A 57,671-nucleotide genomic window follows, 5' to 3' on the forward strand; every position below is an offset into this window, starting at 1 on the left:
CCCATCATGCCATGCTGCATGTCGATCGTGACAGCGTCGAACCCCTGATGTCCCATCACTTCAGCGGAATACGGGGATGGAATGGCCAGCCATCCGTTCACTGCGGTTTCACCAGCAGCCCAGATTTCCCTAATTCTATTTTGTCGCATCTTTTTCTACCTTTATGGTTGGACGGTGGGCAAGTCACCAATTTGGGCTCGGTCAGACCCGCGCGTTAAACAAGATAAAACTTGCGCTACGCAAGTTCTTTCCTTGTTTACATTCGAACGCATGATGGGGTGGCCCGCCTAAGAAGACCTGTTTGCATCCGCAAATGCAAATCGAACAGGCCAGCCCAACACCTAAACCAAAGCTGGTCCGACAAGATCCGGATTGCGCGCGGGCGAGCCGAATTTTCGGTCATGTCCATCCCGCCCTCAAAGTCCATACATGTTATGGTGAAACCCATGGCATGGAACATGTCAGCAGCAATTCCCTTCAAGAGATGATCGCGCTTTCGAACCGCAGCGGTAGACACGATGTTGTTGTCTGGGACCGGTGCAGCGACGTTGGGTTCGTTTCCTCACATCGTGCTTTCAACAATGCCACAGCTCTTGGGCCATGGACCTATGGTTCGCCACCGGAAAAGAACGGATAAACTGTGATGTGGCCCGCAGTCTGTTCGAAGGCGGACCGGTCACCGAGGAATGGGTGATACCCGATGTGGTTGAAGTATTCGATGTGGGGCGGGATTGAGCCACGCTCCAAACCGGTGGGTAGAGGAGTCTGCGCAGACCCGTCGCGTCACCGCACCCGACCTGCACGCAGCCTCATTGCCCGAGCGCATCAATGGAAATTCACTCCGGTATCGGCGCAAGGCAACCCTGGCGCGCATGAGTTGACCACGCGCATTATTCCGAAGGAAGGTCGGGCGGACGCACCTTCGATAGCGTTTCATCCGCCTGCGAGATTACCTCTATACGACGGTGAGGGGCGATCGAACCGGCCCGCCGCAATGCGTCGTCCACCCGAGTAAACACCTCGTCGCGACAGTCTATGTCGCGGTCGAACCGGGATAGCCAATAGCGCAGGGCATAGGTAATCCCTGCTTCCTCATAGGCCAGAACACGCACATCCGGCGCAGGATCCTTCTGGATCAGGTCCGCCGCTTGAAGCGCCTCCAGCATCACCTCGCGCGCCCGAGAAATCGGCATGCTATGATCCAGCGTAATACTGACCTGCGCGCGATATTCCGGTTTTGGCGCGGAATAGTTGGTGATGCGCTGGCGCGCGATTTGGCTGTTGGGCAGGATCATATAGGTCCGGTCACGGGTCAGCAGACGCGTGGTGCGCCAGCCGATCTCGATCACCTTGCCACGGGCCAACCCGTCTATATCGACCCAATCCCCTATGCGGAACGGACCCTCCACGCCAAGCGCGACGCCCGACAGGGTGTCAGCAACCACATTTCGAACCGCAAAACCCAACAGCGCCAGTATCAGGCCCGACCCCGCCAGCGCCCCGAACGCGCCCTTGCCCATGTAAAGCGATGTCGTTGCAACGAACGCCATCAGGAACAGGAGTGCCGCCACCATATCTTTAAGCAGACGTGGATAGGGTTTGCGCCGTGCCGCCGCCTGATCCAGCGCCATCGCCGCGATCCGGCTGACAAGCCAGGCCGCCGCAAAATAGGCCAGCGCCGTGACAGCGAGCGGCAGCATTTCGCCATCCCCGAAAAGCCCGGCCAGTTGCGATGGAAACAGGACCAGCCCAAGGCTGATAAATGTCAAGATCGTCGGCCATAGAAGCCGACGAAGATGTTGCTTTGCGCTCATTGCCGATCTCCTTTCGTTTGACGCGACTGTGGGCGGTGCAGTTGCCCGCCCTGTACGGACGGACAACTGGCCGAGGCAGCCCTCAATCCATGACTGTTGATGCTTCGCACCGGATCCGATGCAGCGGTATTTCGGTGACATTTCCGCAGGTCGCGCGGGTTCGGATGCAAGTCAGATCGCGGATTTCGAATAATGAGTTGCATCCGTCATCCCGAATCTCGCACGACGACACGCTTACGTCGCCGCAGTTTGGTCAGGGGTGATATCATCCTCTTGGCCACGGGGATCGTGGGGTTGCCCAAGATCGCCGTCGGACGGCTCTTCGACCCGGATCACCGTCAGCATCCGACGCTGGTTTGCCCGCGTGTCCCAATGAAAAACAGCTCCCTCGGCCAATCCCAGCAGCGCAACACCGATCGGCGTCACAATCGACACGCGCTGACGCGCGATGTCGGCGTCTTCGGGGAATACCAGCGTCACGGTTTTGTCCAGCCCGGTGCTTTCATCCCTGTAGGTCACAGAGCGACCGATCGACACGACATTTGCAGGCATCTTGGACGGCGCAACGATCCGCGCGCGCGCGATCTCATCCAACAGGCGATCGGCGAGCGTTGGATTGCGCTGCATCGCGCCTTCTGCCAGCGCTTCGATATGTGCAAGATCATCGGAATTGATGACAATTTTCGGTGTCCGGGTACGGCGTTTCTTAACGGTTTCGTTCATATCGGCTAACATCGGTCGGCCTCCTTCCAGGTATGGGGTAAAAGGGCGAATGGCATGGCCCACCCGCTTCTCAGTCGTAATTAATTTTTTAGTTCAGCGTCAGTTCGGCGGCATAACGTCGAGGACCGATACCGACATGATTGACCCGTCCTCGCACAGAAGCGGCGCGCGTTGTCCGGCCCGCATGCCAATCAACGTGGCCCCCAACAGAGACGCCACCGGTATCACACCACTGCCCGCTCCCGCTCTCGCACGATGGACCAGCAGCCCCGTCTGGGACTCTGCATTGCTGACGCAATAGGTTACCCGACACCCACCGGTCACAAGATCGCGCACATGCAGCTTGCTGACAGGATCGGTCATCATGATCTTGTCGCGCAACACATATGCAAGCAATCTCCATGCCGGGTGCTGCGTGCCTTCGCACTGTTCCAGATGTCGCTGAAGCTGTGCGTGATCGGCCTCGGGCAATACCAGATGCCTGCGTTGCCGTTCTCTCGGGCCATGTTGGTTCCGGATGTCGTATGAAAGACTGTTACAGATATTGGTCATGGTTTCCCCTCGGGCGACCTTGTCGCCACTTGTTCATTTTTTGACTATGAGGAGGCCCCGGAAGGTTCAGGAAACGCGAACGCGTCTACACCGCCCGGGGAAACGGGCGGTTCAGCAGGAGAAATCGAAAATGATCTGCATGTACCAACATGACAATAAGATAGGTACGCAAGGTCCCTGCGTCAATCTCATGCGCGATTGAGAACGCGAAAATAGCAGTGATTGAGCGGTTTCCGGCCAAGATGTCGCGGCCCCGGTCGGCGATCTTGAAAACTTTGGTCGGACGGGCCAGATATAGATCATGTTGATGGTCATGTTTCATATGAGGTTCCCGCCTAGCGCGGGAAATCTGCTGAACCGCGGGTAGCCCCGAGCGGGGCCGGTTATTGTGCCGGCTCGCGCCTCGGGGCGGACAGTGATCTTACATCGATCAAATCGAAAGACGAAGACGCTTCTTCCATCGCCGATTGGCCCAATTACGGGAAACCGTGGGCTATTCGGCAGGTAAGGCGTTGATCGTCGTGGTTTCAACACTCTCGACATGGAAAATGACATGCAAACTTTCTTGACGCCGGGAAACTTCCTTTCTCCAGCTTTGTCTCGGTCAACTGCACCGCGCGACCCTGCCAAGACCGCAGGTCGCACGTTGGGCCGATGGGCGCGAACCGCAATTCGTCAATGGCAACGCAACAAGTTGATCGCAACGCTTGAAGCCATGGATGACTGGGTTCTGCACGATATCGGGATCTATCGCGGTGATATCCGTGACATCGTCAACAGCTTTGACGACCGTGAACTCGGCATGGTGCCTTTTGCCGCGCCAATCGAATCCCACAGGGGGAAATAAAAGCGTGCTCCGCAAAATGAGGTGATCCCGCCACTTCATACGCTCGCGTCACCGGTCCCGGTGACGCGAGCACGCCAGCCGCACGATACCCGTTTCGATCAGAGAGGACCGAAGAAATGATGATTTGCAAAGCCGACTTTGAAGAACTGTTCCCTGACCTGTTCAAACCCGAACCCGTCGCTGAGACGCGCCAAACTGCCAATCCAGCGACTCTGGTAACGTCACCCAGCGCTGGTTGTTTTGCCCGCTGGGAAGATGACGGTGGCCAAGAAGTACCTGCCAAACTGCGACGCCGGGCTGTATCGAGTGCCAGACCGCAATATGCGGGGGTTTCTCGCCCTGGTCCTTTAGACCTCGCGATGCCAGTCACAGCAGCCTATGCGGCAGCATGGGCCACGCTATATGATTATGGGCAGCCCAAAACAGACCGGCGCGTTTTGGTCACCAGCTCATAGCCACGACCGCCTTGATATGAAAAGGTGTCACTCGTACATGGATCATGTGCGAGTGACGCGGCCACACCGCAATCGTATCGTCCCTGAAAAACGCTGCCGCCGGGACCTGATGACCCCAAGACGCAGGACGGGCGTTGAATATTTGCGGCCCCGAACGCGCATCAATCTCCTGCTTCTTTTCCCGGCAAAGCTATGCCGTTTCTACAGACGGAATGCGCGGCGTCCGCAATGCCCGGCGCGCTTTCTTTTCGCCCAGCATCAGCATGGCGGGGGTGACGATAAGGGTCAGCACTGTTGCTATCACAAGACCCCCGGCGATTGCCGACGAAAGTTCGGTCCACCACTGGGTAGAGGGCGCGCCGTAGACAATCTCGCGGGTAAAAAAATTCAGGTTCACGCCAATCACCATCGGCATCAGGCCAAGCGCCGTCGTGACCGAGGTCAGCACCACCGGTCGCAGTCGTTGTGCCCCGGTGCGCAATGCCGATTCCAGCGGTGACATCCCGGTTTTCTTCAGCGCATTATAGGTGTCGATCAGAACGATATTGTTGTTCACCACGATCCCGGCAAGCGCGATCACCCCGATCCCGCCCATGACCACGCCGAAGGGGCGGCCCGTGACAATCAGACCGAACAGGACACCCGCGATCGAGAACACGATGGCGCTCATCACGACGAAGGCCTGATAGAAGTTGTTGAACTGAAGCACGAGGATCACGAACATCAGGAAGATTGCCGTTATGAATGCCCCTACAAGGAAGGTCATCGCGTCGGTCTGGTCCTGCGCCTCGCCAGCAAAGGCCGCTTCGACGCCGGCGGGCATATCCATACCGTCGATGGCCGCTTGCAAGGCGATCACCTGGTCGTTGACCAATACGGCGGGGGCTACGTTTGCCTCGATCGTTATGACTCGGCGTTGATCGACACGCGTGATGGTGCCGCTGCGCGGGCTTGGCTCAAAGGTTACGAAGTTCGAAATCGGGACAAGGCCCGCCGAGGTCGGCACCCGCAGCGATTGCAATTCTTCCAGCGTCCGCTCGTCGGCCGGAAAGCGCACATTGATATCGACGGACCCCTCGGCATCTTCAGGGCGATAATCCGCCACGGTGATGCCTCGGGTCAGCAGTTGCACCGCCTGCCCGAGGGTCGAGATGTCGGCACCAAAGCGGGCCGCCTCGGACCGGTTCACCGAAATGAGCCATTCGACGCCCGGCAACGGCCGCGTGTCCGTGACATCGGTAAAGCCGCCAATTCTGGTCATGGCCGCGCGGATGGCCTCGACCGCGTCAGCCTGAGCCTGCGGATCACTTGCACGGACCCGAAGCGAGATCGGCTTGCCCGCCGACGGGCCCGATGACGCGGTTTGCACCTGAACGTCGATACCGGGGATCGTGGCCATGTCGGCGCGAATATCTTCGCCAATTGCGGCCGCCTTGCGACGCGTGTCCCATTCGGTCAGCTCGATCTGGATCGTGCCGATCAGGTCGGCCGCATCCTGATTGCTGCCGCCGGACCGTGCATAGACCGACGCGATTTCATCATAGGCGAACAGGCGCTCCTCGACCCGGCGCACCAGCGCATCCTTCTCGAAGATCGAGAAATTGTCGCGCGCCCGGACTTGAACCTGCGCGAATTCGGGCTCGATGGACGGAAAAAAGCTGATGCCATTGCCAAACTGGCCATAGGCACCGAACCCCGCCAACAGGAACGAGATCGCCATGATCACCGTGGCCCAGGGCCGCAGGATGGCGAATTGCAATAACTGGACATAGCCACCGGTGAAACCCTTCAGATCGCGCGGGTCCCCCTTTTCAGCGGCGTATAGCGTCGCCTTGTCCTTCGCCGATTGCGGAGGCCTCTTGCCGATGATGCCGCCGACGACGGGGATGAAGACAAGCGCCATGAACAACGAAGCGGTAAGTGTCAGAATAACCGTGATCGGCAGGAATTTCATGAACTCCCCCACGGTGCCGGACCAGAACAGCAACGGAAAGAACACCGAAAGCGTGGTGGCGGTGGACGCGACGATCGGCCAGGCCATACGCTTGGCGGCGAAGGCATAGGCAACCTTGGGTTGGTCCCCTTCCTGCAAGCGCCGGTCCGCCAGTTCTGTCGTCACGATGGCACCGTCCACAAGCATCCCGACCACGAGGATCAGCGAGAACAGAACCACCAGATTCATCGTGTAGCCCATCAGAAACAAGGCCGTGACGCCCGCAAGAAACGCCCCCGGAATGGCAAGGCCCACCAGCAACGCAGAGCGGATACCAAGCGCCCAGACGATGACGATCATCACAAGGATCACGGCGGCAATCACGTTTGCCTCCAGATCGCTCAGCATGGTTTCTACCTGCTCGCTCTCGTCCTGCATATAATCAATGTGCACACTCTCGGGCCACTCTGCCTGCGCGGTTTCGATCAGGCCACGCACGGCAGCGACAGTCTCGATGATGTTCGACCCGGACCGCTTCTTGATTTCCAGCGCAAGCGCGGGCTGCCCGTCGATGCGGGCGAATCCGGTCGGGTCCTCGAAGGTCCGGCGGATGGTGGCCACATCCCCGAAGGTCACGACCGTATCGCCGCGCACCTTGACGGGCAAAGCCATCACATCTTCGATCCCCTCGATCAGTCCGGGCACTTTCAGCACGATCCGGCCGGCCCCATTCTCGATGGCCCCCGCCGCGATCAGCCGGTTGTTTCGGTTGATCTGGCCAATCAGTTCCTCGAAGCTGATATTGTAGGTCTCGAACACGGTGGGGTTGATCAGCACCTCCAGCAATTCGGTCCGCGAACCACCCACATCGACCTCAAGCACACCTTGAAGCGCCTCAATCCGGTCGGAAAGATCGTCGGACAGGCTGTTGAGCGTCCGCTCAGGCACCGGCCCCGATAGGATCACGGTCAGGATCGGGAAAAGGGCCGTGTTGATCTCGGTCACGACCGGGTCCCAGGCGTCCTCCGGCAGATCGGGCTGGGCACGGTCCACGCCCTCCTTCACCTTGTCGAGCGCCTCGACGGCATCGAAACCCGGCTCGAATTCAAGTTGCACGCTGGCATAACCTTCGCCGGCATTGCTGGTCATCTGTTTGAGGCCAGTGATAGAGCTCAGCTCGGTTTCCAGCGGCTCGATCAGCAAGCGTTCGGAATCCTGCGGTGAAATACCATCAAGACCCGTGGACACATAAAAGATAGGGATCGGAATCTCGGGCGAGCTTTCCTTTGGGATCGCCGTATAGGCGTAGGCACCAACCGAAAGAACCATGACCAGTGCCATGACGACCACCCGGCCGCGACTGAAGGCGGCGTCGATAAGCGTATTCATGGGCTCGACTCCCTCGTGGCGGCTGCGGGCAAGTCTGGTTCCGGCCTGGACTTGATGATCTGACCATCCGCATCGGTTTGCGGTTTGGTTTCCGGGGCACCGGGTACAGGGTTTTGCGCGGTGGTTTCTGCCTCGTTTTCGTCAAGTTGCGGATCGACCGTTTCGCCATCATTGACGAAGCCCTGCCCGATGGAAATGATTTGCGTCTCAGCCGGCAACCCCGAAATCCAGATGCCGTCTGTCTCGGCCCGGACAATCTCGATCTTGTGAAATTCGACCACATTTTCGGCGTTTACCGTCTTGATTCCCAATGTCCCGTCGGTGTCCAACGACAGGATCGCCGGCGACACAAAATGTGCAGTCACCTCGCCTGTGGGAATGCGCAGTTGCGCGCTGATCCCGGCGGGGATCGCGCCGTCGACATTCGGCACCTCGATCTGCGCCATGAACGTCCGGGTTTCCGCATCGGCGCTTGTCGATACAAAGCGGACCTCACCGGTCGCGGTTTCGCCGGTGATGAACGCGACTTCGGCGGTCTGTCCGACCTTGATGTCACGCAAGGATTGTTGTGGGATCTGAATGCGAATGGTCAGGGGCGTGTTGTCGACGATGCGGCCCACATCTGCACCCATCGACACATATTCGCCAGGGTTGATGGTCAGCGATTCCAGCCGACCGGCAAAAGGCGCGCGGATTTCAGTGTCTCCGATCGCCTCTTGAGCAGTCCTTACGCCTGCCTCCGCCGCTGCCAGCGCCACCTGTGCCTGGGCGACACGGTCGACAGTTGCAACGCCGCGTTCCACCAGCGCCGAGGCATTGTCAAACTCGCGCTGTGCGCGGTCGCGTTCCTGTTCGGCCCGTTCCAGATCGGCCTGGCGGGCAGCAACGTTGATCCGGGAGATGACCTGACCGGCCTCCAGATCAGCGCCCATCTCCACCAGAACTTCGCCGATCTGTCCGGATGTTTCGGCGCGCACGGCGGTATCGCGGTCCGGCAGGGCCTGCCCTTCGGCAACGAAAACCTGTTCGACCGGTTCGGCAACTGCGCGACGCACCGCAACCGTAACAACGCGCGGAGTAACCGAGGTTTTCGTGGTCTGGACAGGTTCGTCCGATGGCAGTAGATACCCGCTGCCCATCCAGCCGATGATGGCTATGGCAAGCCCACCCGCGACCCATCTGGACCGGGTCGATCCCTTATCGTTTTCAAAGCTGAGCGATTTCGGCCCGTCGGTCTGTGTCTCGGTCACGGTCTTCTGTCCTCGATAATACGCATCAAATCCGGACATTGTCCCGGCAGGGGTTCCGATACCGAAACCTGTTTTGCGTTTCTTCTGAAAAGACCGCCCAGATAAACCGGGCGGTGTGATACCTTAGACAGCCCGGACCCAGGCCCATGCCGCCGCATCCTCTGACCCGTCGAACATCCGCATCTCGAAAGGCAGCATACCGGCGACCGTGCCCGCCATGGCGGCCATCCATGTCGGCGCGCCCACAACGGCATAGCGTCTTAGATGCGTGATGGCTTTCATCTTGGTGCCCATAAGTGATCCGTTTGTCAGGATCGCCGGATCAAAACCGTCGAAATCCTTGAACCGGACAAGCAGATTGATCTTTTCGTCGCCTTTCATATGCGCTTCGAGAGGGGTCAGCACGCTGTCGACATCCTCTGCGGTGATCCGCCCGTCGATCTCGTAGGCGATGACACCGTCCGCACCGTCAGACAGAAGCTTTACGCCCGCCCCCGCAGCCGCCGGTTCCTTCAGGGGTAAGTCAAAGGCGAACGCCTCGGCCGCCGCCACATCCGCAGAACCGAACGCTTTCATATCGATCATCGGCAGGATCGGGTCCATCCACTTCAGCAGCGCGGCGGCGGCCTGAAGGTCGGTGACCACCGCCATCTTCGCGATTTTCGACCACTGGGCCAGCATCCCGAATTCGAACTTCGCATCCTCGGCCATCGCATCGGCGGTGATGTCTTTCCATTCCTCTGCACGTACGATCAACCCAAGCGGTCCATCGCCTTGCAGCGCGGGTGTCAATTCACGCTCCATCGTCGCGATATCGCCTTTCTCAAGGACACCAGTCAGCGTCAGTTCCCAGACGTTGGGCTTCAGTTCCCTTAGTTTCAGCATGAGCTTTCCTTTTCTGTTCAAAAAGAGCGGGCGCGCACCCGATCAATGTCTCAATCGTTCACAATCGCGCGAAGCATGAGGCGATACTCAGTCGGATTGGAGAGCAGGACGCTACCGCGAGGCAGTCCAAGTATTCGGTCGATCAGGGCGGCCTCGGCCACCATCCGGCGATCAAGACATTCAGTTGCCCGGTCCAGATCACCTTGTTCGGCGGCGTAGAAAGCCTCCTTCAGCACCATGCGGCGCCCCCGCGACAGCCCCATGATCGTCTCACCGACGAGGGCAATATCGGGGATGTCAAAGATGCCTTCATCGACGCCCTGCCCGATCATTTCCAGCAAGACAGGCATTGCGGCGGCGTTTGCCGCTGTCGTGATTCTGTCGAACAAAACGTCGTTGCCGGGGCGCAGCATGACGTCGATGAAAAACTTCATCTGCCGCCCCTGCTCTGCCTTCCAGCGGTTGGATTCAGCAAGAAACGCATTGAAGCGTTGCAGCGCGTTGCCGGATGTCGCGTCCCTTGCGGCTTGCGCTGCCATCAATGCCTGCGTCGTGAACCGTTCGACCACCCCATCAAGCAGATCCTCCTTGGCCGAAAAATGATGATAAAAACCACCCTTCGAAATCTCCGCTGCGGACAGAACTTCGGCGATTGTGACGTCATCCCAACCTCGGGCAAAAAACAGTTTTTGCGCCGCGTCAAGGATGTGTACCCGACGTTCATCCGGTGCCATGCGGACGCGCTTTGGCGTTTTGTAATTCTCTGTTTTGCTACTGGCGTCCACGTCTTCAATCCTACAAACCGACGGTCGGTATGTAGGATTGGCACTCATGTCGTCAAGAGGAGGCCACCTTTTTATTGCGTTGGCTCACGCTTACGGGCGACAATCATATCGGTGAAAATCGATCGCTTCACACCGGCGCAGAAACGACAGCTTTTTGAACCTGACCTCCACATTACTTCGGTGGTCAGCGCATAAGTGGCACTGGCATGCCCGGGCCACAGCTTCTTTGGAAATCCCAAGGCTCACCACATGCGCAAATGTCGTATTTGTTTTTAAGTAATTGATTTATAAATAATATAATTCAACGATCTCGGGGTTTCGCCGATTTGAAAGTCCATCTTTGCGACAGCTATTGCACTCATGAGCATCTTGCTACCATACTAGAGTGTATAACCAGCTTCAGAGTATCGTTTTTCAATCTTGGGAGGATAATATGAAAAACTTTGCAAGCGCAGCCATTGGTTGCGGTATGTTTGCCTTGTCTGCGGTTCCGGGTTTTGCCACGGAATTGGTGGGCGCAGTTCAGTTCAACGAAGACCACGCCTTCACCAAGGCCTTGCGCGAATTTGAGCGTTGGGCAGGTGAATGTTCGGGCGGATCGCTGACCTTTGAACTACATTTGAATTCGGAACTCGGACTGGAGAAAGACTATTTCGAGAATATGAGCCAGGGCATCGCTGTCGATTACGCGATCGTCAGCCCATCGCATATGTCGACCTTCTCTCAGAAGGCACCGCTTATGGATATGCCGTTCCTGTTCCGCGATCTTGATCACTGGAACGCGGTGATGGAACAGGACGCGCTTGCCCCGCTGGCGCAGGATGTGCTTGAAAAGGCCAATGTCCGCCTGATCGGCTATGCTGGCGGCGGGACGCGGCAACTGATCGTCAATCGACCGATCACGAACATGGAAGAGCTTGAGGGCCTGCCAATGCGCGTCATGGGCGCGCCGATCCAGACCCGCATCTTCGAGGCCATCCACGCCGCACCCTCGGTTATCGCCTATGCCGAGGTGTATAACGCGATCCAGACCGGCGTGATCGAAGCCGCCGAAAACGAGGCCGCAGGCATCGAACAGATGAAGTTCTACGAGGTCGGGCCGCATATCGCATTGACGGCTCATGCCATCACCGTGCGCCCGATTGCCTTTTCAAATGCAACATTCGAGCGCCTGACACCTGAAGAACAGGAATGCGTTATGTCTGCGGGTGCTGCCGGTGGCAAACTTGGCCGCGACATCGAAAGCAGCCAGGACAGTGAAAAGCTTGCCGCAATGGAAGAAGCCGGCCTGCTGACCACCCATGCCTTCGAGGAGCGCGACAAGCTGCTGGAACTGGCTGCCCCGGTCAAGAAAGCCTACGCCGAAGAGCTTGGCGCAACGGATGTGTTGATGGCAATCGAAGCGGTCAAGTAACCAAACCACCAGCGGCCTGCGGAAACTCTGCGGGCCGCATCTTCACTTTATGTGATTGAGAGGCGCCATGCGCGTAGTGCTGGAAAGCTATTATCGCTTCCTGAAACTTTTGCTGACCATTTTGATGACTTTGCTGATCATCCCGGTCTCCATGCAAATCCTTAGCCGATATACCGGGATCATCCCACGCTTTATCTGGACAGAAGAGATTGCGCGGTTCTGTTTCGTCTGGATCATTATGATCGGCGCGATGATCGCGGTGCGTGACGGCACGCATTTCGATGTGGATGTCCTGCCACGAAGCGCCTCGAAATATGTAGAGTTCGCATCGCGGATGTTTGTCCATCTGGCGATCCTCTGCATGGCGCTGTCCTTCGTGTATTGGGGCTATGATTTCGGCATTCTGGGATCACGCCAGAGATCGGAAATTTCCGGGTTGCCAATGCTGTCGATCTATATCGGCTGGCCGATTGCCGGGGCGACATGGACAGTCTTCACCCTAGAAAAGATATGGGACGAAGTGAAAAACCTCAAAGGAGAACATCATGGGGCCAGGTGAAGTTGCGGCGATCCTGTTCGGGACCTTCGCCGTCCTGGTATTCCTGCGCGTGCCCGTCGCCTTTGCGCTTGGGCTGGCCGTCGTGCCGGTGTTCTTTATCGACGAGCGTCTGACGCCCGTGCTGCTGATGCGCGAAATGTTCAAAAGCTACAATGCGTTCATCCTGCTTGCGGTGCCGTTCTTTCTGTTGGCGGCAAACCTGATGAATTCCTCGGGCATCACCGACCGGCTGATCCGTCTGGCGCGTGCGATGGTCGGGCATCTTCCCGGCGGGCTGGGCCATGTGAACGTCGTCGTGTCGATGCTGTTTGCCGGCATTTCCGGCAGCTCTACGGCGGATGCGGCAGGCATCGGGTCGCTGCTTATCCCGCAAATGGAAAAAGAGGGCTACGACAAGTCATTCGCTGTCGCCATAACCGCCAGTTCCAGCGTCATGGGCGTGATCATCCCGCCGTCGATCCTGATGGTCGTCTGGGGCGGGTTGATGTCGGTGTCTATCGGGGGGTTGTTCCTTGCTGGCGTCTTGCCGGGCATAATGATTGCCGGGTCGCAAATGCTTACTGTCTATATCTACGCCAAAAGACGTGGTTATCCCGTGCATGACCGATCAAGCCTGATAGAGCTTGCCAAGGCAGCCGCAGGCGCTTCACTGGCGCTGATGACACCGCTGATCATCGTTGGCGGCATTGTCGGCGGGTTCTTCACCCCGACCGAAGCATCGGTCGTTGCGGTTGTCTATTCCCTGATCCTCGGCCTTTTCGTCTATCGCTCGATCGCGCTTACCAAACTGCCGGGCATCCTTTATGACAGCGCCCGGTTCGCCTCGATCACCCTGTTCTGCATTGGCACGGCTTCGGCATTCGGCTGGTGCCTTGCCTATTTCAAGATCCCGGCGGCCCTGGTGGACCAGATCGCCGCCATGGGTCTTGGCGTGATCGGAACCGGGATCATGGTGGCGCTGGCCTTTCTGTTGATCGGCATGTTCATCGACGCCATTCCGGCGATCATCATCCTTGGAACGGTGCTGCTTCCGGTGACAGAGCATGTGGGCATGCATCCGATTCATTTCGCCATCATCGGCGTCATAAGCCTGTCTTTCGGCCTGGTCACGCCGCCTTACGGGCTGTGCTTGCTGATCGCAGCCTCAATCGGGCGCATCCGCGTCGTCGATGCATTGCGGGACGTTGGTGTCATCCTGTTGCCGATGGTCGGGATCCTGCTGTTGATCATCCTCCTGCCAGAGTTGATCTTGGCACTGCCACGCTGGATCATGCCGACTTTCGTGCCATAGGGGCCTATGACCGGATCGGGCGGCACCCATTGTCCAGATAGAAGTGGTTCCATTTCTGCGGACGGGTGTGCGGCGCTTGCCAAGGTCAATCCGGTTAGGGTTTCAATCCGCGTGCCATTGCTTCAGGCCCGTGTGTTCCCGGCATCCAGCAGTATTGGAAACCAGTCTTCGCGCAGACGTTGACCGGCTTTCATATCGTGGCCGGGAAAGGGAGGCGATGTTGGGCCGGGCCTCTCCACATACCGCGCATCATCGCCCAGCAACCGCAGCGAAAACGCGCGCCGGCGTGTGCCGCTGTCATTGCCACGCGCCCCGTGCAGGGTTTTGTAGTTGAACGCCACGGCATCGCCCGGTTCCATCTCATATTCGCGGATGTCCATGCCTTCGGCGTCCGGATCGGGGACTTGCATATAATCATCGTCATTGGGGTAGAAATTCGTCTCGGCCAGCCAGCGCGTCGGCAGCACCGGTTTTTCCCAGCGATGCGACCCAGCCACACAGCGCAAGGACGCTTCACGCACCGGATCAAGCGGGGACCAGAAGCTGACCGTTTGCTGCCCTTCGACGAAATAATACGGGCTGTCCTGATGCCACGGCGTCGGCTTGGAGGTGCCGGGTTCTTTGACCAGCACATGATCGTGGAACATCTGGACGGTCTGTGAACCCATCAGCTCTGCTGCGACAGCGGCCGCCGGCGATGTGTGAATCACGTCCTGAAATTCGGGGATACGAGTCCAATTGCAATAGTCGTCGAAAAAACGCCCCCCTTCCCCGGCTTTCAGATTCTCGGCGGCATATGGGCCTGGTTCGGCCATGTTTCGTTCCACACCGGCGCGCAGTTGATCCAACTGCTCCTTGAACAGTCCTTTCACAAGAACAACACCGTCGCGTTCGTAAGCGTCAATATGATCCTGGGTCAGAAGAGGATGCGCCATGTTCGGTTACCTTGTCAGTTTGGAAGACATGTTGTTTTTTCGGACTCGAAGAAGAAGCTGTCGGTCGGTTTGCCATTTGTCCGAGCGTCCGCCTGTCCGAATCCCCGGCACGTTTACAACGGACTATATGTTCTGCACTCTTCGAAAATACCATGTCAACGTCGGCACCGGGAGTGCCATGGCTCTTGACTTCAGCAGGCCCGTGAATTTCGGCGAACATCTACTCTTCCGGTTGAAAACCTACGCCAAGGCTGTAGAACGGCTTGCACATCCAGACCGCCTCCGCAGCCCGTGTTCCGGGTGTATATACTCATCCCCCAAAACGACCGGAATTTTCCTCATGATCCGTCACTTCGTTTTCTTCACCGCCCAGCATGACGGCAATATCGAGCCTATCAGGAAGGGATTGCAGATCCTGAAACGGATTCCCCACGCTCAGCGACTGGAAATCGCGCTGAATCGCAAATCAGAGCCGACAAGCCGTGAAGTGGACGTGGTTGTTTACGGTGAATTTGCGGATGATGATGCACTGACCGCCTATAAGGCGCATGAGTTTTACGCTGAATCTGTCCGGCGCGTGAAACCGCTGCGCGAAATGCGGTGGGCCGCGGATTACGACATGGCACAGGCCGTCAATACCCCCGATGACGACGCCTGATACGCCCTCCGGCGACAGTCTGGCCGCGCTGGACGAACCATCTGTGCTGCTGCGCGACGACATCGCGGGACAGGAGCTGTGCTTCACTGCGCCCGTTGAGATGATCCGTGCCGACAGTGCCGGGGACGTCCCCGCAGCACTGGAAAAGATGGAAAGCGCCCGCGCCAATGGCAAATGGTGCGCGGGCTATCTGTCCTATGAGGCCGGATTTGCGCTGGACCCAAAGCTGCACGGCCAGATGCCCGAAACCCGCGGCGTGCCTTTGGTGCTGATGGGGGTATTCGACGCGCCGGATGCGCGACCCGTCAGCCAAGGCCACGATGGCACGGCTGGATTGTCAAACTTTCGGCCCATGTGGTCCTTCGAGGACTATGCCCCCCGGTTCAACCGCGTGCATGAACACCTGCGCCAAGGCGATTGTTATCAGGCGAACCTGACTTTCCCGATCACCGCCGACTGGCAAGGCTCCGCCGCCGCGCTTTTCAACGAGATGACAGAACGTCAGCCGGTTCGATACGCGGCATTGGTTGATCTGGGTGGCCCGGTCATCCTGTCGCGCTCGCCTGAGCTTTTCTTCGAGGTGGATGACAACCGCTGGATCGAAACGCACCCGATGAAGGGCACCATGCGGCGCGGTGCTACCCCCGAGGAAGACGCGGCCCTTGCCGAGGCGCTGCGACAGGACGTCAAGAACCGCGCCGAAAACCTGATGATCGTTGACCTGCTGCGCAACGACATCTCCCGCATCTGCGAGCTTGGCTCGCTGCATGTGCCGGAACTGTTTCGCATCGAAAGCTATCCGACGGTGCATCAACTGGTCAGCCGCGTCCGGGCGCGTCTTAACCAAGACGTGACGATTGCCGACATCATTACAGCCCTCTTTCCCTGCGGTTCGATCACCGGGGCGCCGAAATTGCGCGCGATGCAGATCCTGCGCGGGCTGGAAGACCAACCGCGCGATATTTATTGCGGCGCGATCGGCTATACCTCGCCAGCCGGCCGCATGCGGTTCAACGTGGCGATCCGTACGCTCACGCTGCACGACACCGGCCAAGCAGTGTTCAATGTCGGCGGCGGCATCGTCTACGATTCCGAAGTGCAGGCCGAATATGAGGAATGCTTGCTCAAGGCACGCTTTGCGACCGGCAAGGCGTTGCCCGCACCCGATCTTGACCGGGGTGCCGCAGACTAGGTGCGAATTGGCGCTGCGGCACCATGTGATCGGCGCTGTCCGCGCCTTACGCCACGGGAATTTCCTGCCCTTCCGGACTGGTTCAGCTTGAAATATTTCGGTCGGGATATACGGTGAACGCCAATGTAAACCGGGAGGAACCAATGAAACTAACCAAGTATTTTGCTGTCGCGGCGCTTGTGGCCGCCACGCCGGCCATGGCGCAGATGCAGCTTTCCATCGCCACCGGCGGCACTGGCGGGGTCTACTATCCCATGGGCGGCGGGCTGGCCGAGGTCATCAACAATAACGTCGAAGGCTACAGCGCCACAGCCGAAGTCACCGGCGCGTCGGTTGAAAACATGGGGCTTATCGCGACGGGCGATGCCGATCTTGCCATCGGGCTGGCCGACACGGTGCAGCAGGCCTATTCCGGCACTGGCCGTTTCGAGGGTCAGGAACTGCCGATGATCCGTGCCGTCGGCTCGCTTTACGCCAACATGGTCCAGATTGTGACCCTTGCTGACAGCGACATTGAGACGATCGACGACCTGAAGGGCAAGCGGGTGTCGGTTGGTGCGCCGGGATCGGGCACAGAGGTGAACGCCAAGACCTTGCTGGAGGCCAACGGCATCTCCTTTGACGACTTCAACGCACAGCGGCTGAACTTCAACGAAACCGCAGACGCGCTCAACAACGGCGATATTGATGCCGGGTTCTGGAGCGTCGGCGCGCCCACCTCGTCAATCCTCAACCTTGCGACCACCAACAGCATCCGCATGATCGGCCTGAGCGATGAACAGGTGGAGGCGGCAAAAGCAGCGGACCCGGTCTTTGCCTCGCTCAGCCTTGCCGGAGGCGTCTATGATGGTGTCGCTGACGCGGTGTCGACGCTCGGCGTTCCCAACGTGCTGGTGGTCTCGTCCGAGATGGATGAAGACACCGTCTACATGATCACCAAGGCGATGTATGAAAACATCGCCGACATGCAGGCCGTTCACCCGGCCGCGAACGAGACCACGGTAGAGTTCTCGATGAACGCCACCCCAGTGCCGCTGCACCCCGGTGCGCTGCGCTACTACGAAGAGGCAGGGGCCACGATCCCGGACAAACTCCGCCCGTGATCCGCACTGTAGGAAGAGGGCTGCTGGCCCTCTTCCTGACCGCCCTGCCCGCCTTGGCCGAAGACCTGACCGCGACCCTGCCGGACGGTACAGAACTCGCCCGGCTCACCATGCCTGACGGTGCCGGGTGGTGCGTGTTGTGGCACCACTCGGTGCAGGGTTTCGAAGTTCAGGACTGCTATCGCAACCAAGAGGGGCGCATGGTGCTGGAGCGTTCGCACCAGCCCGACTTCGCCGCCGGTCTGGGCCATCTTCCGGGCCGGGGACAACAGATCTCGGATGGCGCGGGTGGCTACTGGATTGAGGATATCGGCGAGCCGGTGCCCGGCGATGCCTATCTGCTGCGGCCCGGCACAATGGCTGTGAACCACAGGATCGTAACCAGCGACCGTGACGTGTCGCTCTCGGCTTTGGCGCCCCGCGCACGGGTTCTCATCGCATTGCAACCGGGGAAAACCGAATGACCGACACACATGACGTGCAGGCACCGGGGGTGTTGGGGCAACCGCGCTTCGTCTTGCGGGCAATTGCCGCAATCGGCATCGCGCTGTCGCTGTTTCAGCTTTACGCCGCCGGCATTCAGCCGCTCGGCCTGTTCTTTCAGCGCCCCATTCACCTTGGCTTCATCCTGATCCTCTGCTTCCTGATGTATCCCGTGACCGGCGACCGGGCGCGCGGCGTGATCGGCTGGGCCATCGACGGCACATTGATCGGATGCGGTGTGCTGGTAGGCTATTGGGTGCCCGCCAATATCGACGCCATCGCCAATGCCATCATCCCGCGCGACATCGACGTGACCGTGGGGATCATCACAACGCTGGTCGTGCTGGAAGCGGCGCGCCGGGCCATCGGCCTTGGCATGACGATCATCGGCGCGGTGTTCATCCTCTACGCCTTTGCCGGCAACCGTGGAGAGTTGCCCTTTCTGTCCGATTTCCTGCCCGGCATCCTGAACCATCGCGGCTACACGCTGGAACGCCTGTCAAGCCAGATGACACTGGGGGCCGAAGGCCTCTTCGGCCTGCCGCTGGGGGTTGCGGCCACGTTCATCTTCGTCTTCGTGCTGTTCGGCGCGTTTCTGGAAGTGACCGGCGCGGGCAAGTTCTTCATCGACCTCGCCTATGCCGCCACCGGACGCCAACGCGGCGGCCCGGCCAAGGCGGCGGTGATCGCCAGCGCGGGCATGGGCTCGATCTCGGGGTCGGCCATCGCCAATGTCGTCACGACCGGGGCGTTCACCATCCCGCTGATGAAACGGCTGGGCTACCGTCCCGCGCAGGCCGGCGGGATCGAGGCTGCCGCCTCGACCGGTGGCCAGATCATGCCGCCTCTGATGGGCGCCGGCGCCTTCCTGATGAGCGAATTCACCCGCGTGCCCTATATCGAGATCGTGCTGGTTTCCATCTTCCCGGCGTTTCTCTATTTCGGCGCGGTCTATCTGCTGGTTCATATCGCTGCCGTCAAACAGGGGATGACCGGTATCCCGTCCGACGAACTGCCCAAGGTCCGCGACGTGCTGGCCGAGGGCTGGCACTTCCTGCTGCCGCTGGTCGCGCTGGTCTGGCTGCTGGTCGTGGGCTATTCCCCGATGCGCGTCGGGTTCTATGCCATCGTTGCCGTGATCGGCGCGGCCATGCTGCGCGGCTTGATGCAATATGTCGCCGCCGGTCCAACGATCCCTGCGCTGATCGCACTGGTCAAAGCCGGGGTCGCCCGGACATTGGAGGCGCTGGAACTGGGTGCCCGCAACGCCGTCGCCGTGTCGATGGCCTGTGCGGTGGCCGGGATCGTCGTGGGCGTCGTGGGTCTGACCGGGCTGGGGCTGAAATTCTCGGCGATGATGCTGGCTTTCTCCAACGGCAACTTGCTGTTGGCCTTGCTCCTTGTCGTGCTTGCCAGCCTGATCCTCGGAATGGGATTGCCGGTCACGGCCGCCTATATCGTGCTGATCATCCTTGTCGGTCCGGCGCTGACCGAACAGTTCGGAATGCCCATTCTGGTCGCGCATCTGGTGGTTTTCTGGTGGAGCCAGGATTCCAACGTCACGCCACCCGTCGCCCTGGCCGGGTTTGCGGGTGCGGCCATCGCCAACGCCTCGCCGATGGAAACCTCTGTGCAGGCGTGGAAATACGCCAAGGGCCTGTACCTCATTCCCCTTTTCATGGTGTTCAATCCGTCGATCATTGAGGGCGGCCCCGTCCCGCTTGTGCTGTGGAACGGCGTAATTGCCATCCTCGCCCTGACAGCCTTTGCCGGCGCGTTGGAAGGATTCCTGTTCGGCCCGATGCCAATCTGGGCGCGGATCTTGGTGCTGCCCGGCATCGTCGCGATTTTCTGGCCCAGCTTGCAGATCGAAATCGCAGGCGCGGTTTTGATCGCCGCACTGCTGGCCCTCAATTGGGCGACGGCCAAAAAGCACCGCGAGACGATGACGCCCGCCTGACACTGGCGGGCGTCGGCACCTGACAAAAAGTCATCGGAGGTGGTCAAACAGCAATTGGTCCAGCACCCTGCCCGCGGATCGTGGCACTGATGGCCACCCTCACCGCTTTGCGGCGGCCCATACCGAATGGCGGATACGAGCGGTCTTGTAGGCGTCGTAAATCGCCATCGCATAGACAAAGATCCCGCCCGAATACTTGCCGATAAGCGACACGTCCGGGGCCGCTGTCTTCAGCGTGTAGCCGCCCAGAAGCACCACGAAGAACAAGAACAGCAATCCGCGAACCGGCTGACGGTTCAACACCTGTCCCGACGCGGGCAGGATGATGGCGCTGGCCAGCACCAGATAGGGATTGAAGGGCGCGCGCGTGACGATGCTCATGCTGGTATTTTCTCTATCTTGTCGGCGGCGGCGTCCAGAATATCCGCGCGCAGCGCCAGAAGCGCGTCCAGTTTCGGGATCACCTGCTGCGCAGGAAGCGGCGTCCGGCCCATTTCCGCATCGCGGTAAATCAGATAGCGGCTGCGCTGCGCCTCTTCGGCCAGAAACACGATCCGCAGACCATCCGGCGAAATCACCAGCTCCTTGACCTGTGGATCATCGAAAATGTGCAGATGCCCGCGCACCAGATCCTCTGACGGCATCTGCGCGGGATTGTCGGTGCGGATGGCGCAGGTTTCGGGAAAGCCCTCGGGCAGATTCACCTGGTTGTGCAATGTCTGAAAGCGCGAGAACGGCTCGATGCCGGTGGACCTGACCATCAGATCCAGCGTGGCACCCACGGGCAATGGGCCGGGCACTGTCACCAGCACCCACAAGGCGGGCAGTTTGCGGAAGGTCAGCGTATCGGGCATGGCCTGTATATCGACCTCATGCCCCTGATAACTGCCCGCCAGCCGCGCAAATCCGGTTGGCGAACGCCCCGTGCGCGGCTGGTCCAGTACAGCCCGACACGCATCCATATAGGCGGCGCGCGACCGGTGCCGCGCGGCAGTGGCACGGCGAGTGTTGAGCGCGAGGGTCGCCACCAGCGCCCCCAGCACGACGATGATCGCCATGAGCAGAAATCGGTCCATCCCGGCAGCCTTCACGAACAAGGAACCGGCCCGCGAGATTGCGGGCCGGTCCGGGGTGTCAGTATCCGCGCGGACGTGGCCACGGCATGGTGAACTGCGCCGCCCGGCGCACGAAGCGATACCGCCAGAAATGGAACCACAAGGATACGATGATGTAGAAAGAGATCATCGCGACCAGCTGCGATCCATAGCCAAGGAACACCGCAAAGAACGTCACACCGCACAGGCAAAGCAACAGGATCGCCGGGATCGGGTGGAACGGATGCTCATACCCCCGCTTGATCGTGTCGAGCGGCCATTTGCGACGGAACAGGATCACGTTCAGCGGCATGAAGGTATATCCCAGCAGGCCTGACAGGATCGAGAAGGTGATGACCTGATCCAACGGTGCACCCAAGGCAAAGATCAGCGCGATCGGGATAAGGAAGATGATCGACCGGTAAGGCGTGCGGAACTTGGGATGCACCGCGCCGAACCATTCCGGCAGATAGTGGTCACGTCCCATCGCAAACCAGGCGCGGCTGGCATCATTGATACAGCCATTGGCCGAGGCCAGCGTGGCGAACATGGTGCCGATCCCCAGCAGGATCATCAGTGTCATCGACCCCGACAGCCGTGCCGCGTCAAACAGCGGAACGCCGGCCTGCCCCAGATATTCCCAAGGCATGAGACCCACGCAGACATACCATGTCAGTGTGGCGGCGATCAGCAGCGTCATGATCCCCGCAAGCGTGCCGAAGGGCAGCGACCGCGCGGGCGAGCGGACCTCTTCTGCCGCCTGACACGTCCCCTCGATCCCCAGATAGTACCAAAGGCCGAAATGCATCGCGGCCAATATGCCCAGCCATCCATAGGGAAGATCGGTCATCAACTGCGCATGACGCAGCGGGCTGTCGCCCATGAAGACGGCGGTTGACAGGAACAGAATGATGATCGCCGAGAACGCCACAGCCGTGATGATCAGGCTGAATGTCAGCGTCGCCAGAACGCCGCGATAGTTCAGCCATGCCAGAAACATGATTGCCAGAACAATGAACGGCCGTTGGTCCAGCCCTTCATGCCCCGTCATGCCGGCCACCGTGTCGATCAGGAAGCCGAAGGTAATCGCATTCGCAGCCTCCAGCATCGTATAGGCAAAGACCAGATAAAGACCGACATTGAAGGCCATCAACGGCCCGACGATATGCTTGGCCTGGGTATACTGACCCCCGGCCGCCGCAACGGTCGATGTAACCTCGCTGTCAATCATCGCGACGCAGGAATACAGGATACCGGCAAACCAGCAGGCCAGCAGCGCGGCATAGGCCCCGCCCTTGCCCACGGCAAAGTTCCATCCCATATATTCGCCCACAAGGACGATCCCGACGCCAAGGCCCCAGATATGTGCCGGTCCCAGCACCCGTGCCAGGCCCACTTTGGTCCCACCGGGGCCCATTCCATCCATGTCTTTGGACGTGATATCTGTATCAGACATCCACTTACCCCTCTTAAAGTGTGTGTTCTTCCGTCATCGCCTCAAGCGCGCCCTCGCGTGAGGACATCAGTTCCTCTTCGCTATAGGTGCTGTCGATCCTGAACCAGTCGATGACGATATAAAGCCCGAAGACGATTGAAAGTCCCCACGCGGCGTATTCAAAGATATTCCAGATATCCATGTGTATAATCCGTTCTCTCGTCTATTTCTTGCCAAATTTCTCTGCGATTACATCGCCGTATTCCTTTTCGGAAAAGCGAAGAATAAGCGCGTAGTAACCGACGACGACCACGATCATGACCAGCAGGCTGAGGATCGAAAACGAGTAATCAAACCGCGCCGTGATCAGTTCGGCGGCATCGGCCGCTTCGGCGTAGCCAAGCTGGTTCCACTTCTCGATCATCGTCGCATTCTGCCCCAGGCCTTCCCATGTCGGGTTCTCGGACACATTGGATGTCTGCGAACTGCCTGCGAGGTTCAGCCACAGCGGCAGGTAAAGCGCGCCGATTGCCAGAACCAGAAGAACGATCACGTCGATGATCTGCCCAAACTTGCTTTGGGTAGGGGGTGTATAATCTGCCATATTTGTACTTCCGTTCACTGACGTTTCTGCGCGCGGGCAATATCGAGAAACTTGATATCCAGCCCGTACATGAAGTCGCGATCTTCGCGGTAATGGCGCAGCATCGCCAGAATGGCGGCTGTGTTCAGCAGCAAGATCATCGCACCGCCGATCAGCAGCATTGTCCGCGCGGCACCATTGGGTGCAAGCGACCATGTCGCGCTGGCGACGAAGATGATCGCAAGCCACAAACCCACAACAAAAGCCCAGGCAACGCCGATGTCCTGTCGGTGCATCGATTCGATTCGTTTCGCCATGTCAGGCATATGTTTTCTCCCATGTTGATGTTTGTTGTAACTTTCCAGCGCGTTTTGATAATTTTGTTGCCAAAATCCAGCCTGCCTTGAAGTTAACTCTATTTCGCCCATATTAGGTAAAAATTCCCATAGGTAAACAATTTTTCTCTTAGGGTTAAAAACCGCGCCGGCTACACCGGGTGAAAAGCCTGTGGGAACATCTCGATTTTGACAGTAGGTTCGGCAAAGCCGCCGCGCGCGATGCCCCGTCAGTGCGGCCCGGAAACCCCTCTGGAACCATCACGTTCATCCATGTCAGCTTTGATGACGACATTTCGGATTTCCGAAGCCCCGCAGCCTAGCACCACGCGAAGCAACCTCCACGAAATCGCTATGGCTTAACGCCATGCTCGAAGAACCGGCACACGGTCCTTCTGGTCACTTTCAGACAAGGTAAATTCAGCGCTGTCAAAGCCACGCGCTTTCGCGACATCAGGGTCGTCGGGCAAGGTTTGAAAATGGGAACGGTCATGCCGCGTGGCATTCAGCCCGGATCGCAGTTTTGTCCGGGCGCTTGCTGATCGACACGGAAGATGTATCGTCAGGGTCTGGTTTTCAGCTCGGGTCGGCCGATTGAAAATGGCCGGCACCAACCGTGCAATCCAGATCGCGCAGCCGCCCGTCTTTCAGCCCGTAGATCAGGCCGTGAATGCGTATATCCGCCCCGTGTTGCCACGCCCGGCGAAGGATCGGCGTTTCGGCCACGCGCCGGACGCCATCGACCACGTTCAACTCTGCCAGTCTTTCGCGGCGCTTTTCGATGTCCGGCAGCTGGGTCAGTTCCGCGGCATAGCTGCGTGCCAGCCTTCGGATCGGCTCCAGCCAGTGATCGGCCAGACCATGGGGGAAATCCTCGGTCGCGGCCTTCACACCGCCGCAACCGTAATGGCCGCAAACGATGATCTCGCGCACATGCAGCGCGTCAACCGCAAATTCCAGCGCCGACAGCAAGTTCATGTCGGAGGAATGAATGACATTGGCAACATTGCGGTGAACAAAGACTTCGCCGGGATCAAGCCCGGCAACCACATTCGCCGGAACCCGGCTGTTCGAGCAGCCGATCCAGAAATACTCGGGTGCCTGTAACGCGGCGAGCCGGGTGAAATAGTCCGGCTCTTGTTCCTGCCGCTCTGCCGACCAGTTCCGATTGCGCGCGAGAAGATCATTCAACATGCGATGGCTCCGCTGAAAGGCGAAGGCGCTCCGCCGGGTCCGGCTGATTCATGTCACGCCCTTTCGCGTGTGTCAGATCGGCGCAAGGCTTGCGCCTGCAATGCTTGCCTTGGACGCAAGCGTTTCAATGAAATCCCGCGATGCGCGTGCCCAGGCGGCCTTTTCCAACGCCTGCGCGATCTTGGGACGAACCGTTTCATAAGGCAGCACCTGCCCCGGTGCCGTGGCGTTGAGGCGGATGATATGCCAGCCGTGACGTGATAGCACCGGCGCGGACGTGATGCAATTATCGGAAAGGCTGCGCAGCGCCGTCTCGAATTCGGGCACGGTATCACCCGGCCCCAACTGACCCAGATGACCGCCCGCCTCTTTCGAGCCGCAATCGCTTTCGCGGGCGGCGCGGGCAAACCCCTTTGCGTCGCCGTCCAGCTTTGACAACAGCGCGTTTGCGCGGGCCTCGGCCTGCATGCGCGCCTCTTCATCGCGCGGATCGCAGACGCACAGAATATGCGACACATCCCAAAGCGGCGCAGAGCGGTAGCGGTCGGGATCTTTCGCCCATTCGCGGCGCACCGCCTCCTCTGTCACCGGAGCGATGTCCAGCGCGTCGTCCAGAAGCGCGCGGATCATCGCCTCATCCTCGGTTTCGACCCGCCCCGGCGCAAGTTCCGCAGGCTCGGGCTGCTGACCGCGCCGCCGCGCCTCTTGCAACAGAAGCGCCCGGATGGTCAGCGCCTGTGCTGCCTTGCGCCATGCGATGCCGGGCTTTTCCTTGGGTCCTGTATGGTTCTGGGCCTCGGCGGCAATCGCCGCCGGGGGTATTGTTTCGCCGTTCACCACAACGTCGGGAAAGAGAGAAATATTCATTGCCATCACTCCCCTGCTGTCGGGACGGTGGTGCCCGGTTTTGCCTGGCGCGCATCAAACGCATCCCGGCGCTCTTCCAGCGGTCGTTGGCGGCGTGACCGGACGATCTGGTATCCCGACCGTCCCAGCAGATACCGAAAAGGTGCCGCAAAGCCCGAGATCATGTGAACCAGCCGGGTAAAGGGAAACAGCGCCGTGATGATCAGACCAAGGAAGATGTGAAAGCGGTAGAGCCAGTGAACGTCAACCATATCGCTCCAGGCGTTGACGTTCCATGTCAGGATGCTTTGTGACCAGTTCATGAAGCGCACCATCTCTGCGCCATCCATATGCTGAAGCGTCTGGGTGATGGTGAACAGACCCACGATAAGCTGAAGCCAGATCAGCGCCAGAATTGTGATGTCGGCAAAGCTGGACGTGGCCCGGATGCGGCTGTCCGTCAGCCGCCGGTGCAGCAGGATCGTGGCCCCGATCAGCGCCGCAAGTCCCGCTGGGCCACCGATCAAAACGGCCATCCACTGTTTCAGCCCATGGGGCACGCCCAGGGCATCCAGCACCCAAACCGGGGTAAAAAGCCCGATCAGGTGGCCAAAGAACACCGTGATGATTCCGACATGAAACAGGACCGAGCCCCAGAAAAGCTGCTTCTGGCGCAAAAGCTGGCTCGACGAGCTTTTCCAGGTGAAAGGATCGCGTTCATAGCGCGCGATCGAGCCCACCACGAGAACAGTCAGCGCCGCATAGGGCATGATCCCGAAGATGATGAAGTCGATGTCGAGATTGGCAAACATGTCATGTCCTCCGGTTCAAAGGGGGGGCGGCGGGGCTGTCCATCGCGGCAAGCAGATCGCGGACCTGTGGGCATCCACCGTTCGGATCCGGCCCGAACGTGACCTCGGTTTCCTCCCAAACCGCATCCAAAGCGGCCAGATCGGTCGGGTCGTCATCGGGCAGGGCCAGCATTTCGGCCAGCGTATCGGCATCGGCAGGGCTGCCCGACAGGTGCAGCAGTGCTGCCAATGCGCCGGCATAACCGCTTTCGCGCCGCACCAGTCGCGCCCGCAGTGCGTCAAGGATATGCGCGGCATCTGCAAGGATCTCCTGCGCCTCGGGCAGTGGCCTTGTGGACAGAAATTCCAGCAGCACTGGCAGGTGATCCGGCAATTCCGAGGTGGCGGGTTCGACCCCGCCCGCCCGGTAGGTTTCGATCAGGCTGACCATCGCGCCGCCACGCTCCCGGCTTTCGCCGTGGATATGCTCGAACAGGTTCAGCGACAGCGTGCGCGACCGGTCGAACAGCATGACATAGCGCTCTTGCAGATCAACAATATCGTCCTTGGCAAACCTATGCGCAAACTGCCTTAAAACGGTGCGCAGGCTAAGCGGGATACGCGGATCCGCGCCAAGGATTTCGGCAATATCGGGCATGGCGTCCTGTAGCTCTGCCGTCGGGTAGCTCAGCACCAGTGACAAAGCCTTGAATGTGCGGTCCATCATCAGAATGTCTCCGTCGGAAGGGCAAACGGCTTTTTCTTGCCGCCGAACAGGGTGGTCTTGCCCGAGTCGCCGGTGGAACAGCCATTGCCGTCGGTGAAGCCGCAGCCGCCGCGAATGTCGCCGCCCTGCTCGTTCTGTTCGCGGTGCGCCGTGGGGATTGCGAAACGGTCCTCGTAATCGGCGATGGCCATGATCTTGTACATGTCCTCGATCACGCGGCCCGCCATGCCCACACGGGCGGCAATCGCCTCGTCGCGCACGCCGTCAACGCTGAGGGCGCGCATGTAAAGCCGCATCGCCGACATGCGTTCCAGCGCGTGTACGATCGGTTCCTCGTCCCCGGCCGTCAGCATGTTGGCGAGGTATTTCACCGGGATGCGCAAGGACCGCACGTCGGGCATCTGATCGCTCATGGCGATCTGCCCCGCCTGCGCGGCGTTCTGAATGGGCGACAGCGGTGGGATGTACCAGACCATCGGCAGGGTCCGGTATTCGGGATGCAGCGGGAAGGCCACCTTCCAATCCATCGCCATTTTCCAGACCGGGCTGATCTTGGCCGCCTCGATCCAGTCTTCGGGCACGCCGTCACGCCGGGCCGAAGCGATCACTTCGGGGTCGTTGGGATCCAGAAACACGTCAAGCTGCGCGCCGTACAGATCCGTTTCGCGCTCCGAACTCGCCGCCGCCTCGATCTTGTCGGCATCGTACAGGATCACGCCCAGATAGCGGATGCGCCCCACGCAGGTTTCCGAACACACTGTCGGCTGCCCGCTCTCGATCCGCGGATAACAGAAGGTGCATTTTTCGGATTTGCCGGTATCCCAGTTGTAATAGACCTTCTTGTAGGGACAGCCGGAGATGCACATCCGCCAGCCCCGGCACTTCTCCTGGTCGATCAGGACAATACCGTCCTCCTCGCGCTTGTAGATCGCGCCGGACGGACAAGAGGCCGAGCAGGTCGGGTTGAGGCAATGCTCGCACAGGCGCGGCAGATACATCATGAAGGTGTTTTCATATTCCCCGTAAATCTCCTTCTGCACATTCTCGAAATTGTAATCCGCCGAGCGTTTGGAAAATTCGCCGCCCAGGATCTCCTCCCAATTCGGGCCTTTCTCGATCTTCTCCATCCGCTCGCCGGTGATCTTCGACCGGGGCCGCGCGGTGGGAAAGGCGTCCATATCAGGCGCGGATTTCAGGTGGTCATAGTCGAAATCGAACGGCTCGTAGTAATCGTCGATTTCCGGCATCGCGGGGTTGGCAAAGATATTCGCCATGATCCGCCATTTGCTGCCCTGCTTGGGGTGCAGCTTGCCACTGGCCGAACGTGTCCAGCCGCCATTCCAGCGTTTCTGATTTTCCCAATCGGTCGGATAGCCGGTGCCGGGTTTGGTCTCGACATTGTTGAACCAGGCGTATTCAACGCCGTCGCGGCTGGTCCAGACGTTCTTGCAGGTGACAGAGCAAGTGTGACACCCGATGCATTTGTCGAGGTTCAGAACCTTGCCGATTTGCGCGCGAACTCTCATTCTGCTGCCTCCACTTTGTCGGTTGCGGGCTGGTCCAGCCAGTCGATTTTCTTCATCTTGCGCACGATCACGAATTCGTCGCGGTTGCTGCCCACCGTGCCGTAATAGTTGAAGCCGTAGGACAGCTGCGCATAGCCGCCGATCATATGCGTGGGCTTCAGCGTGGTGCGGGTGACAGAGTTGTGGATGCCGCCGCGATTGCCGGTCTTTTCGGAACCGGGCGTGTTCACGATCTTTTCCTGCGCGTGATACATGAACAGCGTGCCTTGCTTGATCCGCTGGCTGACCACCACCCGCGCGGTCAGCGCGCCGTTGATGTTATAGGCCTCCACCCAGTCGTTATCGACCAGCCCGGCCTTCTTCGCGTCCACCTCGGACATCCAGACAACCGGTCCGCCCCGGTTCAGCGTCAGCATCAGCAGGTTGTCGGTATAGGTGCTGTGGATACCCCATTTCTGGTGGGGCGTGATGAAGTTCAGCACGACATGCGGGCTGCCCTCGGCCGCGTCATTGTTGACGGCCTTGGTGATGGTCTTCAGATCCACCGGCGGGCGGTAGCTCACGAAACCTTCGCCGAAGGCCCGCATCCATTCGTGATCCTGATACAGTTGCTGCCGACCGGTCAATGTCCGCCACGGGATCAGCTCATGCACGTTGGTATAGCCCGCGTTATAGCAGACCTCCTCACTCTCGATCCCCGACCATGTCGGGCTGGAGATGATCTTGCGCGGCTGCGCCGCGATGTCGCGAAAGCGGATCTTGGTGTGATGCGCGCCCTCGGCCAGATGCGCGTGGTGTCGGCCCGTGGGCTTTTCAAGTTCCTCCCACGCCTTCACGGCCACCTCGCCATTGGTTTCGGGGGCCAGCATCAGGATCATTTCCGCCGCGTCGATTGCGGTGTTCAGCTTGGGCTGGCCTTTCGAGATACCCTCGTCCAGCACCTCGCCGTTCAGGTCCCGCAGATGCCCGACCTCGACCTTGGTGTCCCAGTTGATACCCTTGCCGCCATTGCCCAGCTTTTCCAGAAGCGGCCCGACAGAGGTGAATTTCTTGTAGAGGTTCGGATAGTCCCTCTCGACCGCGACATAATTCGGCGCGGTCTTGCCGGGGATCAGGTCGCATTCGCCCTTTTTCCAGTCCTTGACATGGGCCTGCGCCAGCTCGCCGGGCGTGTCGTGCAGCAGCGGAACCTGCACGACGTCCGTCTCCACGCCCAGCACCTCGGGGGCGACTTCGGAAAATTTCGCGGCAATCGCCTTGAAGATTTCCCAGTCGGATTTGCTTTCATAGGCGGGGTCCACCGCCGCCTGTAGCGGGTGGATGAACGGGTGCATGTCCGAGGTGTTCAGATCGTCCTTTTCGTACCAGCTGGCCGTGGGCAGCACGATGTCGGAATAGACGCAGGTGGTGGACATCCGGAAATCAATGGTCACCAGCAGGTCAAGCTTGCCCTTGGGTGCCTCATCGTGCCAGGCGGCCTCTTTCGGCATCACGCCGCCTTCCTCGCCCAGATCCTTGCCCATCACGCCATGATCGGTGCCCAGAAGATGCTTGAGGAAATATTCATGCCCCTTGCCGGAGGATCCCAGCAGGTTCGAGCGCCAGACAAACAGGTTGCGCGGCCAGTTCTCCGGCGCGTCCGGATCCTCGCAGGACATCTGAAGATCACCGGATTTCAGCTGTTCTACGACGTAGTCCCTGATCTCCTTGCCCGCAGTCTTCGCGGCCCTGGACACGTCCAGAGGGTTGGTCTTCAACTGCGGGGCAGATGGCAGCCAGCCCATACGCTCGGCGCGGATATTGTAGTCGATCAGGCTGACATCCCAATCGCCCTTGGGTGCCGTCGGCGACAGGATCTCGCCCGCGCTCAGCGTTTCATAGCGCCACTGATCGGTATGCGCATACCATGCGCTGGTCGAGTTCATGTGCCGCGGCGGGCGGCTCCAATCAAGACCGAAGGCCAGCGGTTGCCAGCCGGTCTGCGGGCGCAGCTTTTCCTGCCCGACGTAATGCGACCAGCCGCCCCCCTCCTTGCCGATACAGCCGCACATCACCAGCATGTTGATGATGCCGCGATAGGCCATGTCCATGTGATACCAGTGGTTCAGACCTGCCCCGAGGATGACCATGGACTTGCCTTCGGTCTTCTCGGCATTCCCCGCGAATTCCCGCGCCACGGCGATGATCTTTTCCCGCTCCACGCCGGTGATCTTTTCGGCCCAGGCGGGTGTATAGGGGCTGTCATCGTCGAAATTCTTCGACACCCACTGACCGCCCAGGCCCCGGTCGAGTCCGTAATTGGCGCAGAACAGGTCAAACACGGTGGCGACAAGCGCGTCCTTGCCATCCGCCAGCGTCACAAGGCGCGCGGGGATGTTACGGGTCAGAACCTCCGGGTGGTCGCATTTCACGAAATCACCCGTCGCGGCCCCGCCGAAATAGGGGAAATCCACCCCGACAACCTCGTCATGGTCTCCGTCAAGGATCTGGCTCAGACGAAGTTGCGCCTCGCCCCCCTTGGCGCGCTGTTCAAGGTTCCACTTTCCCTCTTCACCCCAGCGAAACCCGATGGAGCCGTTGGGTGCCACGATCTGGCCCGACGCCTCGTCATAGGCGACGGTTTTCCAGTCGGGATTGTTGGTCTCGCCCAGCTGGTCGTCGAAGTCCTCGGCCCGAAGCATCCGGCCCGGAATAAGGTGACCGTCCTTTTCGTCCAGCCGGACCAGCATCGGCATGTCGGTATATTTGCGGGCGTAATCCTCGAAATACTCGGCCTGCCGGTCAAGGTGGAACTCGCGCAGGATGACATGGCCCAGGGCCATCGCCAGCGCCGCATCCGTGCCGGCCTGCGGGTTCAACCAGATATCGCCGAACTTGGCCGCTTCGGAATAGTCGGGGCTGACCACGGCAGACTTGGTGCCGCGATACCGGACCTCAGTATAGAAATGCGCGTCAGGCGTGCGGGTCTGCGGCACGTTCGAGCCCCAGAGCATCAGGAAGCCCGCATTGTACCAATCGGCACTTTCGGGCACGTCGGTCTGCTCTCCCCAAGTTTGTGGCGACGCGGGCGGCAGATCGCAATACCAGTCGTAGAAGGACATGCAGGTGCCGCCCAGCAACGACAGATAGCGCGCGCCGGCCGCATAGCTGACCATCGACATGGCCGGGATCGGGGAAAACCCGAAGACGCGATCCGGGCCATAGGTCTTGGCGGTATAGGCGTTGGCGGCGGCCACGATCTCTGTCGCCTCTTCCCATGTGGCGCGCACGAACCCGCCCTTACCACGGGTCTTGGTGTAGGACGCCCGCAGGATCGGATCCTCCTGAATGGCCGCCCATGCCGCCACCGGCGTCTTCTTTGCGCGCATCTTGCGCCAGATCCGCATCAGGCTGCCCCGGATCAGCGGGTTCTTCACGCGGTTGGCCGAGTACAGATACCAGCTGTAGGACGCGCCGCGCGCGCAGCCGCGCGGCTCATGGTTGGGCAGGCCCGCACGGGTGCGCGGATAATCGGTTTGCTGGGTCTCCCATGTCACGATGCCCGACTTGACGTAAATCTTCCACGAGCATGACCCGGTGCAATTCACCCCATGCGTGGACCGCACGATCTTGTCATGCCGCCAGCGGTTTCTGTAGGTCTCTTCCCAGTCGCGGTTCTCGCGGGTCGTCTGGCCCCACCCGTCCGAGAATGTCTCCAGCTCCTTGCTCTGGAAGAAGTTCAGTCTGTCAAGCAAATGGCTCATCTTGCTGTCCTTTCGGTATTCAGGCTGCGGGCGGCGTCACGCGCCGCCCGCTCAAAGGGGTGACTCATTGGGCAGGCTGCGCTGTGGCGCCGCCGATACTGCCGCCGCCGCTCTCGATATCGTGCAGCAGACCGCCGGGCCGCGTGTAGACGGCCCAGGTGATGACGACGCAGAGCGCGTAGAAGGCCAAAAACCCCCAAAGCGCCCCCACCGCCGATCCGGTCATCGCGATGGATGTGCCGTAGGCCTTGGGGATGAAGAATGCGCCATAGGCGGCAATGGCCGAGGTGAAGGCGGTGATCGCGCCGGATTCCATCGCGATCTGCCGCTTGCGGTCCTCCAGCCCCAGATGCGGCATCAGGCGCGGCACCTCGCGGCCCATGATCACCGGGATCATCTGGAAGGTGGACGCATTGCCCACGCCGGTCAGGAAGAACAGCGCCATGAAACAGGCGAAGAAGCCCATGAACGACCCGACCCCGAGGAAGAAGATCACGCCGAACGTGGCGACGATCATGCCGAGGAACGTCCAGAACGTCACCCGCCCGCCGCCGAAACGGTCGCTGATCCAGCCGGTTCCGGCACGGCTGAGCGCACCCACCAGCGGCCCGAGGAACACATAGTTCAGCGCGTTGATCTCGGGGAAAGCCAGTTTCGTCAGCAGCGGGAAGCCTGCGGAATAGCCGATGAAGCTGCCGAACGTACCGGTGTAAAGGGCGCACATCAGCCAGTTATGCACACGCCCGAAGATCACCGACTGATCTGCAAAGCTGGCGCGCGCGTCGGCGATGTCATTCATGCCCAGCCAGGCCGCGATTGTCGCCGCAAGGATGAACGGCACCCAGACGAAACCGGCATTCTGCATCCACAGCATGCCGCCGTCGGACATGGTCTGCGGCTGTCCCCCCATGGCTCCGAAGACGCCCGCCGTGATGACGATGGGCACCAGGAACTGCATGACCGACACGCCCAGATTGCCCAGACCCGCGTTCAGCGCCAGCGCATTGCCCTTCTCGGCCTTCGGGAAGAAATAGCCGATATTGGCCATTGACGACGCAAAGTTGCCGCCGCCCGTGCCGCATAGCAACGCCAGCACAAGGAAGATCAGATAGGGCGTGTCGGGGTTCTGTACCGCGTATCCGATGCCCGCGGCCGGCAGCAGCAGCGATGCGGTCGAAAGCGTTGTCCAAAGCCGCCCGCCGAAGATCGGCACCATGAAGCTGTAAAAAATGCGCAGCGTCGCCCCCGACAGGCCCGGCAGCGCCGCCAGCCAGAAAAGCTGGCCCGAGGTGAAGTCGAACCCGATCGCGGGCAGACGTGCCACAACCATCGACCAGACCATCCAGACCGAAAAAGCCAGAAGCAGCGCCGGGATCGAGATCCACAGGTTGCGCCGCGCCACGGCCCTGCCCTTGTCGGCCCAGAATGCCGCATCTTCGGGATGCCATTCATCCAGCACGCGCGGAATTTCCATACGCTCTGGATTATGGACATCCTGCATTTCGGGCAATGCGGGCAACTGGTCCAGCGCGGTGCCGTGGGCGGCACGTTCCATCGCGCGGATCGACAGATGCATCCATGCAAGCGCAATCGCGACCAACACGAAAAGCAGCGCAAAGCAGGACGTATAGATGCCGGTCAGGTCCAGAAGCGCGCCGAAGATGATCGGCAGGGCAAAGCCCCCCAAACCGCCGATCATCCCGACAAGACCGCCGACCGACCCCACATGCTGCGGATAATAGACCGGAATATGCTTGAACACCGCCGCCTTGCCGAGGCTCATGAAAAAGCCAAGCGCGAACAGCGTGCCGACAAAGGGCCAGAACGCCATGGAGGTGGAAAAGGTGATTGGCCCGTCCTTGCCGTGAACCACATAATCGGTCGGCGGATAAGACAGCATGAACAGCAGGATCATGGAAAAGCCGAAGGTCCAGTACATGACCTGACGCGCGCCGAACTTGTCGCTCAGGTGCCCGCCATAGGCCCGGAACAGCGACGCCGATAGGCTGAACGAAGCCGCGGCCATGCCCGCGGTTTTCACATCCACTTCGTAGACATCGATCAGGTAATGCGGCATCCACAGGGCAAGCGCCACGAAGGCACCGAACACGAAGAAATAGTAAAGCGAGAACCGCCAGACCTGAAGATTTTTCAGCGGCGCGAATTGCTGCGCCAGCGACGGCGCCTTCGCCCCGGACTTGCGGCGCGCAACCAGTTCCGGGTCGTCCTTGGCCAGCACGAAAAACAGCACACCGATGGTGGCAAGGCCGGCCGCCCAGACATAGGCCACACCGTGCCAGCCGTAAGCGACCATGACGAAAGGCGCGACAAACTTGGTGACCGCCGCGCCGACATTGCCCGCGCCGAAGAGCCCCAGCGCCGTGCCTTGGCGGCCCGCATCATACCAACGGCTGACATAGGCGACCCCGATGATGAACGATCCGCCCGCAAGCCCGATGCCAAGCGCCGCAACCAGATACATGATATAGCTGTCCGCCAGCGTCAGCGCCCATGTCGCCAGCGCCGTCAGGATCATCTGGCTGGAAAACACCAGCCGCCCGCCGTATTTCTCGGCCCAGACGCCCAGAAACAACCGCGTGACAGAGCCGGTGAGGATGGGCGTCGCCACCAGCAGCCCGAATTGCGTGTCGTTCAGGCCAAGCTCGGCCTGGATCGCGACTCCGATAATGGAAAAGATCGTCCAGACCGCGAAACACGCGGTAAAGGCGATCGTACTCAGGCTCAGGGCGCGCGTCTGATCGGCGCGCGAGGCTGTGGCTGCGGTCTGCATGGCGGCGTCTCCGGCAAGATAATTGCGACGTCCCCCCTTGAAGGGGATCACTGCCGTATCTGCATGGGCCGCGGGCCAGATGAGTTGATCCAGATCATAAAATCGAAAAAGAATAACAAAATAAGTATGTTAAAAACAAATGTCAGGTCCGGGGCCCGGAAAGGTCAAGCGCTGCTCGACAGGGATCAAACCAAGAATTGACAATTATCAATCAACCGGCCGATACTCCGCTGGCTTGGCGGAAGGAGAAGGGCATGTCCGATTCCGAATACCGGGATATTCAAAAACTCGACCTGTTCGCGCAGATGACCGATGATCATTTTGCGTCCCTGATGCAGGGCGCCTATGTCCAGAATTTCCCCGCCCAGATCGAATTGATTACCGAAGGCGACCCAAGCGATTTCCTGCATGTCGTTCTGTCCGGCGCGGTCGATCTGTTTTCGGAATGGAACGGCAGGGCGACCAGCATGGCCACCGTGCGGCCGATCTCTACCTTCATTCTGGCCGCGACGATCAAGAATGCGCCCTATCTGATGTCCGCGCGCACGTTGGAAAAAAGCCGTATCGCCCTGATACCCAGCCAGGATGTCCGCAGCATTTTCGACAAGGACAGTGGTTTTGCCCGTGCGATCGTGACAGAGCTTTCGCAATGCTACCGATCCGTCATCAAGGCACAGAAGGACATCAAGCTGCGCAGCTCGCTTGAACGGCTCGCCAATTATCTGCTCCGGCAGCAAAAGCATGTCGGCGGCGGCAACGTGTTTACACTGGATTTCGAAAAGCGCCGTCTGGCATCCATATTGGGCATGACCCCCGAAAACCTCAGCCGCGCCTTCAAAGGCCTCCAGCCTCATGGTGTCACCGTGAACGGCACCCGCATCACGATCAGCAATCAGATGGGCCTCGAAGAGTTCGCCAAGCCCAATCCGCTGATCGACGACGCCTCGACCTGACGGCCAGCCAATGTGCAAACCCACGCATGGCGGCACCCGCAACGTTTCCCGGCAGCGGGTCCTGCTGTACAGCGCCGGCAACGCATGGCTTGCGTGATCGGGCGCGCTTGTTGACGGTGACGGTGGGCGCTATTCATTTCTGGCCCCCTGCCCGCATGTCAAAGGACGCCTCCCATGCCGATATATGACCGACACTCAATGGGACATCTGCCATCGGCACATGCATCGAAGGATACCATCGCGACATTTCTGGCATCGGCGCATGCTGTCGATGTCGCCACCTGGATAGAGCAGTTGCCCGTTGCAGAGAGATCACAACAGCTTTTGGATGTCGATCCGGGGCGCCGGGCGAATGTGTTCGGGAAAATGTCACTGGCCGCCCAGACCGATCTGGCCGGAACCGTGGCGGCCGCCGATCTGGCCAGAATCGTGACCCGAATGGATGCCGATGACCGCGCGGATCTGTTCAACCATCTCGCGCCGGACGACCAGAAGGCATTGATGGCAGAGCTTGACGAGGCGGACCGGGCCGATATTCGCCGCCTTTCCGTCCACGGTGACCGCTCTGTCGGTGCGCTGATGACATCGGATTATGCCGTGCTTGCCGAGGATATGACCGCGAAGGACGCCCTGGCCGCATTGGGCAGGCAAGCACCGGACACGGAAACGATCTACCGATCCTATGTTCTGGATGAAAGCCGTCATCTGATGGGCTCGATCCGGCTGCATGAACTGGTATTGGCCGACGATATGACGCCGGTCGCCGCGTTGATGGAGGCCGACCCCATTTCCGCCTCCTCGGATGCCAGCCGCGAGGACGTCGCGCATTTGATTGCGCGTTATGACCTTCTGGCGCTGCCCGTCGTCGACGCGGATGGCATATTGCTGGGCATCGTCACCCATGATGACGCGGCCGACGCGATGCAGGCGGAAATGACAGAGGATTTTCAGAAGATTTCGACCGTGCTGCCATTTTCGCAAAACATGCGTCAGGCCAGTATCCGGCTGCTCTATTCAAAGCGCATCGTCTGGCTGGCCCTGCTGGTGTTTGGCAACCTCTTTTCAGGCGCGGGCATCGCCTATTTCGAAGAAACCATTCTGGCCTATGTCTCGCTGGTGTTCTTCCTGCCGCTTCTGATCGACAGCAGCGGCAATGCCGGTGCGCAATCGGCCACATTGATGGTGCGCGCGCTGGCGACGGGCGATGTCGTGCTGAAAGACTGGCGCGACCTGATCGGACGCGAATTGTTCATCGCCGCCGCGCTTGGGGCGACCATGGCACTGGTCGTCTTTCCCCTGGGGATATGGCGCGGCGGGTCCGATGTTGCGCTGGTTGTCGGCATGACGATGTTTCTGGTGGTGATCATCGGCAGCCTTGTCGGCATGTCGTTACCGTTCCTGCTCAGCCGTCTGAAGCTGGATCCGGCAACGGCCAGCGGGCCGCTGGTCACGACGATTTCCGACGCGCTTGGCGTTCTGATCTACTTTTCAATCGCCACGACGATGCTCTCACTCTGAGGGTGGGGCATCCTGCACCTGACACTCCAGATCGCCGCCTTCCGACATCTCGTTCTGCAAGGTTGCGGTATCGCCCTTGGTCCACCAGACATGCGCGCCAGAGGCATAGCGCGCCCCGGATCCAGACACGACATTCACGAAAATGCGCTGTTCCCCGTCCACCGGAAGGATCGCAAGCGCATTTGCCCCGGCGTTGACATATTGAACGGCAAAGCTCTGGTCGTCGCCGCAGGTATAGTTTTGCGCTGTCACGCTATCCGTTCCACCAAGTTCCAGCGGGATGGACACGGTCACATCCGCCGAAGCGGTTCCTGCCATCAAAAGCACGGCAAATGTAGAGGCAATATTTCGCATGAAGTACCCTTCCTTTTCCAGATGAGGTCTGTTTGCCAGCCGCTTGTCGTGCAAAGACCCTCACCAATCAATCCCGCATCGGCCAGACTACCTGATCTGGCAGATCTCGCCGGGTTTTCAACCCGTAAGGCAACAAATACCTGCTGCGCTGCGATAGGCCCGGTACATCGCCGGACCCGGCGCTAGTTGACGGCGTGGGCACCCCCTGCCCTCTTGGTCCTGCCGGCCGGGGTTCAGGCCGCTTGGGCGCGCGCCTCCGAAAGCTCTCGGACCAGCCGCGCCTCTTCCTCTGCCTTCGGCGTCGAGAACCGCGCCAGCAAAAGATAGGCCACCGGCGTCAGATACAGCGTCGACACCGTGGCCAGCCCCAGCCCGCCGACGATCACCCAGCCAAGCGCCTCGCGCGCCTCGGCCCCCGCGCCCGAAGACAGGATCAGCGGCACGCCCCCCAGAACGGTCGAGGTCATGGTCATCATCACCGGACGCAGCCGGATCGTCGAGGCGTCGAAAATCGCCGAACGAACGTCCTGCCCCTTGTCACGAAGCTGGTTGGCGAATTCGACGATCAGAATGCCGTTCTTCGCCATGATCCCGATCAGCATGACCAGCCCGATCTGGCTGTAGACATTCAGGCTTTGCCCGGTCATCAGCAAGGCGAACACCGCACAGGCCAGCCCCAAGGGCACGGTGGACATGACAACGACGGCCGAGATGAAGCTTTCGAACTGAGCGGACAGCACCAGAAATACCACGAGGATGGCGAAACCGAAGGTGATGAACAAACCGTTATTGGTCTGGTCCAGCGTCGCCGCCTCGGCCAGCGGCACGATACGGTTTTGCTCTGCCAACACCTCTTCTCCGATGGACTGTACCGCGGCCAGCGCGTCGCCCAGCGACATATCGGGCGTCAGCCCCGCCGACAGTTCCACCGAACGGTTCTGCCCTTCCCGGTCCAACTCCGGCGCCACGGCGCGTTCCTCCAGCGTCACGAAACTGGACATCGGCACCATCTGCCCGTCGCCGGTCTGCACAAAGACATTCTCAAGATCGCCCGGATCGTTCACCGGGTCCGAGGTTGACACCATCTGCACGTCATAGCTGGCATCGTCGATGAAAACCGACGCAACCCTGCGCCCGTCCAGCACCGCCTGCAACGCCTGCCCCAGCCCCGAGATGTCGATGCCCAGATCCGCCGCCAGCGTCCGGTCGATCTGCACGAAAAGCTGCGGTTGCGTCTGTTCGTATTCCAGCCTGACCTGGCCCAGCCCCGGCACCTCCTGCATCCGGGCCACCATGGTTTCCGCCACCTCCGCAAGCTGGTCATAGCTGTCGCCGGTGATCGCAAAGGCCAGCCCCCTGCCCGCCCCGCGTATCCCCAAAGAGTTCGGCTGAATGGCAAAGGCCCGCACCCCGATGATGCTGCGCAGCATGCCGTTGATCTCGCCCACGATCTCTTGCTGGGCGCGGTCCCGATCTTCCCAATTGGCCAGCGTGAACACCATGAAACCGCGATTGTCAGAGCCGAACCCGCTGATCGAGAAGATGTTGGTGACCTCGCCGCTTTCCTGAAGCGGTGTAATCAGATCCTCGATCTGGCGCATCTTCGACTGGGTATAATCCAGCGACACACCCTGCGGGGCGGAAATGCTCAACAACGCCACGGCACGGTCTTCCGGCGGCGTCACTTCCTGCCGGATCCCACCCGCGACCAGCGCCGCCGTGGCCGCGACGAAAACAGCGATCAGCACGATCACGGCGGGCATGTCCAGCGCCCCGCGCAAGGTCATTTCATACAGGCGCACCAGCCTGTTGCCCAGCCAGACCATCGGGCCGCGCGGGTCTTTTGCGGGCGGCTTTGTCAACAACCGGCTGGCCAGAACCGGGCACAGGCTGAGCGCCACCACCGATGACAACAACACCGCCATCGCCAGCGTAAAGCCGAATTCCCGGAACAGCCCGCCCGCCTGCCCCGGCAGAAACGACAGCGGCACGAACACCGCCGCAAGCGTCGCCGTGGTGGTCACGACCGCAAAGAACACCTGCGCCGTGCCGTTTACCGCCGCAGCCCGTGGCCCCATGCCGGCCGCGCGCTGCCGCACGATGTTTTCCAGCACCACGATCGCATCATCGACAACCATCCCCGTGGCCAGCACCAGCGCCAGAAGCGTCAGGATGTTGACCGAAAACCCGACCAGATAGATCGCCGCCAGCGTGCCGATCAGCGCCACAGGCAAGGTCAGTGTCGGAATCAGCGTCGCACGCACATCGCGCAGAAAGATGAAAATCACCGCCACCACGATGGCTACGGCAATGCCCAGCGTCTTCAGAACCTCGCTGATCGACCCTGAAATGAACGTCGCATCATCCGAGGTGACAAAAATCTTCACATCATCCGGCAGGCTCTGGCTGAGATCATCCACAACCGCGCGCACATTGGACGAGATTTCCAGCGTGTTTGACGTGGCCTGCCGGACAATGCCAATCCCGATGCCCTGCTGCCCGTTGGCCCGCAAAACCGTTTCGCCCGGCGCTGGTCCCAATGTCACGCGCGCCACATCACCGATGCGGACGTTCTGGCGGATTTCCAGCGCCTCGAACGCCGCTTCGGTGGCGACGCTTGCCGTGGTGCGCACATTGATGGATTGCCGGTCCCCCGCCAGATCGCCCGCAGGCGCATCATAGGCCACATCGGCCAGCGCTCGCTGCACATCGCCCAGCGTCAGCCCCCGGCTGGCCAGCTCCAACTGGTCAATATCAACGCGAAAGACCGGTGTCCGGTCGCCGTAGATCTGCAAATCGGCCACCCCGTCGACCGAGATCAGCCGATCCTCGATCCGGTCCTCGACAATCGCTGTCAGCTCCTGTGGTGACCGCCCGGCAGAGGTCACGGCGATCCGCATGACCGCTTGCGCATTGGCATCCGCCTTGACGATTTCGGGATCATCCGCAGCTTCGGGCAGTTGGTTGACGAGCCGCGCCACCGCGTCGCGCACATCTGTCGCGGCCACGTCAATATCCACGTTGTCGTTGAATTCCAGCGTGACCCGGCTGCGCCCGAACCGCGAATTGGACGCGATGGCCCGCACGCCCGAAACGCGCCCCACGGCCCCCTCGATGCGCCCGGTCAGTTCCTGATCCACGGTTTCCGGGGCCGCGCCAGAAAATCTGGTCGTGACGGTCACAACCGGCCGGTCCACATTGGGCAGTTCCCGCACCTCGACCCCGACAAGCGCGGCAAGACCCGCCAGCACGATCAACGCGTTCAGGACGAAGGCAAGGATCGGGCGACGCACGAACAGCGCCGTGCCGGGCGACGAGATGTCAGCGCCGCTCATAGCGCATCCTTTCGGACGGGGTTCGCCACGGCATTGGCTGTTTCCTGTGGTCCCACTGGCAAGACTTCGGCCCCGTCACGCAGCGTTTGCACCCCTTCGGTCACAACGGCATCCCCGGCAGCCAGATCGTCGGATTTGACCAGAACGGAATCGCTGTTGCGCTGTTCGATGGTGACCTCGACCTTTTGCGCCTTGCCGTCCCGCACGACCCAGACAAAAGGACCGTCGCTTGACCATTGCACCGACAAAGGCGCGATCGACAGCAGCGTTTCGCCGGGAAAGCTGAGGCTGACCGAAAACGCCATCCCGGCGCGCAGACGATCGTCAGCATTCCGCACCTTGCCCCGCACCAGCAAGGTTCGGCTGGCCCGGTCCACCACCGTGTCAATCGTGGCAATTTCGCCTTTCAGGGTCGTGTTGCGCAGGCCCAGCGGCGTGACATCAACCCCCTGCCCTTCCGCGATCTTGCCAATCACCCGTTCAGGCACGCGAAAGTCGATCAGGATCTCGGAACGGTCTGTAATCGTTGCAAGAATATCCTGACTGTTGACCCGGTCGCCCTGCGAGATGTCGATGATTCCGACCCAGCCGGAAATCGGCGCGACCACTTCGCGCTGTGACAGGTTGAACTCTGCCTCCCGCAATCCAAGTTCGGCGCTGCGCACCGCGTTTTCGGTCTCGCTCAGACGCACCTCGGTGACTGCACCGCGTGTCTGAAGCTGTTTGACGCGCTCTTCTTCCTTGCGGGCCTCGTCCAGCCGAAGCTGGGCTTGCTCCACCGCAATCTGCTCGGCCTCGTCCTCCAGCCGCGCAATCACGGTTCCCGCCTCCACACGCTGACCCGAGGCCAACGTCAGATCTGTGATCACCCCGACAGCGTTCGACCGGACCGTGACGGACCGCAGCGCGCGGCCATCCCCGATGGCGGTGATCCGGTCGGCGATGGCCCGTTCCTCCGCCTCTTCCGTCACCACCTTCGCAGCCCCACCCCCGGACCATCCCGCCCCGGAAGGTGCCGCTTCGGTTTCAGGCATCTCGACCCCCAAAAGGTCAAGCAATCCCAGCTTGTCCAAAAGCGGTCTGGACTGCGGGACATAGGCCACCCAAAGATAAAGGCCGCCTGCGGCGACGATCAAAACAAGGATGAGTTGACGAAGAATATGCATTTAAGGCTTTCATCACTGTTGATGTCTTGCATCATTCAGGACCAGACTGGAAAAAGCACGTCAATTTTGCGTTCCCGCCCAGCATGCGGCCTTTGTGCAATCTCCACAGTATAGATGATTTCGAACGACTTTGCACCGCGCCCGCGCGCTTTACGCTTTCGCAATCATCCATCATTCCTCGGACGTGCTGCGATCACTCCAGATCATCGAAAGCCCCCGGCGAAAGCTCCTCCCAAAAGGCCAGAATCGCGTCCGCATTCAGCGCCGACATCCAGCCGTGCCGCTCGAAATCATCCCTCAATGACCCTTCGAGCCGCGCCAGGAAAAGCAGCTTGTCCGCATCCCTGTGCGTCGGTTTTCGGGCGGCCGCCAGATCCCGTATCCGGGCGAGCCGGCGCGCGCGGGGACTGGTCGGAGGCACAGGGTTTCGCGGCGAAACCCCCTGCCCGTCCTTCGGATGCGGATTGCCGTAATCATGTTTCAGTGCCTTGGAAATATATCCCACAGCATTCTTCACCCCGCCCTGACCAGCCACGTAGTCGAGCTTCTGACCGACATACGCTTCGCCATGTTCGGCCACCCATTGCCGCGCCAGCCGGTCACTGACGCCCAGCTCTCGCAGGCGGGCGTAGATCTCGCTGTTGCGGATGCCTTCTCCGTCATCGAGATCAAGGATCGCGAGTTGCGGATTCTCGGCAATCTGGAACCGAATATCCGTCACCGAACGGCCCATCTTGCGCACCTCCGGCGTGACCACGATGTTCGAAGTCTTGTTCACCTCGGCCACGGCGGGTTTGATGATCTTGGCGTTCAAATGCTTGTAGGTTTCGTAATACGGGCTGTCAGCCACGCCCATCAGACGGCGAAACAGGTCCAGCGACCACCAGCCCGTCGAACCTGTCCGGACGAAGCGATAACAATTCTCATACAGAGCGAGTGCATGGCCAGAGGTGAACCGCCGCTGGATGTTGAGGTTGATCAGGGCAAAGACCTTGGGGTCGTGCAGCTTTTCCGCCAGCGCGGGCGAATAGGCATATTCGCAGATCCCGCCTTTGAGCTTGGCATAGGATAACAGCGCCGAGACACCCCATTCCTGTTTGCCCTCGGCGTCGAGCATATCCCATTCGGCCACCGTTTCGGCCAGACCGCGAAGCGACGCCTTGAGCGTGTCCATGTCGTTCGAATTATACCCGATCATCAAACAGAGCGTCCGGGCGTCCATTTGATGAGAGGCCTGCGACGTCAACGTATCGTAGGCGTTGAGCAGCAGCACATTGGACAACTTGCGCTGCAACAGCGTCAACTTGCCAGAAACGTGGATTGCCGCCACATGCTTCTTGACCGCACCACGGCGCAACGGGCCGCTGAGCCGATCGCGGGGGATGTCATCCATACTGACCTCGCTTGGCGGCAGAACCGCCTATGCCTCATGCACCCGGAAGCGGGCGCTTTATATCCGGATGTCTCGGGCGACTCGCCTTGCCCCGGTTGCCAATATGATCCGCGAAAAGGTATCCGCGAGCAAGAGTAAACTGGGAACCTGTGCCGGCCTCCCGTATACGGGCACCTATGTTTTGGCATACGATCGGAAAGGTATCCGTTTGCGGGATGCTTCACTTTCATCGGGCGGGCAGGGGCGACCCGATTCGCGCCTATGTGAGCCTATCAAGCCGAAAACCCGGCATTTCGAGTCGCTTGCGCCCTGTCTGACCGGATAAAGGTTCCTTGCATCCCGTAGATGGGTCCCACAATTCCCGCATCCAGCCCCCTTTCATCCCGTATACGGGCGCTGAAACGCCTCTAATTATCTGTTATAAAACGCATTATTTAACGTCAAACAACTTAAAGAGTCTGAAAGAAACCAAACAGGCCTCGTTTGCTTCGTCTCTATATAAGGCTTTTGGAAGAGACGGGACTCAAACAGATTCACAATCGTTCCGTCATGTGCCATAGTTCAGCGAATATCGCGGTAAACAGCGGACATCCGAGGCAACATGGCAAAAAAACCTGGACTGTCGGGCAAGCCCGAAATCCCCCCGTATTTCAATATTGACCCGGAGACCGCTGCTGGCAAGCTTGCAGATCCGATTGATACGGCGCGGTTTGCCAAGGCGGCGGCCTTCGCTACACGCGGGCGGGATGATCTGGCGCGCCGGGGATATGCCCCGGACGGGGCCAAGCGTCTGCGCAAGTTTTCCACATGGGAAGTCTGTCGCTATCTGATCCCGGTGAATTCGGCGCATCTGCGCCGCGTTCTGCGGCAGAACCCGGAATTGCCACAGGGCGAGGGCGAGGGTGGGTCGAAATGGTTCACGTTGGAAGAGATCCTGCGCCTGCGCGATTTTTTTGCCAAGGAGGGAGTGAAGGATCGCGATTACCGCGCATGGCGCCCCGAAGGCCTGCCTGCAAAGGTCGTGGCCGTGGCGAATTTCAAGGGTGGCGTGGGCAAGACCTCGACCTGTGCGCATTTGGCCATGTCGGCCGCGCTGGATGGCTACAAGGTGCTGGTGATCGATCTGGACAGCCAAGGGTCGATGACGTCGATCATGGGCGGCAAGGTAGAAGATGAATGGCAAACGGTGTTTCCGCTGCTGGCGCGCGATTATGCGCTGCATCTGACCGAAGAGAACCGGGTGCGCGAAGCCGAAGGGCTGACACCTTTCCAATTCGATGAGACGCTGACCGAGGCGTTAGAGGTTTCGCCACGAAACCTGGTACAGAAAACCCACTGGCCCAACATCGACCTGATCGGCGCGCAGCTGAACCTGTATTGGGCGGAGTTTCAGGTGCCGGTCTGGCGGATGCAGATGCGGTCCTGGCCGCTGTGGAATTCGCTGCTGAACGCGCTGGAAGAAGGCGGCATGCTGGACGAATACGATATCGTGTTGCTCGATACCCCGCCGGCACTGGGGTACCTGACGATCAATGCGCTGACCGCCGCCGATATTCTGCTTGTGCCGCTTGGCGCATCGTTTCTGGAATTCGACTCGACGGGGCGGTTCTTTGACATGATCTATTCGACCTTCGCCTCGATCGAGGAGGGCGAAAACCGGTTGCGGCGGGCCGAAGGGCTGGACGAGGTGCGGTTCGAATGGGATGCGGTGCGCGCAATGGTGACCCGTTTCGACGCGAACCAGCAGACCGATCTGGCAAATGTGATCCAGGCCTATTTCGGCGATTTCATGACGACATATCGGCAGGAAATGACCGCCATGGTCGGGCAGGCCGGAGAGCAGGTTTCGGGTATCTACGAGACCGATTATCGCGATTTCAACCGGGAGACCTATGTCCGGGGCCGCGAGACGTTTGACCGGACCTGGGCTGAGGTGAAGGAAGTGATCCTCGGCACATGGTGGCGCGATCAGCAGATGGCAAAGGCCGAGCAGGAGGACAAGTGACATGGCAAAGCGACGCAAGCTGGAGACGCCCTCGGCCGAGGATCTGAGCCGGATCGAGGCGGAACTGAAACTGGATACCGGGGCAGGGCGGGGCGGGGCGCCAATTGCCCAGGTTGCCGCCGAAAGCGCAGGCGCGTTCGACCCGCGCCCGGCCGAACAGCGGGCCGAGGCGGCGAAGAACCGGGTTGATGCAGAGCGGCTGCGCGATGCGCAGGGGCGCGGGCTGGTCATGCTTGAGGTGCCGCTGGACGAGATCGACGCCGATGCGCTGGTGCGCGACCGGGTGGTGCTGGACGTCGAAGAGATGGAGGAGCTGAAAGCCTCTATCGCGAAGGGGGGATTGCGGCTGCCGGTTGAACTGTTCGAATTGCCCGACGATTCGCGGGGGTTCCGCTACGGGTTGCTGTCGGGCTATCGGCGGCTGAAGGCGTTTCGGGATCTGCATGCGCTGACGAATGAGGACGGCTATGCGCGGATCAAGGCGGTGCTGCGCGACCCTGATGCGATGGGTGGCACCTTTGCCGCGATGGTCGAGGAAAACGAAATCCGCGCCTCGCTAAGCCATTACGAACGTGGTCGTATCGCGGTGATCGCGGCGCAACAGGGGGCGTTCGTGAATGCCGAGGAGGCCGTGAATGCGCTGTTCCCGGCGGCGTCGAAAGGCAAGCGGTCGAAGATCCGGTCCTTCGCGCTGATCTTCGAAGAGCTGGGCGATATGCTGACCTTCCCGGATCTCATCAAGGAAAAGGATGGTCTGAAGATCGCCGCGGCGCTGCGCGATGGCGGAGAGGCGAAACTGCGCGAGGCCCTGGCGGAACGCGTGCCGGACAGTCCGGCGGAAGAGGCCGATCTGATCGCGGCGGCGCTGGACGGGTTCGAGCGCAAGGAAGATCCCAAGAGGGGCGGCCGGCCGCGTAAAGCACAGGCGAGGGCGGGACTCAGGACGCTGGGGTCGGGCATCTCATTGCGGGCCGAACAGGACGGGGCGGGGTGGTTCATCCGGATCGGGGGGAAGCATGTCGACGGTGAACTGGTCGAGGTGGCGATGGCGGAGCTGGAACGGTTGCTCGATGCGCCCGATCGGCGGGGCTGATGGATGATGACTTGTCAGATGGGCCGGTGGGGATGTATACTCGTGATATAGGCGTATAATGCGTGAGGGTGCCATGGGCCGTATCAAGGTCAATCTGACATTGGATGCCGAGGTCGCGGAAACGGCGCGGGCGCTTGGCCTGAACATGTCGCGGCTTGCAGAGGGCGCTATTCTTGAGGCCGCAAAGGTCGAGCGCAACCGTCTGTGGCGCGAGGAAAACCGGGCCGCGATTGACGCCTATGCCGAGGAGGTGGCCCAGAACGGCCTGCCTCTGGCGCAGTTCAGAAGTTTTTAGGGCAGGGACGCGTGGCGCAGTTCGATGTTTATCGCCTGAATTCAGGCCAGCTTGTCGTCGATTTGCAGACCGATCTGATCGGGATCGAGGCGTCCCGTATCGTGGCACCTTTGCGCGAAGAGGGCCGGTATGCCGCGTTCCCGGTATTGACGCCAAAGGTGGTGATTGATGGCACGCGGTGGATCGTCCGGGTGCAAGAGCTTGCCGCCGTGCCGGGGGCCGAGTTGCGCGCGCCGATAGGGTCTTTGGCGGAAGACCGCGACGCGCTCAAGCGGGCGCTGGATGTTCTGATCGACGGGGTCTGACCGGGGGGTCGGCCCGGTATTCTGGCGGCTTTGAGACCTCTCGCCACATGATCCCCGAGCGCGACAAGTGGCAGGAAGCCGACGCTTGATGGCAAAGCCGGACGGGCGCGAGACACAGCCCGTAGCGCAAGAGCAGAGCAGGGCGTGCGTGGCGATCAGGCGCTGGGGTCCGGGGCAGGGGGCAGATCATAGATCGCCTTCGTTAGCCATGCGGGCCAGTCGCGTTCGAAGAAGGCTTTGGCCGTGTCGTCGAAAACCCGGTTGGGCCGGGTCGAAATGCCAATGCCCTCTTTGGTCAAACGCACGAGGATCTGCTGTTCCCCGTCTACGTCCCTTTCACTGCGAAAGCGAAACTCCTCCAATGACCCCGCGCGTGTGTCGGGCAAGCCATCGCCGTCGGTGTCGCAAATTGCACGGGCACCCCGGCTGCCGCCGCCCTTGCGGATATAGTGGTCGAGCGCCGCAAGGACCGCCTGCGAGGCCAGCGCCATCTGCTGCCATTGCAGGGCGCGGGCAATCTCGGCGGGCCGGTCATAGGCCAGACCGTTTTGGCGAATATCGGCGCAGAGGGCCGTGGCGGCCTTTAGCGCAGTGCTGACCTGATCGGGGGAGCAGATGATACCTGCGTGATCGCTCATCCTTGCCTGCACGTCGTCGCGGACTTGTCGATAGGGCAGGGGGCTGTCGGGTTTCAGGATGGCGGCGATCCGGTCCAGAGCATCCGTCACCATATCCGTGATATTGTGCGTCGCTGGGGACGTCGCGCATCCCGTGGCGGCGATATGTTCGGCCGTGCGGGTGCCAAAGACCTGACCTGCGTTCAGCGCAGCACCGCCCGGACGGGTGGCGCCGTGCGTGCCTGCGGCCTCGCCAATCGCGTAGATGCCGCCGACAGTGCTGCGGCCCCAGATGTCAACTGCGATGCCGCCATTCATGTGCTGGTTGTTGACGGCAAATTCCAGCGGATCGGCAGCAATATCAACCTTGTAGCGGCGATAAAGCTCTATCGCGAGCGGGTTCATGTGGCGCAGCCGGTCGATGGGCTGGTCCTGCACCGCGCCTGCTGTGCCCAGATAGGCGCTGACATCTTCGTCCAGCCGGGTCAGGCTGAACGGCTGATCGCCGGGCACGGGCAGTGGATTGCGGTTGAAGTCCATGAACACGCGCCGCCCCTTCTGGCCCTCGCGAAAGATGGCAAGGTCAACGAGGCTGGATTTGAAATCCAGCATCCGGCTGGCATGGAACGGCCATTGATAGCCTTTGCGAAAGATGTTCGAGACCATTTCCTGCGTGGTTCGGAAATACCCGCCAAGGAAATGATGTTCCTGGCCCGCGTCATCGACGGAATAGATATGCGGCATGGATTGCACATAGGTGCCCGACAGGTTCCACGGGAAGCCCTCGCGCCTTGTACCGATGCCGAACTGGCTTTCGGTCAGGTTGACCAGATCCAGACCGGCCTCCAGCGCCAGACCCAGCGATCCGAAACAGCCGTTGGGAAAGACGCTGTCGCGGTAAAGCTCTCCGGGGCCGCCCGCCGCCAGCACCAGCGCGGCGCAGCGAAAGACGACAAGGCCCAGCGGGTTGTCGGGGGTCTGGGATCTGGGCTGTATCGCAAGGATGCCGACGACATGGCGGGCAGGACCGTCGCCTTGCGTCAGGATCCGGACGGCGGTTGTCTGGTTGAAGAAGGGAATGCCAAGGCGGATCGCCTCGCGCGCCAGCACCTGCACCATCAGCCGCGATGTGCGCGGCCCGCAGCTTGTGGCGCGGCCAACCTCGTCATGGTCGGTCTTGTAGCGCAGCGTGCCGCCAAGCGCGTCTTGCGGCAAAGGCAGGCCCAGAAATTGCAGCGACGCCATCGCACGGGTGGAGCCTGTGGCCTCGATATAGGCGGTGTCTTCGTCCATCGCGCCGCCCGCGCGGATCGCCCGTGCCATGGCGATGAAATTGTCGCCCTGATCCGAGGTATTGGCGGTGTGCAGCGTCTGCTTGTCCGACCCGGAACAGGCGGATGTGCCGCCCCAGGCGCTTTGGCTGATGATCGTGACATCGCCGTCCCGGCGGGCCAGCTCGACCGCCGCGCGCAGGCCCGCGGCGCCACTGCCAACGACGACGCAGCCGCAATTGCGGATCGGGATCGTGTGGCCACTGACCCGGAGGGTTTCAGTAATCTGCGGGGCAGGGGGCAGGCGCGGCATCTCCACATCGGTCAGCGCGTCAAGAATGTCTTGGGGGATACGGTTGGTCACAGGGGCAATCCGATCGGGCTTCTTGGAACGTTCCAATTATCGATACACGGCGCGCGGTTTTGCGTCAACCGGGTCGGGATCGGGGTGCTATGCTGCGTGGCGGCGTCTTGACGTCATGCGTCCGGGTTGCTGGAGGCGCGGACCACCAGGTTGACCGGGGTACGGGTCTCGGGCGGGGGCGTCTTGCCGTCTTCGAGCCAGTCGACCACGGTTCTGGCGGCCTGCTGGCCAATCGCGGCAATGTCGCAACTGACGGAGCTGAGCGCCGGGAAGGTCTGGGCAACCTCTTCGATATCATCAATGCCGACGATGCGAAAATCCGTGCCGACGTTACGCCCGATTTCATAGCACCCCGACAGCATCCCCAAGGCCACCAGATCGTTGAAGCACAGCGCGGCATCGACGGCAGGATGTTCGTTTGCCAGCGTCTTGGCGGCGTCTCTGCCGAAGGCGCGCACCGATCGCCCGGTCAGCACGCAAGGCTGCATGTCATGTTCGCGCAACACGTCAAGATAGCCGACCTTGCGCTCTTCGGTGACTGTCCGGCCTTCGGGACCGCCGACAAAGGCGATACGGTGCGCGCCCATCCGGATCAGGTGTTCGGTCGCGGCACGGCTGCCCGCGATATAGTCGGGGGCGGAAAGCGGGAACAGGTCAAACCGTTCGTCCACCCAACGCAGCATTTGCAGGGCAGGGATGCCCGCGCGGGCAATCGCATCGAAGGTCGATGACGGGCCATAGGTGGGACACAGGATCAGCGCCGAGACCCCGTGTTCGATCATCGCGCTGACGACCTGTTCCTGCAATTCGGACTTTTCATCGGTATTGGCCATCACGGCGGAATAGCCACGCTCTGACAGCGCCATCTGAAGCGAGGTGGCGAATTCGGTGAAAAACGGGTTGCGCAGGTCATTGATCACCAGCCCGATCAGGCCCGCATTCGAGGAGCGCATATTGGCGGCGGACCGGTTGTAGACATAGCCGATCTGGGCCATCGCGGCGCGCACCTGTTGGCGGGTTTCCTCGCGGACCGAAGGGCTGTTCTGCAAGACCAGACTGACCGTGGATTTGGACACCCCGGCCTGTTTGGCAACGTCGATGATGGTGGGGCGGCGGGTGACAGTCATGGTGGTTGGTTCCCGTAAAGCCCGCCGCCCACCGTCGGGCCCGCCCGGTCAGACGCGCCGGGCCTTTGCGGCCCGGTCACATTGCCCGATGCGCCGCCCGGCTGCAATTCCCTAGTCCGTGACGGGCAGATCGAAGCACAGGATGCCAGCCTTGCCCTGATCCGCATGCTCGGTCAGTTTTGCGCCGATGGCCTGATGGTCGGGGTGATCCTGATAGGCCTGTAGCCCGTCCCAGTCGCGGAAATCCGCGACAAAGCCGTGCATGTAGCCGCGCTCCATCTGTTCGGGGCTTTCGCTGCGCCCCGAGGTGATGCCCAGCAGACCGGGCAGTTTGCCTTCGATCTGGTGAAGCTCTGCAAACAGCTCGGCGATCTTGGCTTCGGTCACGTCAGGGCGGAACCTGATCAATACGATATGTCGGATCATCTTCTATCCCATTCCATTGTCGGATTTTATCATGTCGGCGGCCTTTTCACCGATCATGATGGCGGCGGCGTTGGTGTTGGACGAAATCACCGTTGGCATGATCGAATTGTCAACCACGCGCAGTCCGTCGATCCCGTTGAAGCGCAGCCGCGTATCCACCACGGCGGCGTCATCCGGCCCCATGCGGCAGGTGCCTGCGCAATGGTGCGAGGTCTTGGCGTGACGGCAGATGAAATCGAAATAGTCCTTGTCGGTCTTCACGTCCGGCCCCGGCAGACGCTCGGCCAGGATGTATTTGCTCAGCGGCGACTGTGCGAGGATCTCTTGCGTCAGCTTCAGCCCCCGGATCGACATGTCGCGGTCCAGCGGATCTTGCAGGTAGTTCGGGTCGATCAGCGGGGCCTTGGCCGGATCGGCGCTTTGCAGCCTTACGGTTCCGCGCGAGCGTGGGCGCAGGTAGCAGGAATTCAGCGTGATCCCGCCCTGCGGCATGGCCGCGACGCCATGTTCGATGCCGGTGCCCAGCCCGAGGTGGAACTGAATATCCGGCGACCGCGCGCTGGGGTCGGCATACCAGAAGCCGCCGGTTTCAAACAGGGACGAGGCCACCGGCCCCTTGCGCCCAAACAGATATTGCAGCCCGGCAAGCGCCGCCCAGTGCGGCCTGGCGTAGCGGTCATAGCTATACGGCCCGCGAAGTTCGCTGATGCAATAGAGGTCCAGATGATCCTGAAGGTTGGCCCCGATCTGCGGCTGATCCTGCACCACGTCGATGCCCAGCGACGCCAGATGATCCGCCGGACCGATTCCCGAAAGCTGCAACAAGCGCGGCGAGCCGATGGCACCGGAGGACAGGATCACCTCGGCATTTGCAGTCAGGCGCGTGCCGTCCGCCATTTCAACGCCGGTGGCGCGGCCATTTTCGACGATCAGGCGGCGCACCTGCGCACCCAGCTTCACGGTCAGGTTCGAACGGTGCCGGTTCGGCGCGACATAGGCCATCGCCGCCGAGGACCGCCGCGCATTGCGTTGCGTCAGTTGGTAATAACAAACACCGTCCTGTTTTTCGCCATTGATGTCCCTGTTGCGCGGAATACCAAGCTGCGCGGCGGCCTCGAAATAGGCCTCGCAGACCGGCAGGGGCGCGCGCGGTTCGCTGACCCCCAAAGGCCCGCCCTTGCCGTGAAAGGCGTTGTCATACGTCTCGTTATCCTCGGCCTTGCGGAAATAGGGCAGCACGTCGTCATAGCCCCAGCCGGTGCAACCCATCTGCCGCCAGTCATCGTAATCCTGAGCATTGCCGCGCGTGTAGATCTGGGCGTTGATCGCCGATCCGCCGCCGATCACCTTGGCCTGCGTGTAGCGAAAGACCTTGTCCTGCATGTGGCGCTGGGGAACCGTCTCCCAGCCCCAACTGCCAATGCCCTTGGTCATCTTCGCAAACCCGGCGGGCAGGTGGTAGAACGGGTGGCGGTCGCTTCCCCCCGCGTCCAGCAGCAGCACCTGCGCGGAGGGGTCTTCGGACAGCCGGCCCGCCAGGACGGATCCGGCAGAGCCACCGCCGATGATGATGAAATCGTAGCCTTTGGGCATGTGTCTTTTCCAAAAGAGAGGGCGGCGGGACGGGCAGGGGCCCCGGTGTCACGCCGCGAGGTCGGTTTGTGTGATATGCTCTGCCGCGCGGATCGCGAGGGCCGCGATGGTCAGCGCAGGGTTGACCGCGCCCGATGTGGGCAGGATCGAGGCGTCCATGACAAACAGGTTGGCGTGGTCATGGCTGCGCCCGAAACTGTCGGTGACGCTGGTGGCGGGATCATCGCCCATCCGCGCGGTGCCGCATTGGTGCGATGGCGTGCGCCGGTCGAAGGGGCGCGAGACGACGACCGGATAGCCCGCCTTGCGCAACAGGCGTTTCATCTTGCGCACCAGCGCCACATGGGTGTCCTGGTTCGAGCGTTTCCAATCCAGCACGATCTGGCCGTCTTTCAGGCTGACACGGCTTTCCGGGTCCGGCAGATCCTCGGACACGGCATATAGATCGACGGACCGTTTTGCGATCCAGTTCGCCAGAACGGCTGGCAGAGCAGAGGAGGCGCGCAGGATCGGACCCGAGATCTTGCCCAGAAGCTGGATATTGCCAAGCGGTTCGCCACCCGGACCGCCCGTCAGGTAGAAATCGTTTACCATCAGTGTCTTCTGGTAAACCGAGGGGTTGGTGCGGAACGGATGCAGGGCCAGGATGGCCGAACTGTTATGGTTCATGAAATTGCGTCCGACCTGATCCGAGGAATTGGCCAGACCCGTTGGATGCGCCTCATCCGTCGAGGCCAGCAAGAGGGCCGCGCTTTGCACAGCACCTGCGGCAAGGACAACGATCCTGGCAGAGATCACCTCGCCGGAGGCAAGCTCGACCCCCGTGACCCGGCCCTCTGGTCCGACAAGCACGCGGCTGACCCGGCTATTGGTGCGAAGCGACACGTTGTCATGCGCCAGCGCCGCCGCCAGACCGCCGGTTTCGGCGTCCAGCTTGCCGCCGGATGTGTTGGGATAGGCGTCCCAAGGTGTGCTGGCCCGCGACAGCCACCGGTCAAGATCGACGCCAAGCGGGAGAGAAGCAGGATGCAATCCAACGGCTGACAGCCTGCGTCGCAGATCAGAGATCGCGGGTTCGTCCGGGACGGGGCCGAAGGAGTAGTCCGTGGAATGGGCAGGCTCTGTCGGGTCGCAGCCTGTCTGGCCGCGCACCGCGTAAAGCTGTTCGGCCTTGCCGTAATAGGGCTCTAGGTCGTTATAGCGGATCGGCCAGCCCGGCGTGGTGCCGCCAATATGGCGCAGCGGGCTGAAATCCTCGGCGCGGTAGCGCAGCAGCACCGCACCATAGAATTTGGAATTGCCGCCGACATAGTAGTAATTGCCGGGATTGAACGGCTTGCCAGCGCCGTCCAGCCATTGTTCATCCGGGCGGTAGTGGCCCTTGGCAAAGATCGCCTCGGCATCGCGGTCATGGGCAGAGGGGCGCAGGTGATCGCCGCGTTCCAGAATGAGGATACGGCGACCGGACGGTGCGAGCGCAGCCGCAAGCGTGGCCCCGCCCATGCCGGATCCGACAATGACGATGTCTGCCTGCTGGTGCATTCACGACACCCGTTCTTCGGTCTTGGGATCGAAGGCCACGGCCTTTTCCATGTTGATCGCAAAGGGGAATGTCTGACCGGGATGCACATCCACATCGGCGCGGAAACGACCCGTCACCTCCTTGCCGCCGAGTTGGGTGCTGACGAACGTGTCGGACCCGGCAGGCTCGGTGATGTCGACATGGGCGTCGATGACATGCACCGACTGGCTGTTGCGGTCGGCGCCGTCGCGATCGGTGATGGCCTCGGGGCGCAGGCCCAGAATGATTTCGCGGCCATCGTGACGCTCAAAACCGCGTGCATCAGGGAAGGGCAGGGTGGCGTCCTGACCGTCGGCAAGTTTCGCCTTGGCCACGGCCTTGCCATTTTCGACCGCGATTTTCGCCGGAAACAGGTTCATCGACGGCGAGCCCATGAAGCCCGCGACGAACATGTTGGCGGGGTTGTCATAGACCTCTTTCGGGGTGCCAAGCTGCTGGACATGGCCGCCAAACATCACCGCGATACGGGTCGACAGGGTCAGCGCCTCGATCTGGTCATGGGTGACATAGACGATGGTGGTCTTCAGCTTCTGATGCAGTTTCTTGATCTCGGTGCGCATGTCCACGCGCAGCTTGGCATCGAGGTTGGACAAGGGTTCGTCGAACAGGAACACATCCGGATCGCGCACCAGTGCCCGACCCATGGCGACACGTTGGCGCTGGCCGCCCGACAACTGACCGGGTTTGCGGTCCAGCAGATGCTTGATCTGCAAGAGGTCGGCCACCTTGTTCATCGCCGTGTCGCGCTCTGGCTTGGGGACGCCGTGCATTTCCAGACCGAAAACGATGTTCTGCCCGACATTCATGTTGGGGTAGAGGGCATAGGACTGGAACACCATCGCGATGTTGCGATCCGCCGGACGGACCCCGGCCATTGACTGGCCCTTGATGGCAATGTCGCCGGTGGTGATCTCCTCCAGCCCGGCGATCATGTTCAAAAGCGTGGACTTGCCGCAGCCGGAGGGACCGACCAGCACCAGAAACTCGCCTTCTTCGATCGAGATGTCGGTTTCATGCAGCACCTTGACCGCGCCGTAGGATTTGGTCGCGTTCTTGATATCGAGAAAACCCATCGGATTATCCTTTCACAGATCCGGCCATCAGCCCGCGAACGAAGTAGCGGCCAGCGACGATATAGACGAGGAGGGTGGGCAGGGCGGCCATGATGGCGCCCGCGAAATGCACGTTGTATTCCTTCACACCCGTCGAGGATTGCACGAGATTGTTCAGCGCCACGGTCATCGGCTGGCTGTCGAAATCCGAGAACGAGGCCCCGAACAGGAAGTCGTTCCAGATATTGGTGAATTGCCAGATGACGCAGACCACGGCGATCGGCCCGGATGAGGGCAGCATGATGCGCCGGAAGATGGTGAAGAACCCCGCGCCGTCGATCATTGCCGCGCGCACCAGTTCGGTCGGGAATTGCTGGTAGTAGTTGCGGAAATACAGCGTCGAAAAGCCGATGCCGTAGACGAGGTGGACAAAGACCAGCCCCGGCACGGTGCCCGCAAGCCCGACAAGGCCCAGCATCCGCGCCATCGGGATCAGCACCATCTGGAACGGGATGAAGCAGCCGAACAGCAGCAGCCCGAAGATGATCGTATCGCCGCGGAACCGCCATTTGGTCAGCACATAGCCATTGAGCGCGCCCAGCACGGTCGAGATCGCAACCGCCGGGACCACCATGACGATGGAGTTCCAGAAAAACGGGCGCAGGCCGGTGGCCTCGACCCCGATCTGTGCCGTCGACCAGGCGCTTTTCCAGGGTGCCAGCGTCCAGACGTCGGGCAGGGCCATCATGCCCCCCGCTTGAATTTCACTAAGCGGTTTGAGCGAGTTGACCACCATCACATAAAGCGGCAGCAGGTAGTACAGGCAGAACAGCGCCAGAAGCGTGTAGATGACAAAGCGCGATCCGGCGCCGGTGCGGACCACGGTTGCGGTTGCATTGCTGGACATCACGACTTCTCCCGCAGTTCGGAGTAGATGTAGGGCACCATGATCGCGGCAATCGCCATCAGCATGATCGTGGCCGAGGCCGCACCGATGCCCATCTGGTTGCGCGTGAACGTGTAGGAATACATGAAGGTGGCGGGGACTTCGGTGGACGTGCCCGGCCCGCCGCCTGTCAGGGCGATGACAAGGTCGTAGGACTTGATCGCCATATGCGCCAGAACCACGAAGGCCGACATGAAGGCGGGGCGCAGTTGCGGAATGACGATCCGGCGGTAAAGCGCGAAATTCGACGCCCCGTCGATCTGGGCGGCTTTCAGCACCTCGTTGTCGATGCCGCGCAGGCCCGCCAGAAACATCGCCATGACAAAGCCCGAGGTTTGCCAGACGGCCGCGATGACGATGGTATAGATCGCCATGTCGCCATCCTTGATCCAGTCGAAGGTGAAGCTTTCCCAGCCCCAACTGCGGATGACCGCCTGCAAACCGATGCCCGGATCAAGGAACCACTTCCACGCGGTCCCGGTGACGATGAACGACAGCGCCATCGGGTAGAGGTAAATGGTGCGGATGAAACCTTCTGCGCGGATTTTCTGATCCAGCAGGATCGCCAAGGCCAGCCCCAGTGCGCAGCAGATCACGATATACAGAGAGCCGAAAATCAACAGGTTGGTGATCGCCGTGTCCCAAGCGCGGATGCGGAACAGTTTGGAATAGTTTTCCCAGCCCACAAGGTCGAAAGAGGGCAGGATGCGGCTGTCGGTGAAGGACAGATAGAAGGTGAAGATGATGAAGCCGTAGACGAAAATCAGAACCATCGCCAGACTTGGACTGAGAACCAGTTTCGGCAACGCTTCACGCAGCCAGTCATTGCCGCCGCGGCGGTTTCGGGCAACCTGTGCCATGGCACGTCTCCAATTGATTGGATGGGAAAGCGCCGAAGCGCTTTCCCGCAGGCACGTCGATTACTTCGAGATATCGACGGCTGTGACCAGTTCCTCTACCGCTGTCGCGGAGTCGAACTCGCC

At 60.7% G+C, this 57,671-nt stretch carries 51 protein-coding genes (1 of these 51 running past the window's edge); 16 read left to right on the forward strand and 35 right to left on the reverse strand.

Annotation, left to right across the window (positions count from 1 at the left end; translation table 11 throughout):
• Positions 1-600: 600 nt before the first annotated feature.
• On the forward strand, positions 601-735 hold the full coding sequence (locus B8991_RS22180; protein WP_268876745.1) for a hypothetical protein: 135 nt from the start codon (positions 601-603) through the stop codon (positions 733-735).
• A gap of 155 nt (positions 736-890) precedes the next feature.
• Here B8991_RS22180 and B8991_RS14265 read toward each other — a convergent pair whose 3' ends face one another.
• The 4 genes from B8991_RS14265 to B8991_RS14280 form a co-directional block, all read right to left on the reverse strand.
• Positions 891-1,814, reverse strand: coding sequence for a mechanosensitive ion channel family protein (locus tag B8991_RS14265; RefSeq protein ID WP_143514613.1), 924 nt, complete (start codon positions 1,812-1,814; stop codon positions 891-893).
• Between the two features lie 234 nt (positions 1,815-2,048).
• Entirely contained in the window at positions 2,049-2,549 is a 501-nt protein-coding gene (gene rnk, locus B8991_RS14270) for a nucleoside diphosphate kinase regulator (protein ID WP_328588510.1), read from the reverse strand.
• Positions 2,550-2,636: 87 nt separating this feature from the next.
• Positions 2,637-3,089, reverse strand: coding sequence for a GreA/GreB family elongation factor (locus B8991_RS14275; RefSeq protein ID WP_084353674.1), 453 nt, complete (start codon positions 3,087-3,089; stop codon positions 2,637-2,639).
• A gap of 85 nt (positions 3,090-3,174) precedes the next feature.
• The gene (locus B8991_RS14280; protein WP_084353675.1) at positions 3,175-3,411 is read right to left on the reverse strand and encodes a hypothetical protein; all 237 of its coding nucleotides are present in this window, start codon (positions 3,409-3,411) and stop codon (positions 3,175-3,177) included.
• Positions 3,412-3,630: 219 nt separating this feature from the next.
• On the opposite strand from B8991_RS14280, the gene B8991_RS14285 reads away from it, so the two are divergent.
• Positions 3,631-3,936, forward strand: coding sequence for a DUF1127 domain-containing protein (locus B8991_RS14285; protein WP_084353676.1), 306 nt, complete (start codon positions 3,631-3,633; stop codon positions 3,934-3,936).
• Between the two features lie 645 nt (positions 3,937-4,581).
• Here B8991_RS14285 and B8991_RS14290 read toward each other — a convergent pair.
• From B8991_RS14290 to B8991_RS14305, 4 genes are all read right to left on the reverse strand, one after another.
• Complete coding sequence (locus B8991_RS14290) at positions 4,582-7,713, reverse strand: efflux RND transporter permease subunit (protein WP_084353677.1); 3,132 nt, start codon at positions 7,711-7,713, stop codon at positions 4,582-4,584.
• Positions 7,710-8,963, reverse strand: a complete 1,254-nt coding sequence (locus tag B8991_RS14295; protein ID WP_235866639.1) for an efflux RND transporter periplasmic adaptor subunit — start codon at positions 8,961-8,963, stop codon at positions 7,710-7,712. Before B8991_RS14295 ends, B8991_RS14290 begins: the two co-directional genes overlap by 4 nt.
• Positions 8,964-9,086: 123 nt before the next feature.
• A complete protein-coding gene (locus tag B8991_RS14300) occupies positions 9,087-9,848 on the reverse strand; it encodes a SpoIIAA family protein (protein ID WP_084353679.1) in 762 nt (253 codons plus the stop codon).
• A 50-nt stretch (positions 9,849-9,898) separates the two neighbouring features.
• A complete protein-coding gene (locus B8991_RS14305; protein WP_179141505.1) occupies positions 9,899-10,582 on the reverse strand; it encodes a TetR/AcrR family transcriptional regulator in 684 nt (227 codons plus the stop codon).
• Positions 10,583-11,102: 520 nt separating this feature from the next.
• On the opposite strand from B8991_RS14305, the gene B8991_RS14310 reads away from it, so the two are divergent.
• The 3 genes from B8991_RS14310 (at position 11,103) to B8991_RS14320 (ending at position 13,897) form a co-directional block, all read left to right on the forward strand.
• On the forward strand, positions 11,103-12,047 hold the full coding sequence (locus B8991_RS14310) for a TRAP transporter substrate-binding protein (RefSeq protein WP_084353737.1): 945 nt from the start codon (positions 11,103-11,105) through the stop codon (positions 12,045-12,047).
• A gap of 67 nt (positions 12,048-12,114) precedes the next feature.
• Positions 12,115-12,606, forward strand: a complete 492-nt coding sequence (locus tag B8991_RS14315; protein WP_084353681.1) for a TRAP transporter small permease — start codon at positions 12,115-12,117, stop codon at positions 12,604-12,606.
• Positions 12,593-13,897, forward strand: a complete 1,305-nt coding sequence (locus B8991_RS14320) for a TRAP transporter large permease (protein ID WP_084353682.1) — start codon at positions 12,593-12,595, stop codon at positions 13,895-13,897. Before B8991_RS14315 ends, B8991_RS14320 begins: the two co-directional genes overlap by 14 nt.
• Before the next feature lie 122 nt (positions 13,898-14,019).
• Here the strand turns inward: B8991_RS14320 and B8991_RS14325 are convergent, their stop codons facing one another.
• Positions 14,020-14,832 carry a phytanoyl-CoA dioxygenase family protein gene (locus B8991_RS14325; protein WP_084353683.1) on the reverse strand — a complete coding sequence of 271 codons (813 nt, stop codon included), beginning with the start codon at positions 14,830-14,832 and terminating at the stop codon, positions 14,020-14,022.
• A 340-nt stretch (positions 14,833-15,172) separates the two neighbouring features.
• Between B8991_RS14325 and B8991_RS14330 the strand changes: the two genes are divergently transcribed.
• The 5 genes from B8991_RS14330 (at position 15,173) to B8991_RS14350 (ending at position 20,228) form a co-directional block, all read left to right on the forward strand.
• Positions 15,173-15,490, forward strand: a complete 318-nt coding sequence (locus tag B8991_RS14330) for a Dabb family protein (RefSeq protein ID WP_084353684.1) — start codon at positions 15,173-15,175, stop codon at positions 15,488-15,490.
• Positions 15,477-16,682 (forward strand): aminodeoxychorismate synthase component I, encoded by a 1,206-nt coding sequence (locus B8991_RS14335; RefSeq protein ID WP_084353685.1) that lies wholly within the window; start codon positions 15,477-15,479, stop codon positions 16,680-16,682. The genes B8991_RS14330 and B8991_RS14335 overlap by 14 nt, the downstream gene beginning before the upstream one ends.
• A 143-nt stretch (positions 16,683-16,825) precedes the next feature.
• On the forward strand, positions 16,826-17,785 hold the full coding sequence (locus B8991_RS14340) for a TAXI family TRAP transporter solute-binding subunit (RefSeq protein WP_084353686.1): 960 nt from the start codon (positions 16,826-16,828) through the stop codon (positions 17,783-17,785).
• Positions 17,782-18,249, forward strand: coding sequence for a DUF1850 domain-containing protein (locus tag B8991_RS14345; RefSeq protein WP_235866640.1), 468 nt, complete (start codon positions 17,782-17,784; stop codon positions 18,247-18,249). Before B8991_RS14340 ends, B8991_RS14345 begins: the two co-directional genes overlap by 4 nt.
• Entirely contained in the window at positions 18,246-20,228 is a 1,983-nt protein-coding gene (locus B8991_RS14350) for a TRAP transporter permease (RefSeq protein WP_084353687.1), read from the forward strand. Before B8991_RS14345 ends, B8991_RS14350 begins: the two co-directional genes overlap by 4 nt.
• Positions 20,229-20,327: 99 nt before the next feature.
• On the opposite strand, the gene B8991_RS14355 is transcribed toward B8991_RS14350, so the two are convergent.
• The 13 genes from B8991_RS14355 to B8991_RS14410 form a co-directional block, all read right to left on the reverse strand.
• A complete protein-coding gene (locus tag B8991_RS14355; protein WP_084353688.1) occupies positions 20,328-20,609 on the reverse strand; it encodes a hypothetical protein in 282 nt (93 codons plus the stop codon).
• The gene (locus tag B8991_RS14360; protein ID WP_084353689.1) at positions 20,606-21,304 is read right to left on the reverse strand and encodes a hypothetical protein; all 699 of its coding nucleotides are present in this window, start codon (positions 21,302-21,304) and stop codon (positions 20,606-20,608) included. The genes B8991_RS14355 and B8991_RS14360 overlap by 4 nt, the downstream gene beginning before the upstream one ends.
• 58 nt (positions 21,305-21,362) lie before the next feature.
• Positions 21,363-22,778, reverse strand: coding sequence for an APC family permease (locus B8991_RS14365; protein ID WP_232824976.1), 1,416 nt, complete (start codon positions 22,776-22,778; stop codon positions 21,363-21,365).
• A 13-nt stretch (positions 22,779-22,791) separates the two neighbouring features.
• Positions 22,792-22,959 (reverse strand): hypothetical protein, encoded by a 168-nt coding sequence (locus B8991_RS21515; protein WP_179141504.1) that lies wholly within the window; start codon positions 22,957-22,959, stop codon positions 22,792-22,794.
• A gap of 21 nt (positions 22,960-22,980) precedes the next feature.
• Entirely contained in the window at positions 22,981-23,361 is a 381-nt protein-coding gene (locus B8991_RS14370; RefSeq protein WP_084353690.1) for a hypothetical protein, read from the reverse strand.
• 14 nt (positions 23,362-23,375) lie between these two features.
• Entirely contained in the window at positions 23,376-23,657 is a 282-nt protein-coding gene (locus B8991_RS14375) for a hypothetical protein (RefSeq protein WP_235866641.1), read from the reverse strand.
• 594 nt (positions 23,658-24,251) lie between these two features.
• Positions 24,252-24,869, reverse strand: coding sequence for a carbonic anhydrase (locus B8991_RS14380; RefSeq protein WP_084353691.1), 618 nt, complete (start codon positions 24,867-24,869; stop codon positions 24,252-24,254).
• A gap of 72 nt (positions 24,870-24,941) precedes the next feature.
• Positions 24,942-25,736: a peptidylprolyl isomerase gene (locus B8991_RS14385; RefSeq protein WP_084353741.1), complete on the reverse strand. Its 795-nt coding sequence runs from the start codon at positions 25,734-25,736 to the stop codon at positions 24,942-24,944.
• Positions 25,737-25,741: 5 nt separating this feature from the next.
• Positions 25,742-26,527, reverse strand: coding sequence for a respiratory nitrate reductase subunit gamma (gene narI / locus B8991_RS14390; protein WP_084353692.1), 786 nt, complete (start codon positions 26,525-26,527; stop codon positions 25,742-25,744).
• 1 nt (position 26,528) lies between these two features.
• Positions 26,529-27,230 (reverse strand): nitrate reductase molybdenum cofactor assembly chaperone, encoded by a 702-nt coding sequence (gene narJ, locus B8991_RS14395; RefSeq protein WP_084353742.1) that lies wholly within the window; start codon positions 27,228-27,230, stop codon positions 26,529-26,531.
• A 2-nt stretch (positions 27,231-27,232) separates the two neighbouring features.
• Positions 27,233-28,759 (reverse strand): nitrate reductase subunit beta, encoded by a 1,527-nt coding sequence (gene narH / locus B8991_RS14400; protein ID WP_084353693.1) that lies wholly within the window; start codon positions 28,757-28,759, stop codon positions 27,233-27,235.
• Positions 28,756-32,502, reverse strand: coding sequence for a nitrate reductase subunit alpha (locus B8991_RS14405; protein WP_084353694.1), 3,747 nt, complete (start codon positions 32,500-32,502; stop codon positions 28,756-28,758). The genes narH and B8991_RS14405 overlap by 4 nt, the downstream gene beginning before the upstream one ends.
• A gap of 64 nt (positions 32,503-32,566) precedes the next feature.
• Positions 32,567-35,293: a nitrate/nitrite transporter gene (locus tag B8991_RS14410; protein ID WP_084353695.1), complete on the reverse strand. Its 2,727-nt coding sequence runs from the start codon at positions 35,291-35,293 to the stop codon at positions 32,567-32,569.
• Positions 35,294-35,547: 254 nt separating this feature from the next.
• Here B8991_RS14410 and B8991_RS14415 point away from each other — a divergent pair, with 254 nt between their 5' ends.
• Entirely contained in the window at positions 35,548-36,246 is a 699-nt protein-coding gene (locus B8991_RS14415; RefSeq protein WP_084353696.1) for a helix-turn-helix domain-containing protein, read from the forward strand.
• Between the two features lie 198 nt (positions 36,247-36,444).
• The gene (gene mgtE, locus B8991_RS14420; protein ID WP_084353697.1) at positions 36,445-37,764 is read left to right on the forward strand and encodes a magnesium transporter; all 1,320 of its coding nucleotides are present in this window, start codon (positions 36,445-36,447) and stop codon (positions 37,762-37,764) included.
• Here the strand turns inward: mgtE and B8991_RS14425 are convergent.
• The 4 genes from B8991_RS14425 to B8991_RS14440 form a co-directional block, all read right to left on the reverse strand.
• Positions 37,756-38,118, reverse strand: coding sequence for an MliC family protein (locus B8991_RS14425; protein ID WP_084353698.1), 363 nt, complete (start codon positions 38,116-38,118; stop codon positions 37,756-37,758). The genes mgtE and B8991_RS14425 overlap by 9 nt on opposite strands.
• Before the next feature lie 233 nt (positions 38,119-38,351).
• Positions 38,352-41,453, reverse strand: coding sequence for an efflux RND transporter permease subunit (locus B8991_RS14430; protein ID WP_084353699.1), 3,102 nt, complete (start codon positions 41,451-41,453; stop codon positions 38,352-38,354).
• Positions 41,450-42,619, reverse strand: a complete 1,170-nt coding sequence (locus tag B8991_RS14435) for an efflux RND transporter periplasmic adaptor subunit (protein ID WP_084353700.1) — start codon at positions 42,617-42,619, stop codon at positions 41,450-41,452. The genes B8991_RS14430 and B8991_RS14435 overlap by 4 nt, the downstream gene beginning before the upstream one ends.
• 193 nt (positions 42,620-42,812) lie before the next feature.
• Positions 42,813-44,012, reverse strand: coding sequence for a replication initiation protein (locus B8991_RS14440; protein WP_084353701.1), 1,200 nt, complete (start codon positions 44,010-44,012; stop codon positions 42,813-42,815).
• Between the two features lie 601 nt (positions 44,013-44,613).
• On the opposite strand from B8991_RS14440, the gene B8991_RS14445 reads away from it, so the two are divergent.
• The 4 genes from B8991_RS14445 (at position 44,614) to B8991_RS14460 (ending at position 47,710) form a co-directional block, all read left to right on the forward strand.
• Positions 44,614-46,017, forward strand: coding sequence for an AAA family ATPase (locus tag B8991_RS14445; RefSeq protein WP_084353702.1), 1,404 nt, complete (start codon positions 44,614-44,616; stop codon positions 46,015-46,017).
• Position 46,018: 1 nt separating this feature from the next.
• Positions 46,019-47,110 carry a ParB/RepB/Spo0J family partition protein gene (locus B8991_RS14450; RefSeq protein WP_084353703.1) on the forward strand — a complete coding sequence of 364 codons (1,092 nt, stop codon included), beginning with the start codon at positions 46,019-46,021 and terminating at the stop codon, positions 47,108-47,110.
• 73 nt (positions 47,111-47,183) lie between these two features.
• Positions 47,184-47,405 carry a type II toxin-antitoxin system CcdA family antitoxin gene (locus tag B8991_RS14455; protein WP_084353704.1) on the forward strand — a complete coding sequence of 74 codons (222 nt, stop codon included), beginning with the start codon at positions 47,184-47,186 and terminating at the stop codon, positions 47,403-47,405.
• A gap of 11 nt (positions 47,406-47,416) precedes the next feature.
• Entirely contained in the window at positions 47,417-47,710 is a 294-nt protein-coding gene (locus B8991_RS14460) for a CcdB family protein (protein ID WP_084353705.1), read from the forward strand.
• Positions 47,711-47,865: 155 nt separating this feature from the next.
• Here the strand turns inward: B8991_RS14460 and B8991_RS14465 are convergent, their stop codons facing one another.
• From B8991_RS14465 to B8991_RS14505, 9 genes are all read right to left on the reverse strand, one after another.
• Complete coding sequence (locus B8991_RS14465; protein ID WP_084353743.1) at positions 47,866-49,962, reverse strand: FAD-binding protein; 2,097 nt, start codon at positions 49,960-49,962, stop codon at positions 47,866-47,868.
• Between the two features lie 113 nt (positions 49,963-50,075).
• Positions 50,076-51,089, reverse strand: coding sequence for a LacI family DNA-binding transcriptional regulator (locus B8991_RS14470; protein ID WP_084353706.1), 1,014 nt, complete (start codon positions 51,087-51,089; stop codon positions 50,076-50,078).
• 111 nt (positions 51,090-51,200) lie between these two features.
• Positions 51,201-51,515 (reverse strand): Dabb family protein, encoded by a 315-nt coding sequence (locus tag B8991_RS14475; protein WP_084353707.1) that lies wholly within the window; start codon positions 51,513-51,515, stop codon positions 51,201-51,203.
• Between the two features lie 3 nt (positions 51,516-51,518).
• On the reverse strand, positions 51,519-53,108 hold the full coding sequence (locus tag B8991_RS14480) for a GMC family oxidoreductase (protein ID WP_084353708.1): 1,590 nt from the start codon (positions 53,106-53,108) through the stop codon (positions 51,519-51,521).
• A gap of 48 nt (positions 53,109-53,156) precedes the next feature.
• Positions 53,157-54,650: an FAD-dependent oxidoreductase gene (locus B8991_RS14485; protein WP_084353709.1), complete on the reverse strand. Its 1,494-nt coding sequence runs from the start codon at positions 54,648-54,650 to the stop codon at positions 53,157-53,159.
• Positions 54,651-55,763 carry an ABC transporter ATP-binding protein gene (locus B8991_RS14490; protein WP_084353710.1) on the reverse strand — a complete coding sequence of 371 codons (1,113 nt, stop codon included), beginning with the start codon at positions 55,761-55,763 and terminating at the stop codon, positions 54,651-54,653.
• 4 nt (positions 55,764-55,767) lie between these two features.
• Complete coding sequence (locus B8991_RS14495; RefSeq protein ID WP_084353711.1) at positions 55,768-56,649, reverse strand: carbohydrate ABC transporter permease; 882 nt, start codon at positions 56,647-56,649, stop codon at positions 55,768-55,770.
• The gene (locus B8991_RS14500; protein WP_084353712.1) at positions 56,649-57,548 is read right to left on the reverse strand and encodes a carbohydrate ABC transporter permease; all 900 of its coding nucleotides are present in this window, start codon (positions 57,546-57,548) and stop codon (positions 56,649-56,651) included. The genes B8991_RS14495 and B8991_RS14500 overlap by 1 nt, the downstream gene beginning before the upstream one ends.
• A 60-nt stretch (positions 57,549-57,608) precedes the next feature.
• On the reverse strand, positions 57,609-57,671 hold the end of the coding sequence (locus B8991_RS14505; RefSeq protein WP_084353713.1) for an ABC transporter substrate-binding protein. Its footprint extends 1,188 nt past the window's final position; only the last 63 of its 1,251 coding nucleotides appear in the window; its start codon lies beyond the right edge, outside the window; its stop codon occupies positions 57,609-57,611.

Source organism: Primorskyibacter flagellatus (genome assembly GCF_900176485.1).
In the GTDB taxonomy this organism is placed as follows: domain Bacteria; phylum Pseudomonadota; class Alphaproteobacteria; order Rhodobacterales; family Rhodobacteraceae; genus Primorskyibacter; species Primorskyibacter flagellatus.

Bases quoted from the DNA above. Each gene is read 5' to 3' on its own strand.
- B8991_RS14360 (WP_084353689.1), bottom strand. From the start codon at position 21,304: ATGGACCGATTTCTGCTCATGGCGATCATCGTCGTGCTGGGGGCGCTG.
- B8991_RS14375 (WP_235866641.1), bottom strand. From the start codon at position 23,657: ATGGCGAAACGAATCGAATCGATGCACCGACAGGACATCGGCGTTGCC.
- B8991_RS14480 (WP_084353708.1), bottom strand. From the start codon at position 53,108: ATGCCCAAAGGCTACGATTTCATCATCATCGGCGGTGGCTCTGCCGGA.
- B8991_RS14305 (WP_179141505.1), bottom strand. From the start codon at position 10,582: ATGGCACCGGATGAACGTCGGGTACACATCCTTGACGCGGCGCAAAAA.
- B8991_RS14455 (WP_084353704.1), top strand. From the start codon at position 47,184: ATGGGCCGTATCAAGGTCAATCTGACATTGGATGCCGAGGTCGCGGAA.
- narH (WP_084353693.1), bottom strand. From the start codon at position 28,759: ATGAGAGTTCGCGCGCAAATCGGCAAGGTTCTGAACCTCGACAAATGC.
- B8991_RS14350 (WP_084353687.1), top strand. From the start codon at position 18,246: ATGACCGACACACATGACGTGCAGGCACCGGGGGTGTTGGGGCAACCG.
- B8991_RS14415 (WP_084353696.1), top strand. From the start codon at position 35,548: ATGTCCGATTCCGAATACCGGGATATTCAAAAACTCGACCTGTTCGCG.
- B8991_RS14275 (WP_084353674.1), bottom strand. From the start codon at position 3,089: ATGACCAATATCTGTAACAGTCTTTCATACGACATCCGGAACCAACAT.
- B8991_RS14300 (WP_084353679.1), bottom strand. From the start codon at position 9,848: ATGCTGAAACTAAGGGAACTGAAGCCCAACGTCTGGGAACTGACGCTG.
- B8991_RS14265 (WP_143514613.1), bottom strand. From the start codon at position 1,814: ATGAGCGCAAAGCAACATCTTCGTCGGCTTCTATGGCCGACGATCTTG.
- B8991_RS14440 (WP_084353701.1), bottom strand. From the start codon at position 44,012: ATGGATGACATCCCCCGCGATCGGCTCAGCGGCCCGTTGCGCCGTGGT.
- B8991_RS14370 (WP_084353690.1), bottom strand. From the start codon at position 23,361: ATGGCAGATTATACACCCCCTACCCAAAGCAAGTTTGGGCAGATCATC.
- narJ (WP_084353742.1), bottom strand. From the start codon at position 27,230: ATGGACCGCACATTCAAGGCTTTGTCACTGGTGCTGAGCTACCCGACG.
- B8991_RS14315 (WP_084353681.1), top strand. From the start codon at position 12,115: ATGCGCGTAGTGCTGGAAAGCTATTATCGCTTCCTGAAACTTTTGCTG.
- B8991_RS14385 (WP_084353741.1), bottom strand. From the start codon at position 25,736: ATGAATATTTCTCTCTTTCCCGACGTTGTGGTGAACGGCGAAACAATA.
- B8991_RS22180 (WP_268876745.1), top strand. From the start codon at position 601: ATGGACCTATGGTTCGCCACCGGAAAAGAACGGATAAACTGTGATGTG.
- B8991_RS14290 (WP_084353677.1), bottom strand. From the start codon at position 7,713: ATGAATACGCTTATCGACGCCGCCTTCAGTCGCGGCCGGGTGGTCGTC.
- B8991_RS14425 (WP_084353698.1), bottom strand. From the start codon at position 38,118: ATGCGAAATATTGCCTCTACATTTGCCGTGCTTTTGATGGCAGGAACC.
- B8991_RS14500 (WP_084353712.1), bottom strand. From the start codon at position 57,548: ATGGCACAGGTTGCCCGAAACCGCCGCGGCGGCAATGACTGGCTGCGT.
- B8991_RS14325 (WP_084353683.1), bottom strand. From the start codon at position 14,832: ATGGCGCATCCTCTTCTGACCCAGGATCATATTGACGCTTACGAACGC.
- B8991_RS14475 (WP_084353707.1), bottom strand. From the start codon at position 51,515: ATGATCCGACATATCGTATTGATCAGGTTCCGCCCTGACGTGACCGAA.
- mgtE (WP_084353697.1), top strand. From the start codon at position 36,445: ATGGGACATCTGCCATCGGCACATGCATCGAAGGATACCATCGCGACA.
- B8991_RS14285 (WP_084353676.1), top strand. From the start codon at position 3,631: ATGGAAAATGACATGCAAACTTTCTTGACGCCGGGAAACTTCCTTTCT.
- B8991_RS14335 (WP_084353685.1), top strand. From the start codon at position 15,477: ATGACGACGCCTGATACGCCCTCCGGCGACAGTCTGGCCGCGCTGGAC.
- B8991_RS14445 (WP_084353702.1), top strand. From the start codon at position 44,614: ATGGCAAAAAAACCTGGACTGTCGGGCAAGCCCGAAATCCCCCCGTAT.
- B8991_RS14280 (WP_084353675.1), bottom strand. From the start codon at position 3,411: ATGAAACATGACCATCAACATGATCTATATCTGGCCCGTCCGACCAAA.
- B8991_RS14430 (WP_084353699.1), bottom strand. From the start codon at position 41,453: ATGAGCGGCGCTGACATCTCGTCGCCCGGCACGGCGCTGTTCGTGCGT.
- B8991_RS14405 (WP_084353694.1), bottom strand. From the start codon at position 32,502: ATGAGCCATTTGCTTGACAGACTGAACTTCTTCCAGAGCAAGGAGCTG.
- B8991_RS14490 (WP_084353710.1), bottom strand. From the start codon at position 55,763: ATGGGTTTTCTCGATATCAAGAACGCGACCAAATCCTACGGCGCGGTC.
- rnk (WP_328588510.1), bottom strand. From the start codon at position 2,549: ATGTTAGCCGATATGAACGAAACCGTTAAGAAACGCCGTACCCGGACA.
- B8991_RS14355 (WP_084353688.1), bottom strand. From the start codon at position 20,609: ATGAGCATCGTCACGCGCGCGCCCTTCAATCCCTATCTGGTGCTGGCC.
- B8991_RS14410 (WP_084353695.1), bottom strand. From the start codon at position 35,293: ATGCAGACCGCAGCCACAGCCTCGCGCGCCGATCAGACGCGCGCCCTG.
- B8991_RS21515 (WP_179141504.1), bottom strand. From the start codon at position 22,959: ATGGATATCTGGAATATCTTTGAATACGCCGCGTGGGGACTTTCAATC.
- B8991_RS14330 (WP_084353684.1), top strand. From the start codon at position 15,173: ATGATCCGTCACTTCGTTTTCTTCACCGCCCAGCATGACGGCAATATC.
- B8991_RS14450 (WP_084353703.1), top strand. From the start codon at position 46,019: ATGGCAAAGCGACGCAAGCTGGAGACGCCCTCGGCCGAGGATCTGAGC.
- B8991_RS14340 (WP_084353686.1), top strand. From the start codon at position 16,826: ATGAAACTAACCAAGTATTTTGCTGTCGCGGCGCTTGTGGCCGCCACG.
- B8991_RS14485 (WP_084353709.1), bottom strand. From the start codon at position 54,650: ATGCACCAGCAGGCAGACATCGTCATTGTCGGATCCGGCATGGGCGGG.
- B8991_RS14470 (WP_084353706.1), bottom strand. From the start codon at position 51,089: ATGACTGTCACCCGCCGCCCCACCATCATCGACGTTGCCAAACAGGCC.
- B8991_RS14495 (WP_084353711.1), bottom strand. From the start codon at position 56,649: ATGTCCAGCAATGCAACCGCAACCGTGGTCCGCACCGGCGCCGGATCG.
- narI (WP_084353692.1), bottom strand. From the start codon at position 26,527: ATGTTTGCCAATCTCGACATCGACTTCATCATCTTCGGGATCATGCCC.
- B8991_RS14310 (WP_084353737.1), top strand. From the start codon at position 11,103: ATGTTTGCCTTGTCTGCGGTTCCGGGTTTTGCCACGGAATTGGTGGGC.
- B8991_RS14365 (WP_232824976.1), bottom strand. From the start codon at position 22,778: ATGTCTGATACAGATATCACGTCCAAAGACATGGATGGAATGGGCCCC.
- B8991_RS14380 (WP_084353691.1), bottom strand. From the start codon at position 24,869: ATGTTGAATGATCTTCTCGCGCGCAATCGGAACTGGTCGGCAGAGCGG.
- B8991_RS14320 (WP_084353682.1), top strand. From the start codon at position 12,593: ATGGGGCCAGGTGAAGTTGCGGCGATCCTGTTCGGGACCTTCGCCGTC.
- B8991_RS14435 (WP_084353700.1), bottom strand. From the start codon at position 42,619: ATGCATATTCTTCGTCAACTCATCCTTGTTTTGATCGTCGCCGCAGGC.